This window comes from Streptomyces jeddahensis (genome assembly GCF_001642995.1).
Lineage (GTDB): Bacteria > Actinomycetota > Actinomycetes > Streptomycetales > Streptomycetaceae > Streptomyces > Streptomyces jeddahensis.
Map to the genome: position 1 here is coordinate 56362 of NZ_LOHS01000089.1, position 57530 is coordinate 113891.

Genomic DNA, 57530 nt, shown 5'->3' on the forward strand with positions numbered 1-57530 from the left:
TGGCTGCCCTGGTCGCCGGCGGCGCACAGCTCGCCGGCACGCTGCTGAACGACGACTCCCGCACCCACCAGGTCCTCGGCATCGTCGGCACGACCGTCTCCGGAACCTTCCTCTACCTCATCGCCGCGCTCAACCTCGTGGCGCTCGTCGGCATCCTGCGGGTTTTCCGGGCGATGCGCTCCGGTACGTACGACGAGACAGAGCTCGAACAGCACCTGGACTCACGGGGGTTCATGAACCGCCTCCTGGGCCGCTTCACCAAGTCGATCACACGTCCCGGGCAGATGTTCCCGCTGGGCTTCCTCTTCGGACTGGGCTTCGACACCGCCACCGAGGTCACCCTGATGGTGATGGCGGGCAGCGGCGCCGCGGCCGGACTTCCCTGGTACGCGATCCTCTGCCTTCCGCTGCTGTTCGCCGCAGGAATGAGCCTGTTCGACACCCTCGACGGCACGTTCATGAACTTCGCCTACCAGTGGGCCTTCTCCCACCCTGTACGCAAGGTGTTCTACAACCTCACCATCACCGGCCTGTCCATCGCGGTCGCCTTCCTCATCGGCACGATCGAACTGGTCGGCGTGGTGCACGAGAAGCTCGACCTGCGCGACGCCGTGACCGGCTGGATCGCCGGACTCGACCTGGACAACGTCGGGTTCATCATCGTCGGACTGTTCGTCGTCGTGTGGGCCGCGGCACTCGCGTACTGGCGGCTGGCCAAAGTGGAGCAGCGGTGGGCGGTCCGCTCGGTCGGGGGCAGCTGACGTCGGCACAGAAACGAACCGGCGGCCCGCTACGAGCGACCGGCGGACGGGCTCCGATCCGGGCCATCGTGGACGGTCGTGGACGAACTCTGCGGCTTATCGCGCCATCTCCCCACGAGTGCTCGAAGACTGACAGAATCGCACTCTCTGTTCCGGATGGGATGGGGCTTGCCGGGTGAGGCTGGACGGGTATCTGTTCAAGGCTCGGGTCAGGGGCTTGTCAGGGGCTTCAGTTGGCGAGGGAGGCGGGGATGGAGGAACTGAGGCCGGGCGATCCGAGGATCGTGGGGCCGTTCCAGTTGCTGGGCCGTCTGGGTACCGGTGGCATGGGCCGGGTCTTCCTGGGGCGTTCGGCGCAGGGCCGGACCGTGGCGGTGAAGCTCGTTCACCCCGAGCTCGCGGTGGATCCGGAGTTCCGGCAGAGGTTCCGGCGGGAGGTGCAGGCGGCCCGCCGAGTCGTCGGGGAATGGACTGCCGCGGTGGTGGCAGCGGACACGGAAGCCGCGGTTCCGTGGGCGGCCACGGCCTACATCCCCGCGCTGTCCCTGCAGGAGGCGGTGCAGCGGCACGGGTGCCTGCCGGAGGAGACCGTGTGGGCCTTGGCCTTCGGGCTGGCGCGGGCCCTCGAGACGATCCACGGCTGCGGGCTGGTGCACCGGGACCTGAAACCGTCGAACGTGCTGCTCGGCCTGGACGGGCCTCGAGTGATCGACTTCGGGATCGCGCGCGCGATGGACGGCGACGGACTCACCCGCACCGGGATGGTGGTGGGAACCCCCGGTTTCATCTCCCCTGAGCAGGTGAACGGGGAGCCGGCCACGGGCGCCAGTGACGTCTTCTGTCTCGGCTCGGTCCTCGTGTTCGCCGCCACCGGGCGCTCTCCGTTTCCCGCCACGGGAGGTGGAGTCGCGGCGGGACTGCTCGCTGTGGTCTCGCGGCCGCCCAGCCTCGACGGCCTGAGCGGGCCACTCCGCGATGTCGCGGAGGCATGCCTCGCCCAGGAAGCGGCCCGGCGCCCCCTCCCCGAGCGCATCGCGGAGATGGCCGAGTCCGCCGGGTACGACCGCTCGCGCCCTTGGCTGCCACCGGAGCTCCTCGACCACCTCGGCCGGCAAGCGGCCCGCCTGCTCGAGGTGGAAACGCCCCCTCCGACAGCACTGGACCAGGCTGCGCGGCAGCCTAGTCCGGACTGGCCGACCCAGACTGCCGCCCCACGGCCTTCCGCTCCGGCCGGCCCGCCCCCGCCGTCTCCGCATCCGTCGCCGTCGCCGTCGCCGCATTGGGGTCCCGTCCCGACCTCGCCCAGCAGCCTCCCGACGACACGGCGGGTACGAAAGTGGCCTCTCTTTCTCGCAGCAGCCGCCCTTGTCCTCGTAGGCGCCCTGGCCCCGAGGATGCTGACTGACACATCCGAGAAGACCGAAGGAACCGCAACCCCCGGGCCGACGACTTCGGCCGTCTCCGCCAGCCCGCAGTCCGCGTTCCGCTACCCGGGCACCTGGCGAGGAACCGTGACGCAGGGAGACAGCAATCACTATCCCGTGAAGGCCGTGTACAAGGGCGGCAAGGTCGGGGACGTCGTCGCCACGGTCGACTATCCGACCCTGGAGTGCAGTGGCCGTTGGGTGCTCATCTCCCAGTCCGACAAGGGCTTGGCGGTGAAGGAGCAGATCACCGAAGGCAGATCCAACTGCAGTGACGTGGTGGAGATCAACCTCACGCCGTCAACGGACGGGACCCTCGGCTACGCCTTCGCGGACTGGGAGGAGGGCCAGGCCACGCTTCGACGGGACTGACCTGCGCGCCAATGGGGGCTGGGCCTTGCACCGAGGATTCGTGATGAGATCAGCGGGTTCGGCGGGAACGGGAGCTGGCCAGCCAGCCGAGGGTGACCGCGATCAGGCCCAGGAGCATGGCGAAGTAGGCGCCGCCGAGCCCGTTGCCGGTGCCGAGACCGCCGTCGGCGGTGGCCGCGACCTTGCCGCCGACGGCCATGGCGATCAGACCCGCCGCGAGAGCCGTGACAGCTCCGTTCCGCCGGGCCCAGGTGACGATGTGTCCCTGCCTGGTGGGGTGGGCCAGGGCCAGGCCGCCGCCCACCGCGCCGAGGAGGCCGACCAGTGCCGAAAGGGAGGCCCCGACCCGGCCGACGCTCACGGTGTAGACGCTTGCGGCGACCGGCTGGACCGAGGGGTCCGCGGCGGCCGGTTCGACGAACGCGAAACCGCCGATCAGGACGGCAGCGGCCACGGCAAACACGGATCGAACGGACATGAGGTGTCCTGCCTTTCTCGACATGGTTCTGAACTGGTCATTCTTGAGACCGCGGGCCCCAATGGCCCGGGCATGGCTGCGCATCACGACTTGGTCGCTGCCGCAGGGCGACGCCGGCGAGGACGGTCCGAGTGCACCGGGCATCTGGGCCCGGCCGGCCGTTGCTGAGGCGGCTCTCGTGACCGTTTGGTCCACCGTCGAGATCGCCACCCACAGCGGTTCACCAGGCGGCGGCTACGACCTGGCAGCGGGGCGCAACGGCAAGCGCGGGGACAGTGCCTGGACCAGGGCCAGGGTGCTGAGGGCGAACATCACCACGCCCAAGGGGACATGGAACGAAGGCACGTGCGCGATGCCCAGCGCGACCTGCGCCGATGCGAGGAGGAGGAAGCCGGTGGCGTACAGGATGGGGCGCGGGGATCCGCCGCCTGGACGCCAGGCCAGGATCGTGGCGAGCACGTACAGCATGGCGGCTGCGTACATCACCTTCGATCCGACGTCGTGCATCAGATAGCCGTGGGACGAGGTCAGCAGCATGCCGGCGGTGACCGCCTGGAAGAAGAGGGTCAGGGTCTGCAGGGCTATCGCGGTCTTGAGGAAGGTGAGGCCGCGCGGCGCAGCGGCCGTCATCTGTCTGGTCATGGTGTGGTCCCCCTCTTGTGGTGTGCGGCAATAGACGGGTGCTGTCCGAGCCGTTGGCGTCAGCGCAGGGTGAGCGGGGTCTCGGAGGTGACGCGGGTCAGCTTCTCGGGGTTGCGGACGAAGTAGAGGCCGGTGATGCGGGCGTCCTCGACACGGACGGCCATGACGCCGTCGAGCTCGCCGTCGCGGTGTACGGCGAGTGCTGGGCTGCCGTTGACCACGGTGGGCTCCCAGGTGATCGTGGCCTCGACCTTGGCGGAGCCGCCGACGTAGAAGCGGACGACCTTCTCGGCGCCGATGACGGGCCTGAGCGCGGCGCGCTTGACGCCGCCGCCGTCGCTGAGCAGAACGACATCGGGGGCGAGTACGTCGAGGAGGTCCTGCGGGTTCCCCGTCTCAAGTGCGCGCTGGAAGGACTCCAGGGCCGCCCGGGTCTCACTCGGGGAGGCCGTCCTGCGAGGGCGGCGGGCGTCGACGTGCCCACGGGCGCGGTGCGCTATCTGCCGTACGGCCGCCGGGGTCTTGCCGACGGCCTCGGCGATCTCGTCGTAGTCGACCTCGAAGACCTCACGCAGCACGAACACCGCCCGCTCGGTCGGGGAAAGGCTTTCCAGGACGAGCATCATCGCCATCGACATGCTCTCGGCGAGTTCCATGTCCTCGGCCACATCCGGCGTGGTGACCAGCGGCTCGGGCAGCCACTGGCCGACGTACGCCTCGCGGCGGCGCTTCATGGTGCGCAGCCGATTGAGCGCCTGCCGGGTCGTGATCCGCACCAGGTACGCCCGCTGGTCGCTCACCTGTCCCAGGTCGACGTTGACCCAGCGTAGCCAGGTCTCCTGGAGGACGTCTTCGGCGTCGGCCGCCGATCCGAGCATCTCGTAGGCGACGGTGAACAGCAGGTTGCGGTGGGCGACGAACGCTTCGGTCGCCAGGTCGGTGGTGTGGTCGGTCATCTCTCGGTCCCTCTCCCTCGATTGCCTGGTCAGACTGCCCGGCCCTGCGATGGCCGACGCCCCGCCGCGCTTGGCCTGCAGCAGTTGCCGGCGGTGGTCGCCCTTGGCCAGGTGTGCACGACGACATCGGTTCTCAGCCATGGGCGGCTGCTTCGTCCTCCCGGTGTCGGACCGTCTTCTCGGCGGACAGATCCGGCGCGGCGGCCAGGCGGCGCTTGCGCTTGGGCAGGCCGAAGGTCGGGTGCGAGGTGGCCCACAGCGACATCGTGAGGATGCCGGCCTTGATCCGCGCGGCGTTCCGGCCGCTCACATACTTCGGCTTTGCCTGCGCTTCGTCGTCGACCATCTGCAGGATCCCGTCCCGCCGTCCCAGGCTGATGTGGTTGCCCACGTACTCCAGCTTGGTGTTGGCGATCTTGCGGCCCGTCAGGCGTCCCACGATCGCGGCTGTGGCCTGCCGGCCGGTGTAGCCGGCCGAAGCACAGGACATCGGCAGCGGCCGGCCGTTGTCGCCGATGGCGTAGGCACTGTCGCCGACGGCGTAGACGTTCGGGTGCGAGAGCGACCGCATGGTGCGATCGACGACGATCCGACCGTCCTCGGTGACCTGAAGCCCGCCGGCGGCGGCGATGGGGCTGACGGCGAACCCGGCCGTCCACACGGTCGCGTCGGACGCCAGGGCGGTGCCGTCGGCGCGCAACACCCGCGTCGCTTCGACGGCTTCGGCACTGGTGTGCTCCAGGACGGTGATGCCCAGCCGGTCGCAGGCCTGGCGCAGGTGGCTGCGGGCTCCGGCGGAGAGCCGGGCGCCAAGCTCGCCTCGGGCGACCAGCGCCACCGACAGACCGGGCCGGGACTCGGCGATCTCAGTGGCGGTCTCGATGCCGGTCAACCCGTCGCCGATGACCAGCACACTCCCGCCTTCGCCCCGCCTGCCCAGGCTGTCCAGGCGCTCGCGCAGGCGCAGCGCTGAGGCCCGGCCGGTGACGTCGAAGGCGTGCTCGGCCACGCCGGGGACGCCGTGGTCGGCGACGTGGCTGCCGAGCGCGTAGACGAGCGTGTCGTAGCCGAGCTCGCCGCCGCCGTCGGCGCCGGCCACGGCGACGACCTGGCGCTCGGGGTGGACAGCGGTGACACGCGCCAGGCACAGCCGTATCCCCGTGCCCGCGAAGACGTCGGCGAGCTGTGGAGCCTCGATCTCCTGGCCGGCCGCGAACTGGTGCAGCCGCAGCCGCTGGACGAAGTCCGGCTCGGCGTTGACCACGGTGATCTCGGTGTCCGCCGGGGACAGCCGGCGGGCCAGGGTCCCGGCCACGTAGGCCCCGGCATAGCCGGCGCCGAGGACGACGATGCGGTGCTTCATGGGTTCGCTCCGGTCGGCTCGCTTGCTCCGGGTGAGTTGAGTGGAACGGCGCCCCGATTGCTGACGGGAACTGACACCTGCGTATCCGCTGTCGATCACGACCGCCTCGATCTTCTCGGTCATGCTGTCTCCTCTGTCTCAACGGGTTCGGCCTCAAGACACCGCGTGCCTCATCGTTGTGACAGCCTGTGAGACAGATCACTCCACAGGTGTGGGCTCGGCACGCGAAGTCCCCACCACCTCGCATGGCGTTGAGCGGTCAGGACGTCGGGCGCATTGGAGGGAGAGGGATGTGATGCAGTTCACGGGGAAAAGGTGACAGGGTGTTGTCGCAGACAGCTGTGACTGTCGACGCATGACGATCACAGATGAGGACTGCCTCGCCGAGACCCTGGCATTCAACGCCCGGTTAAAGGCTACTGCCGCGAGCCGTCCACCTCGTGGGCAAGCGCCGAATGCAGACGTGCTGGCGCTTCTGCGGCGCAACCGGCTCGGTGGCGACACGCCACCAGTGCGACTGCCGCAGGGCCAGGACCGCGTCGTCGCGGGCGGGGTGAAGGTCCGGGCGTTCGTGCCGGATGACGTCGACGGCGTGTACCTGCACATACACGGCGGCGGCTGGGCGTTCGGCTCTGCGGACGGGCAGGACGAGAAGCTGTGGCGGCTTGCCGTGGAAGCCCGGCTGGCCGTGATGAGCGTGGATTACCGCCTGGCACCGGAGCACCCGTTCCCCGCCGGACCCGACGACTGCGAAGCGGCCGCCCGGTGGCTGGTGGACCACGCCGAGGCCGAGTTCGGCACACAACGGCTGTTGATCGGGGGCGAGTCGGCCGGTGCGCACCTGAGCGTCCTGACCCTGCTACGGCTTCGCGACCGGCACGGCATCACCGGCACGTTCCGCGCGGCCCACCTGGCCTTCGGCCCGTACGACCTGTCGATGACACCGAGCCAGCGGCTGTTCGGCTCTCGGCGGTTGCTGAGCAACTCCGACTCGGTGCGGGGAAGTTATGAGCTCTTCACGCCGGGAATGGGGCCGGAGGAGCGCCGCGACCCGGAGGTCTCGCCGCTGTACGCCGATCTGACCGGCCTGCCGTCCGCCCGGATCGTCGTCGGCGCTCAAGATCCGCTGCTGGACGACTCGCTCTTCCTGGCCCAGCGGTGGCAGGTGGCCGGGGCGCCCGTGCAACTCGGCGTCGTCGCGGGGGCGATGCACGGCTTCACCCTGTTCCCGTTGACCATCACCGCACGCGAACAGCAGCGGGAGCGGGACTTCCTGGCCGGCGCGTGACGGTAGCGTCGGCCCCATGAACCGCACTCCTCGGCTCTACGCACTGGTGGAAGAGTTGCGCGCGGCGGCGCCACGATCGTTGACGGTCGCCGCGCTCGCCGCGCGGTTCGAGGTGAGCACGCGGACGGTGCAGCGCGATCTCCAGGCGCTGATGGAGGCGGGTGCCCCAGTGCGCTTCACAACCGGGCGGGGCGGCGGCTGGTCGATCGACCCGGCGATGACCCTCCCGCCGATCCGTTTCACCGCCGAAGAGGCCGCGGCGCTGGTCGCCGCGCTCGCCGTCGCCGACGCCTCCGCCCTCTACGCCGGCGCGGTCCGTACGGCGTCCCGGAAGATCGCGGCCTCGATGACCGGCCCCGCCTCGACGGCGGCCCGGCAACTGGCCGCCCGGATCGTCGCGCTGCCGACGCGGACCGTGGAGTCGGTCCGGACGGCGGTGGAGCAGGCTCTCACCGATAGCACGGTGCTGCGGCTGTCCTACGTCGACGCGGCCGGGCAGGAGAGCGACCGCGCCGTTGAACCGGCCGGACTGCTCACCGCCGACGGCAAGTGGTACCTCATCGCCTGGTGCCGCACGAGGCAGGCCGGTCGAGGCTTCCGACTGGACCGGATCACCGCCGCGGCTCCGACCGGTGAGCAGGCGCGACCCCATGACCTGGCCGATCTGCTGCTCGGCTCGGCCGCCGCCAGCGCGGTGCAGCCCACCGCGCTGGCTTCACTCACAGACAGTGCGCCGGCGTCGTAAGGGTCGAATCCCGTGTCGTCCACCAGGCGCATGGCCACGCGCCTGGCTTCCTCGGAATCGCCGGCGACCGGGATGGCGATGCGGCCCGGCGTACCCGCTGGGTATTTCCGCTCACCCACGAAGCCGATCGGTTTCCGTCCAATGTGCACCGATCGGTTTCCAAGCGGCAAGCGCCCGGAGGAAGGCGTTCGCAGCCGTTGGTCTCAACCAGCGTCGATCTGCTCGGCGAGCCAGTCGGCGTGTGGCCGCGCGGTGCAGGTCGTGGATCCCGTGTCCCGGGGGTTCAGGGCCCGCCAGGCACCGAGACCGAGTCGAGTGGGCGGGCACGAAGTCGTGCCGCATGGGGCTGGGCCAGGCATCGACCGGCGTGCGCGCGGCCACCAAATCAGCAGCACCGGCAGGCGTTCGCGGTCGTCCTGGCGGACGAGACCGGTGTGTGCCGCCTGGCGCAGGACTTCGCGTACGCGTGCGTCGGAGAAGGCAGGGATGTCCTCACCCGGATAGGGGTGCAGGACCGGGGCGTGGATGCCATACCGAAGTCCGCCGATCTTCATGCCCCGGTGGAGGTCGATGGGGAGGGGGTCGTTCAGGGCCTGCGGCCGTGGAAGGTGCGGCGTAGGTCGCTCACCCAGGCGTCGGGGTTCTCCCAGGGGATGAAGTGGCCGCCGTGGTCGTGGGCGTTGACGTTGACGTGGTTGAACCAATCGGCCTGCGGGCCGGTCTTGAACGCCCGGACGCGCTCGTCGGCGGTGTGGATGCCGGGCGGGTTCTCGTACGTGACGAAGGTGAGGCCGACCGGGGCCTGCACGACCGGGGTGCGGTCGTGCGCGGGGGGCCAGGGGTAGCGGTTGGCGTTGGCGTAGTAACGCATCTACGTGGCGATGGAGTTGTTCACCCAGCGGAGGGGTAACGGTGAGCGGAGGCGTGGGTGTGGTCGGCGCGCCAGGGATCGATCTGCTGCGGGTGGAGCCAGGCGAGCCAGTCGGCGATGTCCTGGCCGTGGTGGATGGGGATGGTGCCCTGTATGGCGCGGGCTGTGCCGTCGCGTAGCGGGCGTCCGTAGCCGCGGTCCACAGCGCGCGCATCGCGGCACTTCCTGGCGGGGCGACGCACGACGCGTGCGCCGCCCCGCCAGGGGTCAGGCGGCCGGCGTGTAGACCCGCTTCCCGCGCCGGTACGCGATCTCGCCGAGCACGATGTCCACGGCGAGGAAGGCGGCCAGCGGGATACCGAGGAGCGGCACGAAGTAGCCCAGTACCGCGATCGCCGCCACGAGCGGGACGAGCACGTACGGCGGAACGTGCTGCCAGGCGCCGCGCGGCAGCGGGCGGCCGAAGGCGGAGCCGCGGCCGCGTTGCCACCACATGCGGTAGCCCCACACGATCAGCAGGATCAGGCAGAAGGCGAGTGCGGCCAGCGCGAGTTGGTTGACGATGCCGAACAGCACGCCGGTGTGGGCGTCGATGCCCCAACGGGTCAGCTTGGCGAGCAGCGGATAGTCGTCGAACCGCAGGGTGTCGGTGACCTTGCCGGTCGCCGGGTCGACGGCGACCGAGTCCTGCTTCTCGGGCCAGCTGCGCTGGATCTGCTTCACGACGTACGCGGACGAGGCGTCGACGGGCGGGACGATCTCCACCGGATTCGACAGGCCCTCGGCGCGGGCGGCCTTCAGGACGGCGTCCAGGCCGATGCCGGTACCGGTGGTGCCCTGCGTGCCGCCCGCCGTTCCGCCGCCGTGCTCTGCGTGCTCGCCTCCGGCGGCGACGTCGGCGGTCACCGTGGGCGTGGTCTGGCCGAGGGCGGTCCGCAGGTCGTCGATGTTCGCCCCGGCGTAGGCGGACCAGGTCAGGCCCGTGGCCGACAGGAAGAACAGCCCTGCCGCGGCCCACACGCCCACCGAGCCGTGAACGGTGAGCGTGCGCCTGCGGCCGGTCGTACCGCGCACCGTGCGCTGGGCCCGGCGCCTCCCGAACCACAGCACCAGGCCGCCGCCGGCGATCACCCACAGCCAGCTGGCGGCGAGTTCGCTGTACAGGCGGCCCGGTTCGCCCAAATGCAGATCACGGTGGAGGTCGTCGATCCAGGTGCGCAGCGGCAGCGCGCCGGTGGCTCCGTACTGCTCCAGCGCGCCGCGGACCTCGCCCGTGTACGGGTTCACGAAGACGGCGAGCGTGTGGTCGGGGTCCACGCCTTTCACTCCGGACAGCAGGACGCGCGTCGTCGCGCCGTCCTCCGGTGAAGGCCTCACCGCACTGATGGCGCCCTCGGGATGTGCCGCGCGGGCCGCGGCGACCTGCTCCGAGATCGGCAGCTCGCTCTTGCCGACGGGGACGCGCAGTTCGTGCGCATACACGATCTTCTCGGCCTGGAACGAGAAGGCGTAGAGGAAACCCGTCGCGGCCGCGACGAGCAGGAACGGCGCGACGAGCACACCCGCATAGAAGTGCAGGCGCAGAACCAACGGGCGCAGCGACGCCCAGGCGGACCGGTCGGGGGAGGGCAGTGCCTCCGGGGCCTCCTGGCTGTCTCCCGACATGCGGGATGCCGATGTGACGGACATGGTCTGATCTCCTGAATCCGAAGGCGGTCGTCCGGGTGCGGACCGACGGCACACGAGGGCGCGGCGATCCGCGATCCGGCGAAACGGGGAAGCGGCCGTGGCGCCTGTGCGGGCGCACGGCCAGGGCCCGAGGCGCGGCAAGGGCCGGCGGCCTCGGGATGCCGGCTGTCGTCAGGCGACAGCGGTCCCCGGAGGTGGCCCCCGAGAGGTGATCGCGTGGACGAGAAGGAGCTGCCCCAGCGACCGCTCGGTGCGGCGGCGGCGGACATGGAGGCGCGGGCGGTGCGGCGGTACGGGCAGGGCAAGCAGCAGCCTCAACGGCGCGGCCAGCCATCCGGCCACGGCCCGCAGGATGCGGAACGCGGCGCGCTCTCCGTACGCGAGCCACAGCCCGCACAGCAGCGCGGCCAGCAGGTGGGCGGCGAGCATGCCGAACGACGACGAGCCGCCACCCGTCGCGGCTCCTGCGTGATCCATGTGGCCCACGCCCATGTGGCCCACGCCCATGTGGCCCAGGCCCATGGAGTCCCTGGGCATCGAGCCCATGTCCATGGTCGTGGCCATGGCGCCCATGCCCATGGTCTCGGGGCCCATGTCGTGCCGCATGGAACCCATGTGCATGGACCCCACGCGCATGGACGCCATGTCTCCGGATGCCGAGCCGCTCGCTGTTCCCGCAGCCGCGGACTGGGCGAGCGAGAACGCCCAGTGCAGGGCCGTCTGCGCGGCGACCACGACCGAGACGGTCAGCGAAAGCCCCCGCTCACGTCCCGCCAGGCACCAGCCCAGGGCACCGGTCGCGGCAACGCCGACGGCCATCGCCCACGCGGGCACCGGGTTTCCGGACATCATGACGTGCCCCAGGGCGGCGAGCAGCACACAGACGGCCGCGAACATCGCGGCCCGCACTGTGCGAGCACACCACCCAGCAGTCATGGCGCCTCATCCTCGCATCCGGATGTCGGTCGTCTCGCATGAGTACGCGCGTGGCCCGGCACCGCACTCAACCCGACGCACGCGATCCAGAACACGGCAGCACATGGGAACTTACCCAAGCCCTGGGTGACGGCATGCCACATGCAGCTGGGGCCTTCCACGATGACTCGATGGAGGGCCCCGACCTCGAATCCGTCACGCCGTGGTGGTGTTGGACCAGTCCCGCGTGCACAGCACCAGACGGTAACCATCGGGATCCTCGACCGTGACGCCCCACGTGTTCCAGTACGGATTGGGCGACTGCACCCGCGTGCCTCCATGCGCCTGGAGGCGGGCCACCAACTCGTCGGGAACCGGCTGGTCCAGATAGATCACGAGCAGATCCTCCGCGGTCGGCTGCGGAGCGACGGGGTGGGCCGGGTCGCGGACGAGTTCGAGGTGCCAGGACGCTTCGGCATGGCCGAGCATGAGGAGATCGTGTTCGCCGGACACGCCGCCCGACTCGGCGCGATACAGCACACTCAGTCCCACACCTCTCGTCCAGAACCGCTCCGCCGCGGCAAGATCGCGAGACGGGCGGGCGATGCGTATGCGGCTGTCACCGGCAAACGGCACGAGGTTCTCCCTTCAACGCGGCACGCGCGACTGCGGACCGCGCTCCGGACGGTAACCTCCGGGAATCCAGCGCCACATCGGGCTCCAGCCCTCGTCCCTGCGACCGACGCGACCTCTGTGGCGTGGTCGCGGTCGACGCACAGCGACCGTCACTTCGCACCGGAACCCGCGCGTCCAGGAGGCGACCCCCGGCTGACGGCACTACGGCAGGTGCGTCAGGCGGGCTCCGCAGTGGTGCCGCGGACGATGAGGCGCGGGGTGAGGACGACCTCGCGCGGCTCGGTGCGTCCCTGGTCGAGGCGTTCGACGGCGGCGGTCACCGCGTACCGGGCCTGTTCCCGGGCGCTCTGGCTGACGGTGGTCAGGTTGAAGCAGCTCAGGCGGGAGAGCGTGTCGTCGTCGTACCCGACGACGGACACCTCGCCCGGGACGGCCACGCCGGCGCGGGCGAGGGCGGCTAGGACGCCGATGGCGCACTGGTCGTTGAAGGCGACGACGGCGGTGGGCAGGTCGCCGCCATCGAGGACATGGCGGGCAGCGCGTTCGCCGGCTGATTCGGTGTGGTCGCCGTGCAGGACCCGGATGTGGTCGTCGAGGCCGTGGCGGCGCATGGCCGTGCGGTAGCCGCGGCGCCGGTCCGTGGCGATGACGCCCCTGCCGCCGTCGACGTACGTGATCGCGCGGTGGCCGAGGCCGACCAGGTGGTCGACGATCTGGCCCACTCCGTCGTCGTCCGCGGTGCGTACGACGTCGAGGCCGGTGTCGACGATCCGGCGGCCGACGGCGATCACGGGTGCCTTGCGGTCGAAGGCGGCGAGCGTGTCGGCGGGGGCGGTCGGGCCGAGCAGGATCAGCGCCTCGCTGCGGAAGGCCAGCAGCGTCTCGACAGCGGTGTGCTCGTCGCGGGTGCGGGTGAGCGTGCTCAGGACGAGGTCGTAGCCGACCTCCTCGGCGGCCGTGTGCAGGTGCTCGACCAGTTCGGCGTGGAACGGACTGTGGATGTCGACCATGACGCCGAGCAGCCGGGTACGCCTGCTGGCCAGCAGGCTGGCGGTGCGGTCCACCTGGTAGCCGAGGTCGGCGGCGGCTTTCAGGACACGTTGCCGGGTGCGTTCGCTGGGCCCGGGCACCCCACGCAGGACCAGGGACACCGAGGCCGTGGACAGCCCCACCCGGGCGGCCACGTCCTCCAGCCGGGGGCGCTTGTTCGTGCCGTTCCGGTGACGTGCGGAACCGTCATCGTCCACGTGTGCCTCCCCGCGGCAATCTCCTCGCGTGACCCCTTGACACGTTCGCGAGGCGACCCGATAGTACCAGGACTTAAAGCGCTTTAAATTGTCCTGTCGTTCCGACGAAGTCATCGTTCCAACGAAGTCAGCTCCGGAGACCGTCGTAACCGCCCCCGCCCACCCGACGGCCGCCGATCCGCTGTCCCCTCCGAGCTGCACAGTGAGGTGCACGAACCATGAGCCGCACATCGCTCCGCCGTTCCCGCAGAATCGTCCCCGTCGTGGCCGTGGCCGCCGCGGCCGCCCTGACCCTCGCGGGCTGCTCCAGCAGCTCCGGCGGCAAGAAGGCCGAGGAAGCCGCGGACGACGTCTCCGCGGGCAGGGCCACCACCCCCCGGATGACGATCGCGATGGTCACCCACGCCCCCTCCGGTGACACCTTCTGGGACACCATCCGCAAGGGTGCCGAGGCCGCCGCCGCCAAGGACAACGTCAAGCTCGTCTACTCCAACGACGAGAACGCCGGCGACCAGGCCAACCTGGTGCAGAACGCGATCGACCAGAAGGTCGACGGCATCGCGGTCACGCTCGCCAAACCGGATGCCATGAAGGACGTGGTCGCCAAGGCCGAGAAGGCCAGCATCCCCGTCGTCGGCTTCAACGCCGGCCTGAGCGTCTGGAAGAAGCAGGGCCTGCTGGAGTTCTTCGGCCAGGACGAGTCCGTCTCCGGCCAGGCGCTCGGCAGCAAGCTCGACACCACCGGCGCCAAACACGCCCTGTGCGTGGTCCAGGCCCAGGGTGACGTCAACCTCGAAGAGCGCTGCGCCGGTGTGAAGAAGACCTTCAGCGGCAAGACCGACACCCTGTACGTCAACGGCACCGACATGCCGTCCGTGAAGTCGACGATCACCGCCAAGCTCAAGCAGGACCCCTCCATCGACCAGGTGGTCACCCTCGGCGCACCGTTCGCGCTGACTGCCGTGCAGTCGGTGTCCGACGCGGGGAGCAAGGCCAAGGTCGCGACGTTCGACCTCAACAAGGACCTCGTCGCCGCCATCGAGAAGGGCACCATCCAGTTCGCCGTGGACCAGCAGCCCTACCTTCAGGGCTACCTCGCCGTCGACTCCCTGTGGCTCTACAAGAACAACGGCAACTACAGCGGCGGCGGTGAGGAGCCGGTGCTGACCGGTCCGGCCTTCGTCGACAAGAGCAACATCGACACCATCGCGAAGTTCGCCGCGAAGGGCACGCGGTGACGACCGCGCCCCAGGCATCGGCACCGGCGACGCGTCCCTCGTCACCGGCCTCGCCGGCCGACGTCCTGAGGCAACGCTCCACCGTCTTCAACTGATCAGAAAGCACTCCGGGAAAGCACTCCCCCCATCCAGAAGGCACTCCCTTGACTTCTCCCTCTCGTGAACAAGGGGATTCTCACGGCTCGCGCTGTGAGGGTTTCTGCTTCGTCGCCGACTGCCCGCCCGGAGTTCTCCGTTGAGGTCTTACACCAGCTCGACAGACAGACACCGCCAGCCCGGCGGCCAGAAGGTTCTTCGCCGCGTTCACGTCCCGGTCATGGACCGTCCCGCAACTGTCGCACCTCCAGGTACGGACCTTCAGCAGCATCTCCGTCAGGAGGGTGCCGCAGACCGAGCACAGCTTGGACGAGGGGAAGAAGCGGTCCACCGCAATCACTTCCCGCCCGTACCAGGCGGCCTTGTACTCCAGCATGCTCCGGAACTCCGCCCATGCCGCATCACTGATCGCGCGGGCCAGACTCCGGTTCTTGACCATGCTGCGCACGGTCAGGTCCTCGATCACGAGCGTTTGGTTTTCACGCACGAGTCGAGTGGTCAGCTTGTGCAGGTGGTCCCTGCGGCGGTCGGCGATCCGGGCGTGGATCCTGGCGACCCGGCGCCGGGCCTTGGCCCGATTGGCGCCCTCTCCCTTGGCCTTGCGGGCAAGGGCCCGCTGGGCTGTGGCGAGGCGGACACGGTCGCGGCGCTCATGCCGGGGGTTGGTGATCTTTTCCCCCGTGGAGAGGGTCAGCAGATGGTCCAGGCCGACATCGATACCGACCGCTGTGCCCGTTGCGGGGAGCGGCGTGATGCCGGGGTCCTCGCACAGCAGGGACACAAACCAGCGCCCCGCGCTGTCCTGGGACACGGTCACGGTGGAGGGCGTCGCGCCCTCGGGGAGCGGCCGGGACCACACGATCGCCAGGGGCTCGGTCATCTTCGCCAGAGTGAGCTCGCCGTCGCGGTAGCGGAACGCGGATGTGGTGTACTCCGCCGACTTCCGCGACTTCTTCTTCGACTTGAACCGTGGATACTTGGCCCGCTTGCCGAAGAAGTTGGTGAACGCCACCTGCAAGTGCCGCAGCGCCTGCTGCAACGGCACCGAGGACACTTCGCCCAGGTAGGAAAGTTCCTCGGTCTTCTTCCACGCCGTCAGCATCGCCGACGTGGCGTTGTAGTTGATCCGCTCCTGCCGCGCCCATGCCTCGGTGCGGGCGGCGAGCGCCATGTTGTAGACCTTCCGCACACACCCGAACGTGCGCGACAGCTCGGCTGCCTGCGCATCGGTCGGGTAGAAGCGCTACTTGAACGCCCGCTTCACATGTGAGGTCCTCATGTTCACGAATTATCACAGCGATTAGTGGCTTTCTGCAGGCAGTTGGGGCTGAACGACGATCCGCCCTGAACGGCGAATCGTCTTTTCCTGCCCTGCTCCCCAGGAATCCGTTTCCTCTCAGCCCTGAAGGGCGGAGTATCCACGGAGGTAACCAGATGAAGATCGCCCTCGACCCCTACATGATCCGCAACGTCCCGCTGCTCGAGCTGCCCGCCGCGGTCGCCGAGCTGGGCTACGAGTGGATCGAGCTCTCCCCCCGGGAGGACTTCATCCCCTTCTTCAGGCATCCACGCGTGGACGACGCCACCGTACGGAAGTTCCGCAAGGCACTGGACGCGGCGGGCGTCGGCATCTCCTCCGTCCTGCCGCTGTTCCGCTGGTCCGGCCCCGACGAGGACGCCCGGCAGGCGGCCGTCCGCTACTGGAAGCGAGCCATCCAGATCACCGCCGACCTCGGTGTCGACAGCATGATCTCCGAGTTCAACGGCCGCCCGGAGGAACCCGATCGCAGCGAGGCGCAGTTCTGGCGCTCCATGGACGAACTCCTGCCGCTCTTCGAACGCGAGGGCATCCACCTCGCCCTGGAACCCCACCCGGACGACTTCATCGAGAACGGCTACGACGCGATCAACCTGATCCGCGGCGTCAATCACCCCAACGTGACGTTCCTGTACTGCGCCCCGCACACCTTCCACATCGGCAACGACGCCCCCGGCATCATCACGTACGCGGGCGCCCTGCTCACCCATGTCCACCTGGCGGACGCCTTCGACCACACCGCGTCCTCCGGCAACCGCTACATCCTCAACCCGCCCGGCACCCCGGCGCGCATCCACCAGCACCTCGACATCGGCCAGGGCGAGGTCGACTTCGACGAACTCTTCCGCGCACTGCGCGCGAACGGATTCGACGGCACCCTCACCGCCTGCGTCTTCGCCTGGGAAGAACGAGCCGAGGAGTCCTCGGTGTTCATGCGCGAGAAGATCGCCGACTACCTGGCCACCTGGTCCTGACGGGCCGCGGCCACCCGGCACACACATCGCCCGCGTGACTGCGGCTTACGCACGACCGGTTCGAACCCATGACAAGAAAGCAGGGCACTTCCATGGCCACGTCCGCCGAACCCATCTCCGTCGCAGTGATCGGAGCCGGCATGGCCGGCCGCAGCCACGCCGCGGGCTACCGCAACGTCAACACGGTCTTCGGCGCCGGCCTGCCGCCGGTCCGCCTGGCCGCGATAGCCGACGCCAACGTCGGACTCGGCGAGGACGCCGCCCGCCGCTACGGCTACGAGAAGGTGCTCCCGAGCTGGGAGGCCGTCGTCGAGGACCCGACCATCGACGCCGTCAGCATCGTCGTCGGCAACGCGCTGCACCGCCCGATCGCGGAGGCGCTGGTCGCCGCGGGAAAGCACGTGCTGTGTGAGAAGCCGCTGGCGGGATCGCTCGAGGACGCCCGCGCGATGGCCGAGTTGGAGCGCACCGCCGACGTCGTGACCGCGGTCGGGTACACCTTCCGCCGTTCCCCCGCCATCGCCGCAATCCGCGATCACGTCCGGCGCGGCGAGCTGGGCGACCTGACGCTGTTCAGCGGCCGGTACTGGTGCGACTACGCCGCCGACCCGAACGGGCCACTGAGCTGGCGGTTCAAGGGCGGCCCCGGTTCCGGTGCGCTCGGGGACATCGGCGCGCACGTGATAGACGCCGCCGAATATGTCGCAGGGCCCATCGCCTCGGTCTCCGGCGCCGCGCTGTCGACGCAGATCCCCAAGCGGCGCCTGCCGCTGGGCGCGGTCGTCGGCCACAATGCCGCTCCCGTCTCCGACGAGTTCGGCGAGGTGGAGAACGAGGACACCGCGTCCTTCACCGCTCGCTTCGAGTCCGGCCTGGTGGGCACCTTCTCGGTGTCGCGCACCGCATTCGGTCTGCCCAACGGGCTCTCCTTCGACGTCCTGGGGCTCCGCGGCCGGGCCGCGTTCGACCAACACCGCCCGGCCGAGTACGTCTTCGACGACGCGCAGCCCGAGGCCCGTACCCGCGGCGCCCGCCAGATCATCGCGGGCCCGCAGCTGCCGTACTTCGCGGGCGGGGTCCCGATGGAGGCGCCGGGTGTGGGCGCCAGCAACGCCGACAACTTCACCTACCAGGCCCGGGCCTTCCTCGACCAGGTCGCGGGCGTCGCCGACCCGCTGCCGGCCTGCGCCACGTTCGCCGACGCGCTGCGGACCATGGAGATCATCCAGGCAGTCGTCGACTCCTCCCGCAACGGCGGCGCGCTCATCCCGGTTCCGCCCGCCGCCTGACCACCCGCACCTCCCAGGAGAAAGCAATGGCCCTCAAGCTCGGTGCCTACACCGCCTGCCTGCACGACCGCCCGCTCGCCGAAGCCCTCGACGTCCTGAGGGAGAACGGCCTGACCTCCGTGGAGGTCAACACCGGCGGCTTCATCCCTTCCCCGCACTGCCCGGTCGACCTGCTGCTGTCCTCTGCCACCGCGCGCGACGAGTACCTGGCGGCCTTCGCCGACCGCGGCATGGAACTGACCGGGCTCAACTGCAACGGCAACCCGCTCAACCCGCTCCCGGGGGTCGGACCGAAGCACGCCGACGACCTGCGCCGAACCATCCGCCTCGCGGGCCTGCTCGGCGTGCAGCACGTCGTGACCATGTCCGGCACCCCGGGCTCCGACCCCGACGCCAAGTACCCCTCCTGGGTGGTGAACCCCTGGGACGGCGTCTACATGGACGTCCTGGACTACCAGTGGGGCGTCGCTGTCGAGTTCTGGAAGGAGATCGACGCGCTGGCCCGGGACAACGACGTCCGGGTCGCCATCGAGATGCACCCGCACAACGTCGTGTTCTCCCCGGTCACGCTCAGGCGACTCGTCGACGAGACGGGCGCGACGAACATCGGCGCGGAGATGGACCCGTCGCACCTGATGTGGCAGGGCATGGACGTCGTCGCCTCCATCAAGTGGCTGGGCCCGCTGGTGTTCCACGCGGCCGCGAAGGACGCGACGCTCTGTCCCGGCGCCGACATCCGTGGCGTGCTGGACACCTCATTCACCCGGGTGCCCGCCGATGCGCCCGGCAAGGTCCCCACCGGCTACGGGTTCTGGTGCAACGCCTGGCCGGAGAACCCGGCGTGGAAGTTCGTCGCCGTCGGCCTCGGACACGACGTCCCCTACTGGACGGAGTTCCTGCGCGCCCTCGCCGAGATCAACCCGGACATGGCCGTCAACATCGAGCACGAGGACGCCGCCTACTCCCAGACCGAAGGCCTCGCCCTGGCCGCCAAGAACCTGCACAGCGCCGCGTCCGCTCTGTAAACCCACGCGTCCATGGCCCCGTTCCCGTCGACCGGGCACGGGGCCACGGCAACGGCAACGGCTCACCCGCACGAGAGAGTGCCACAGCCTGCCCGACCTCCTGCGGAGTCAGCCAACGGCAAGTACAGCGACGGCAGCGTCAAACAGATCGTTCAGTGCCTTGTACGAGGCCGCGTCTGCGAGCCCTTTGGGCTCCCAGGACTCCTCGGCCAGCGAGTCCATGACGACGAGGCCGGTCGCGAAGGCCACACCTCGGTACTGAGCGACGGCCGCCAGGGACGCAGCCTCCATTTCGACGGTCAGTACACCTTCGTCCCGATACGAAAGCACCTCCTCGCGCGTCTCGCGATAGACCGCGTCCGTCGTCCACGTGCCGCCCACCTGGACGCGGCGACCGCGTTCCTTGACCGCGTCGATCAGCCGGGACGTCAGCTCCATGTCCGGCCGTACGTAGCGTTCCGACTGGAGGTAGTGGTGCGAGACGCCTTCATCCCGCACCGCCCGGTCACAGACCACCACGTCACCCGGCACCTGGCCGATACAGAGGCCGCCGGCGCCACCGATGCTCACCACGCGCCGCGCGCCCGCGGCGATCGCCTCCTCCGCTATGGACGCAGCAGCCGGGCCGCCGATGCCGAATCCGCTCAGCAGACCGACGTGCCTCCCCGCCACATCCACGACATGGAACTCGCCGAAGAACGCCTCAAAACGCTGCGAAAGCGGATTACAGCATCATCGGCGTCATGACATCAGCGTCATGACCCGCATCCCGCGTCTGACCGCATCACCGCTCCCCCGCAAGATCGAGGTCGCCTCGCGCGGCCATCGCGGCATCCGGCTCCTTGGAGCGGCGCCATGGGTGTGCAATCGGGGTGGATACCGCCCGCCACCAGGGGTCCCCGGGGAGCACGCCCGAAGGCTCGAAAGGCTCGCCGGGCCGCGGAAACGCGACCCCCTGCCCGACCTCCTCAGCAGCGTCCTTCGTCCACTCCCCAGGCTCCGCCCACGGGTGCAGGGACAGATTGAAGGTGCCCCAGTGGATCGGCAGCAGCACGCCGTGCGGCTTGCCTCCTTGCAGGTCGAGGTGCGCCTGCACACCCTGCGAGGGCGACATGTGGATGTCCGGCCACGCTCCGGGCAGCGGCGTGTGGTCCGTGTGGTTCTTGGGCCAGTGCTCGCTGTACGCCCCGATCTGGATCATCGTGGCGTCGAAGGGGCCGTGCTCGGCGCCGATGTCCTTGAAGCCCGGGAAGTACCCGGTGTCGCCGCTGTGGTAGATCCGGTGTTCATCGCCGGCCACGACCCAGGACGCCCAGAGCGTGTGCTGCTGGTTACGCAGGCCGCGGCCGCAGAAGTGGCGCGCGGGGGTGGCGGTGAGGGAGAGGCCGGACACCTCGGTGGACTCGTTCCAGTCGAGCTCGCGGAGCCGGTCTGCCGCTATGCCCCAGCGCTCCAGGTGGGCGCCGACGCCGAGCGGCACGGCGAACACCGTATCCGTGCCGGCCAGCTGCTTGATCGTGGGCAGGTCGAGGTGGTCGTAGTGGTCGTGGGAGATGACGATCACGTCGACCGGTCCCAGGGCGGCCAAGGGCACCGGTACGGGGTGCAGCCGCTTGGGGCCCGCGAAGTCGAACGGGGAGCACCGCTCGCCCCAGACCGGGTCGAAGAGCACGCGGCGGCCGTCGATCTCGGCCAGTACGCTCGAGTGCCCCATCCAGGTGAGCCGCAGCCCGCTCGCCGGGGGCCTGGCCAGGTCGGCAAGGGTCGTGGAGTGCACCGGCACGGGTCCGGCGGGTGCGCGCCTGGCGCGCTCCTCCTTGCGGAAGTACGACTTCACGAGCTCGAACGCGGAGCCGGAGGAGGGGCGGGTCCTGGCGCCCACGGGGTTCTGGAACGAGCCGTTCGCGAAGTTCGGCGATCTGCGGATCCGCGCCAGCCGCTCGCCCTCCGGTTCCGCGCCGAAGGCGACGGGCCGCAGCGAGCGGAGCCCCGTGGTCAGGGAACGGGAACCGGTCACGGCACCTCCTGTGGTCGTAGGCCATCCATTATGTGGCGCACCTCTGACAGACCCGGGTCGGCGAGATGACGACGCGATGTCCGCGGCCGCCGTTCTCTTCCGGGCCTCCGGGATCACCGGTGTCCCTGGCCGGCCTCGATCTACGGCCGACCATCCGGCGCCCCTCGTAAGGACGCCGGGATCGGCTCCGGGGATGCCTCGTTCCTGGCGGGCCGTACGCGGAGGGGATGACGGCGACTCCGTGACGGCCCGGCGACACGGGGCACGACGACGGTACGCCGCCTGCGTGCCACAGGCCCAAGGCCTCAAGCCCGGGCCCCAAGCCCGCGATTCGATCCCCCTACAAAGGCAGCAGATCCGGCCTCTTCGCCTCCACGTTGTCCCCGGAGGACTCCCCCCGCAGCCGCCGTCCGATCCACGGCACGAGGTACTCGCGGGCCCAGTGGATCGTGTCGCGGCGCATCTCCAGGGAGCCGCGCGGCGGTTCCGGCGGCCAGGGCTGGTCCGGGTCGGCGGGCACCTCGAGTCCGAGCACCTGGGCGGCGCGCAGGGCGACGCGGGTGTGGCCCTCGGGAGACAGGTGCAGCCGGTCGGGGTCCCATGCCCTGCGGTCCTGGATGGTCCTGAGCGACCACAGGTCGAGGACGGGGCAGCCGTAGCGGTCGGCGACGGCCCGCAGGTGCAGGTTGTAGGTGGCGATCTTGCCGCGCAGATGCCTGAGCACGGGTACGCCGCGGGTGTCGAAGCCCGTGGCGAGCATGACGGTGCCCGCAGCCGATGTGAGGTCCCTGACGGCCCGCTCGAAGCGCTCCGCGACGTCGTCGGGGTCGGTGCCGGGCCGGATGATGTCGTTGCCGCCGGCGCAGAACGTCACCACGTCGGGCGCGAGTTCCCTGGCCCGCGGTACCTGGTCCGCGACGATCTGGTCGAGAAGTTTGCCGCGTACGGCCAGATTGGCGTAGCGGAAGGTGTGTTCCGGGACCCGGTCGTCGAGAAGGACGGCCAACCGGTCGGCCCAGCCAACGAAGTGTCCGCCGGGCCCGGGGTCTCCGACACCTTCGGTGAAGCTGTCGCCGACCGCTGCGTAGGACCTGATCACGTCACTGGTGAAGGATGTCGACTCTGCTGCCACGTCGGCATATCTTTCACCTTCCTAAGTGACCTACGCCACCGTAGGAAAGGGTTGACGGCGGGTGAGAAATGCCACTCGTCAAGATTAACCCAAGCCAGGAATAGAGAAAGGGCCTTGTGCGGCTGGCAAAGAGCCTTGCGGGGCTCGGGCTCGCAGAGAGAACGGCGCCCGGCAGAACGGCATGCGCCCGGTCAGGCCGCACCGCGGGCGGGTGCGGCCTGACCGGGCCTGTTCTGGTCGGTGCCGACCTGTTCTGGTCGGTGCCGGTCTGGTCTGGTCGATGCCGGTCTGGTCTGGTCGATGCCGGCCGGCGTCAGCCGATGTCGATCGAGCGAGCGGCGCCGCTCGCTCGATCGGCGCCGCTCGGCCGGATCCGAACCGGCGTCAGATGGAGACCCCGTGCTGGCGCAGGTAGGCCAGCGGGTCGACGTCCGAGCCGTAGTCGGGCGTCGTGCGGATCTCGAAGTGCAGGTGCGGGCCCGTGCTGTTGCCCGTGGAGCCGGAGAGGCCGATCTGCTGGCCCGCCGTCACGGTCTGGCCGGCCGAGACGGAGAGGGCGGACAGGTGCGCGTACTGGGCGTACATGCCGTCGCTCAGCTTGATGACGACCTGGTTGCCGTACGCGCCGGCCCAGCCCGCGGAGACGACGGTGCCCGCACCGACGGCCTTGAGGCTGGTGCCGGTCGGGGCGATGAAGTCGACACCGGTGTGGTAGCCGCTCGACCACATGCTGCCCGCCTGGTGGTACGGGGTGCTGATGGTGGCACCAGGAATCGGCGCGCTGAAGGCGGAGGTGGTCGTGGCCGCCGGGTTCGTGGCCGTGTTCGCGGCGGGGGTGGCCGTGGTGGCCGCCTCGGGAGCGGTGGACGCCGTGGACGTCTTCGCGGCCGTGGTCGTGGACGCGGCAGCGGAGGCCGAGTCGCCGGAGGCGGGAGCCTGTCCGGCGACGACGAGCTTGAGGCCCGCGCGGATCTTCGCGGGGTCGGCGCCGATGACCTTGCGGTTGTCCTTGTACAGCTTCTTCCAGCCGCCCGCGACCTTCTGCTCCCTGGCGATGCTGGCGAGGCAGTCGCCCTGCTTCACCGTGTAGGTCTTGGCCGCGGCCGACTTGGCGGCGACCGGGGCCGCGGTGACGGACTTTCCGGAAACGGACTGGACGGCGGCGGACGGCGCGGTGGCGGCGAACGAGCCGGTGGCGCCCATGAGCGGCAGTGCGAGTGCGGCACCACCGGCGCCGAGAGCGGCTATGGAGCGGGTGAAGCGCAGGGACTTGGTACGGCGGTGCTGACCGGTCGCAGGCATGGCGAATTCCTCTCCGGCGCCTGCGAGGTGAGCTGTCGGGTTCGGACTGGAGATGTCCGGCCGCCTTTTCAGCGCGACTTCACCCCAAGCCGGTCCGGAGACCCGGAACCGGCGTACTACCTGTGGGATCCCCCGCTCCTGCCAACACGTGTGTGAGTGGGGATTCCGGGCGATGGCAGGATTCGGCGTCCACCCGGATCGACCGCGACCGTAAGCGAGCCGGAATGGCGGAAACAAGCGGCGAATTCGCGAGGAGATTCCGGTTCTAGATCCTTCTTCGGAAATCCCGGTCACCCTCCGTGGATTAACGATCTCCACATTCCCGCCAACGCCCCGGAATTTCCGGGGGAGTCACGAAAGGGAGATCGCCACCCACCGTCACCAATATGATCCTGCTCACGGCATGCCAGTCATGCCGCCTTAATTCAGGGCTAGTTGGGCTCAATCGCTAATAGCGCACAAATCGGTCAGATGCGACGCAGGCGGAAAACTGCCGCATCCAGGTCACCGTGCAGCCCGGTGCGCAGACCGTGGTGCAGCAGCACCGCACCCCGGTGCACCGCGCCGGTCTCGACGCACTCGTACGACGCAGCGGGGTCCAGCCCGCGCAGCCTGACCGAAGGCTGCGCCTCGCCGTAGTGCTGGGCCTGCAACCACGCCAGGACGACGACCTCGTCCCCGAGGACGTACTGCACGGCGCTCAGCCCGCCCTCCGGCGGCCGCAGCCGGTAGAGGTCGCCGCGCTGCACGACGGGCCGGATCTCCTTGTAGAGCTCCACCCACCGGCGGGCCTCGGCGAGCTCCTCGTCACTCCACTCGGTGAGGTCGCCGCCGACGCCGAGCACGCCGGCCATGGAGCTCACGAAGCGGAAGCGCAGCGAGCTGACCCGGTCGTTGAGCTGCGTGTTCGGGCTGTCGGTGACCCAGGCGGCCATGACCCGGGCGGGGTGGACCTGACTGAAGCCGTGCTGGATGGCGAGCCGGTCCAGCGGGTCGGTGTTGTCCGAGGTCCACACCTGGTCGGTGCGCGCCATGATGCCGAGGTCGACTCGGCCGCCGCCGCCCGAGCAGGACTCAAAGGCCACACCCGGGTGGGCGGCCCGCAGCCGGTCCAACAGTCCGTAGAGCGCGTGCACATGGGCGTTCCAGAGCTTCTGCGGGTACGGCTCCCCCGGCCAGCCGGCGTCCGTGAAGCAACGGTTGAAGTCCCACTTCACGTAGTCGATGGGGGCGCTGCCGAGCAGGGTGTCCAGCTGCTCCCACAGGTACTGCTGGACGTCCTCCCGCGCGAGGTTGAGCACGAGCTGGTTACGGATCTCTGTTCGCGTACGGCCGGGGAAGTGCTGCACCCAGTCCGGGTGGGCGCGGTACAGGTCGCTGTCCGGGTTGACCATCTCCGGCTCGACCCAGATGCCGAACTGCATGCCGAGCGCGTGCACGTCGTCGGCGAGCGGCTTCAGGCCGTTCGGGAACCGGTCCGGGTTCGGCGTCCAGTCGCCGAGGCCCGCCCGGTCACTGGTCCGTGCGCCGAACCAGCCGTCGTCGACGACGAACAGCTCGACGCCCATGTCGGCGGCGCGCCGCGCGAGCGCCCGCTGCTGGTCCTCGGAGATGCCGAAGTTGGTGGCCTCCCAGGAGTTGTACAGCACGGGCCGGTCCTGATCGGCGTCGGGAATGACGTATTCACGCTGATATGCGTGCCATGCCCGGCTTGCCCCGCCGAAGCCGCCGTCGCTCCAGAGCCCCGCGAAGACGGGTGTGGTGAGCGTCTCACCAGGAGCGAGCAGCGCCTGCCCCGAGTCGTCGTGCCCCGTCCCGCCCGTGATCTGCACGATGCCGTCCGGCAGCTGCTGTACGGCGATCCGCCAGGATCCCGACCAGGCGAGCGCGCAGCTGTAGACCTCGCCGCTCTCCTCGGTCGCCGCGCCGTCCGCGTCGAGGGCCACCCACGGCAGGTGCTGATGCCCGGTGTGACCGCGGCGGCTGCCGATGATCTTCTCGCCGTAGGTCAGCTCGGACCGTACGAGCAGGGACTCGGCCGCCCACCGGCCGTGCAGCTGTGACAGCCGCCACCCGTCGCGCACCGGCAGCGTCCAGGTCGCGGAGTCCGCGCGCAGCACCTCCAGCGCGGGAGCGTCGGCCGGGCCCTGGTGGATCAGGATGGCGTCGCGCTCGACGACGTCGCCGCGCATGCGGTACCGGAGGGTGACCTGGAGGTGGTGCACCTCGTCGAAGAAGTGCACCTGCAGCTCGTCGTCGTCCGCGGCCGCGCTCCGGTACCGCCACTCGGTCCCGCGCACCTCGCCGGTGCGCACGGACAGCGCGGGGCGTACGAAGCGGGGGCCGCCCTCGACCGGGTACTCCTCGTGTCCGTCGAGGGAGGACTCGAAGGGCCAGTACCGGGCGGGAGGCTCTGCGGCGAGCGCCTCGGCATCGCCGAGGGTGATCCGCGGCCCCCAGTGGAGGTGCAGCAGCTCGTCGCGGTCCGTGAGCCGCAGCACGTAGCTGCTGCCGGGCCCCGAAAGGAGCCACGTCCGGCCGTCGCCACCGATCTCGATCATCAAGCCCCCACACACATTCACTCAGGTCCGCTCAGGTCCCAACATCATCAGGGCTCGGGGCCCCTCTGGGCAATGCCCCGAAGCCTCCACGTTGGCGACCGAACGCGCGTGTTTGGGGGCCGCAGACCGCCGCGACAGACCCGAAAAGCACCAGGACAGCACGTGATTGGCCCTCGCACCCATGTCGTATCGTCAACAGAGCGTTCTCCGGCGAGCAGCGCCGGTGGCCGACTGGGAGGAGCCCACGTGACGCAGCAGGTCCCGTCGACAGAGCCCGAGCTGGCCGGTGTGCGCAACTTCCGCGACGTCGGGGGCCTGCCCACCACGGACGGCCGCCGGACCCGGCCGGGACGACTGTTCCGCAGCGGCCACCTCGCGCACGCGACCGAGGAGGACGCCACCTTCCTCGCCTCGCTCGGCCTGCACACGATCTTCGACTTCCGCAATGCCGCGGACAAGAAGCTCGAGGGCCCCGACGTGGAGCTGCCCGGCGTACGCAACGTGAACATCCCGCTGAACGATCCGGCCGACGGCGCCGAGTTCTGGAGGATGGTCCGCGACGGCAGCGTCGACCAGCTGCGCGCCATCCTGTCCGACGGCAAGGCCGCGAACCGGATGATCGCCTCGTACCGCACGATCATCACGCAGCGCACCGCCGAGCACAGCCGCGTCCTGCACGCCCTGGCGGACGACAGCGTGCCCGCGCTGATGCACTGTGCCGCCGGCAAGGACCGCGCGGGCGTGTCGATCGCGGTGACACTGCTGGCGGTCGGTGTCGAACGCGACGCCATCGAGGCGGACTACCTGGAGTCGAACGCCACCCACCGCCGCTACAAGGTGCACCGCTCGGACTCCTCTCCGAAGGGCATGTCCCCCGAGATCATGGAGCTGCTGAGCCCGCTCTTCGACGCCCGCGCCGAGTACCTGCGCGCGGCCTTCGACACCATCGAGTCGACCTGGGGCAGCACCGAGAACTACCTCGCTGAAGGCCTGCAGCTGACCCCGGAGGTACGCGAGCGGCTCCGCGCGCGGCTGCTCGACTGAGAACGGACGACGGGCAAGCTCGCGGGGCGAGCCCGCGCCTGCTACCGGTTCGCCACCGCCTGCTTCACCAGCGTCTTCCCGAAGTCCCACATCAGCCCGGCACCACCGTGGGCATCGTCCATGACGGCGGTGAAGGCCTCCACGAAGCGGTCCACGTCCCGCTCCCCCACGACCAGCGGCGGGATCAGCTTGATCACTTCGAGGTGGTCGCCGGACACCTGGGTGAGGATCCGGTGCCGCTGCAGCAGCGGCACGACCACCATCTGCGCGAAGAGACCCTTGCGCGCGGCCTGCAGCATCGTCCAGCGGCTTCGCAGTTTCAGCGAACGCGGCCTGCCGAACTCGATGCCGATCATCAGCCCGCGGCCCCGTACATCGCTCAGCAGCTCATAGCGGTCGACGAGCGCCGCCAGCCGGCTCTTCAGCAGCTCCCCTGTCGCGCGAGCGTTCGCGACGATCTGCTCGTCCTCCATGACGGAGAGCACCGCGAGCCCGGCCGCCATGGCCTGCGCATTGGAGCCGAAGCTCGCCGAGTGGACCAGCACGCGGTCGATCGACGAGTAGACCTTCTTGAAGATCCAGTCCTTGCCGATCGTGGCGCCCACCGGGACGTAACCCCCTGAGAGCGCTTTCGCCACGCACACCAGGTCCGGTTCGACGCCTTCCTCGTGCTGGTACGCGTAGAAGTCGCCGGTACGGCCGAGACCGGTCTGCACCTCGTCGGCGATAAGCAGCGCCTTGTGCTTGTGCAGCAGGTCCTGGGCGGCGCGGAGGTAGCCGGGCGGCGCCTCGTGCACGCCCTTGCCCTGGATCGGCTCGACGATCAGCGCGGCGACGTCGCCCTTCTTCAGCTCCTTCGCCAGTACGTCGAGGTCGCCGAGGGGGATCGCGGTGTCGGGCAGCAGGGGCGCGAAGCCGTCGCGGAATCCCGCCTCGCCGTTGACGGACAGCGAGCCGGTGGTCAGGCCGTGGAAGGCGTGCTCGCAGTACAGGACGCGCGGCTTCCCGGTCGCGTACCGGGCGAACTTCAGCGCGGTCTCGACGGCCTCCGTGCCGCTGTTGCCGAAGAACACCCGGTCCAGGTGCGGGCTGTGGGCCAGCAGCTTCTCGGCGAGCAGTCCCGGCAGCGGCTGGCAGTCGAAGCGCGTCAGATCGGCGAGCGAGGCGTCGAGGACGTCGTGCAGCGCCTTGCGTACGACGGGATGGTGCCGGCCCAGGCCCATGACGCCGAACCCGGCGAGCATGTCCAGGTAGTCGTTGCCCTCCTCGTCCCAGAAGTGCGCGCCCTCGGCCCGCTCGTACACCTTGTCGAAGCCGATGGTGTGCAGCATGCGCGGCAGCTGGTGGTTGAGGTATCGGGAGTGCAGCTCGTAGCGCTCGGCGCCGCGCTCCGTGAGGAGCCTGCCCAGGTCGAACTCCTTGCGGGCGCCGGGCTGCGCTCCTTCCCGCGCGGGCCCATGGGCGGCTTCTCCCGCGGAGCCGTGCGCGCCTTCCTCGAACTCCTTGGACTCGGAGTTCGGCTCAGAGGTGGTCATTCCGGTTTCTCCTTGGCTGCCAGGGCGGCACCGATCCGTCCGGCGATCTCGACGGGCGTGAGCCCGATGTCGGCCAGTACCTCACCACGCTTGGCGTGCGCCAGGAACTGCCCCGGGATGCCGAACCGCCGTACAGGCACGTCGACTTCGGCATCCCCCAGCGCAAGCGCGACCGCCGCACCGACGCCGGCCGCCCGGCTGTTGTCCTCGACGACCGCCACCAGATCGTGCGCGGCGGCCAGCGGCGGCAGCGCCGGGTCGACGGGCTTGACCCAGCGCGGGTCGACGACGGTGCACCGGATGCCGCGCGCCTCGAGCAGCTCGGTGGCCTGGAGGCACACCGGCGCCATCACGCCGACGGCGACGAACAGGACCTGGCCGTCGTACGCAGGCCCCTGCGCCGAATCCGTCCGGTGCAGCACATCGAGCCCGCCCAAGCGGTCGACCGCCGGAATCGCGGGTCCCACCGACTCCTTGGGGAACCGGATCAGCGTCGGCGCGTCGTCTACGGCGATCGCCTCGCGCAGCTGCGCCCGCAGCTGGTCGGCGTCGCGCGGCGCCGCGATCCGCAGGCCCGGTACGACCTGCAGGATCGACATGTCCCACATGCCGTTGTGCGAAGCACCGTCGACCCCGGTCACGCCCGCCCGGTCCAGCACGAACGTCACACCGCACTTGTGCAGTGCGACGTCCATCAGCAGCTGGTCGAAGGCGCGGTTGAGGAACGTGGCGTAGACGGCGACCACCGGATGCAGCCCGCCCGTCGCCAGACCGGCCGCGGACACCGCGGCGTGCTGCTCGGCGATCCCGACGTCCCACACCCGCTCGGGGAACCGCTCGGCGAACTCGGTCAGGCCCACCGGGTGCAGCATGGCCGCCGTGATCGCCACGACGTCCTCACGCTCGGCTCCGATACGGGCGATCTCGTCCCCGAACACCGAGGTCCACGAAGGCCCGTTGGAGGGGGTGAGCGGTTCGCAGGTCAGCGGGTCCATGACCCCGACCGTGTGGAAGCGGTCGGCGTCGTCCGCCAGCGCGGGCTCGTAGCCGCGCCCCTTCTCCGTGAGGCAGTGCACGAGCACCGGCCCGTGGAAGCGCTTCGCGCGGCGCAGCGCCGACTCGACGGCACGCGTGTCGTGCCCGTCGATCGGCCCGACGTACTTCAGGCCCAGGTCCTCGAACATGCCCTGCGGCGCGAAGGCGTCCTTGAACCCCTTCTTGGCGCCGTGCAGCGACTCGTACAGCGCCCGCCCGATGACGGGGGTGCGCTGCAGTACGTCCTTTCCCCAGGCGAGGACCTGCTCGTAGCCGTCGGTGGTGCGCAGCGTCGCCAGGTGGTTCGCGAGGCCGCCTATCGTCGGAGCGTACGAGCGTTCGTTGTCGTTGACGACGATGATCAGCGGCCTGTCCTTGGCGGCCGCGATGTTGTTGAGCGCCTCCCATGCCATGCCGCCGGTGAGCGCGCCGTCCCCGATGACGGCCACGACATGGCCCTGCTCCCCCAGCACCTGGCGTGCCTTCGCCAGGCCGTCCGCCCAGCCCAGGGCGGTGGAGGCGTGGCTGTTCTCGATGACGTCGTGCTCGGACTCCTCGCGCGACGGATAACCGGACAGACCGCCCTTGCCGCGCAGCTTCGAGAAGTCCTGACGCCCCGTCAGCAGCTTGTGTACGTAACTCTGATGACCGGTGTCCCACAGGATGCGGTCAGCGGGCGACTCGAAGACCCGATGCAGGGCGATGGTCAGTTCCACCACCCCGAGATTGGGCCCGAGGTGACCACCGGTCCGGGCGACCGCATGCACCAGGAACTCGCGGATCTCCTCGGCGAGTACCTCGAGTTCCTCCTCGGACAGCGCCTTCAGATCACGCGGCCCCCGAACCGTCTCCAGAATCGTCACGCTCCGGCCTCCCCTCTTTTTGAAGCTCGGTTCGCCTCCGGAGCGCAAAGCCGGTGTCGAGAAGGCGACCGTGCTCAGCCCTCCTTCGTCGGGCCTCCGCGCGGTCGCCTTCTCGACACCATCGCGCTCCTTCGGCTCACTCGCTGACAAGTGGTACTCAGCTCACGACGACGCCGGACGCTCCCGGCGTGGTGACCGTCGGGGCACCGGAGGCGACCCCGTCGTCCTCCATCTGCTCGGCGAGCCTCATGGCCTCCTCGATGAGGGTCTCCACGATCTTCGACTCGGGCACCGTCTTGATCACCTCGCCCTTCACGAAGATCTGCCCCTTGCCATTGCCCGAGGCGACGCCGAGATCCGCCTCGCGGGCCTCACCGGGACCGTTCACGACGCACCCCATGACGGCCACGCGCAGCGGCACCTCCATACCCGTCAGACCTGCCGTGACCTCCTCGGCCAGCTTGTACACATCCACCTGCGCACGCCCGCACGACGGACACGACACGATCTCCAGACCCCGCTGGCGCAGGTTCAGCGACTCCAGGATCTGGATGCCGACCTTGACCTCCTCCACGGGAGGCGCGCTCAGCGAGACGCGGATGGTGTCCCCGATCCCCTGGGACAGCAGCGCACCGAAGGCGACAGCAGACTTGATCGTGCCCTGGAACGCCGGACCGGCCTCCGTCACACCCAGATGCAGCGGATAGTCGCACTGGGCGGCCAGCTGCCGGTACGCCTCGATCATCACGACCGGGTCGTTGTGCTTGACGGAGATCTTGATGTCCCGGAAGTCGTGCTCCTCGAAGAGGGACGCCTCCCACAGGGCGGACTCGACGAGGGCCTCAGGCGTCGCCTTGCCGTATTTCTGCAGCAGCCGCCGGTCCAGGGAACCCGCGTTCACACCGATACGGATCGGCGTGCCGTGATCCTTAGCCGCCTTCGCGATCTCCCTGACCTTGTCGTCGAACTGCTTGATGTTGCCCGGGTTCACCCGCACCGCCGCACAACCCGCCTCGATCGCCGCGAAGACGTACTTCGGCTGGAAGTGGATGTCCGCGATCACCGGGATCTGCGACTTGCGCGCGATGGTCGCCAGCGCGTCCGCGTCGTCCTGCGTCGGACACGCCACACGCACGATCTGGCACCCCGAAGCCGTCAGCTCCGCGATCTGCTGCAGCGTCGCACCGATGTCCGAGGTCCGCGTCGTCGTCATCGACTGCACCGACACCGGCGCGCCCCCGCCCACGGCCACGGGCCCGACCTGGATCTGCCGCGAGACACGACGCTCGGCGATCGGCCGGGCCGGCAGTTCCGGAATCCCCAGTGAGACAGGCTCCACAGTCGTCATGGCGTCACCTGCGGCTTTCCGTTGCCCAGGGTCTCGCGGGCCGCCCGCAGAGACTCCTTGAGCGAGCCCATGGTGGCCATGACGGCGGTGGGCTCGTAGCCGCAGTGCGCCATGCAATTGGCGCACCGCGGGTCCTTGCCTCGGCCGTACGCATCCCAGTCGGTCTCCTCCAGGAGCTGCCGGTACGTCGGGACGTACCCGTCGCTCATCAGATAGCAGGGCTTCTGCCAGCCGAAGAGGGAATAGCTCGGGATGGCCCAGGCGGTGCACGGGAAGTCGACCTTGCCTTCCAGGAAGTCCAGGAAGAGCGGGCTCTGGTTGAGGCGCCAGCGCCTTCGGTTGCCGCCTGCGAAGGCCTTCTTGAACAGCTCGCGGGTCTGCTGGACGCCCAGGAAGTGCTCCTGGTCGGGGGCCTTCTCGTAGGCGTAGGCGGGCGAGAGCATCATCTCGTCGACCTTGAGGTCGTCGTTGAGGAAGTTGAGCACGTCGATGACGGTCTGCGGGGTGTCGGTGTTGAAGAACGTCGAGTTGGTGGTGACCCGGAAGCCCCGCCGCTTGGCCTCCTTGATGGCCTCCACCGCCTCGTCGAAGACGCCTTCCTTGGCGACCGACTCGTCATGCCGCTCCCGGAGGCCGTCGACGTGCACGGCCCACGCGAAGTACGGCGACGGCTTGAACTTGTCCATCTTCTTGCGCATCAGCAGCGCGTTGGTGCACAGGAAGACGAACTTCTTCTTCGCCACCAACTGCCGTACGATCTCGTCGATCTGCGGATGCATCAGCGGCTCGCCGCCGGCGATCGACACCATCGGCGCACCGGACTCGAGTACGGCGCCCACGGCCTGGGCCACCGGCATGCGCTGCTTGAGCACTCCCGCCGGGTGCTGGATCTTGCCGCAGCCCTCGCATTTGAGGTTGCACGCGAAGAGCGGTTCCAGTTCGACGAGCAGCGCGAACTTGTCCCGCCTGCGCAGCTTCTGCTCAAACAGATACGTAGCGACCTTGATGGTCTGACGGAGCGGCATGGCCATCTTGCTCACCTCCTGGGGAGCAGCGAATTACGGTGCCATTCAAAGAACACAGGCAGCACGGAACGAAGAACATGGAAAGCTGATATTCCACCTCGGACCGTGCCGATTCGGACGAGCTCATGCTCTGGAGCGTCCACGACCACCCGGACGGCCGCAACCGGGCGCGGACCCACCCGAACGGCCGAGCGGAGCGTCGCCGCTGATTCCATGTCCACCGCGATCGCGCCCTTGGCCAGCAGCTCGGAACGCTCGTGACCTCGGACGACGTGGTCGGAGCCGGTGAGCGGCCCGGTGTGGACCGTCCGCCCGGGAACGGCCCGGACCAGCTCCCGTACGAGCAGTTCCGTGCCCGCGCACGGCGTAGTGCCGTCCGGGTCGCGGGTCTCCTCGGCGACCACCAGATCGCCGGGGTGCATGCCCGGTGCGAGCCCGGCGCAGAAGCCGGTGGCCATGACGGCCGCTTCGCGCAGCGCCTCGTCGGCGAGAGCACGCGTGACGGCGCGTTCTGCGGCCTTTGGGCCCATGCCCGTACGCAGGACGGTCACCGGTCCCGCTGCGCCCGCACGCTCACCGGTGCGCAGGGCGAAGCGCTCGATGCCGAGCGCGCAGGCGACCAGCAGGGGCGGCCCCTCCTGGGAGGCCGGGGTCCCTGCCATCAGCTCGCCTTGCCGAAGGACGGTTCCCCGTAGACGTACCGGCCGAGCGCGGTGAGCGGGAAGACCTGCCGGTAGAGGTGGTAGTTGATGGAGAAGTCCCAGGGGAATCCGGTGCCGGTGAAGTACGGCTCGTCCCAGGAGCCGTCCCCTCCTTGCGTCTCGGCGAGCCAGGCGATGCCGCGCTCCACAGCCTTGGACTCCTGTTCGCCGGCCGCGAGCAGCGCGAGCAGCGCCCAGGCGGTCTGCGAGGCGGTGGAGGCGCCCCGGCCGCTCCACCCCGCCACGTCGCGGTACGAGCGCAGGTCCTCGCCCCAGCCGCCGTCGTCGTTCTGGACGGACTCCAGCCAGGCGACGGCGCGGCGGATCGCGGGGTGCGAGCCGGGCAGTCCGGCGGCCGTCAGCGCGGGCACCACCGATCCGGTGCCGTACACGTAGTTGACGCCCCAGCGGCCGAACCAGGAGCCGTTCGCCTCCTGCTCCGCGAGCAGCCACTCGATGCCGCGGCGCGTGGCCGGGTGGTGGGCCTTCCCGTCGGCCGCCAGCATCTCCACGACGTGCGCGGTGACGTCGGCGGACGGCGGGTCGATGACCTCACCGAAGTCGCAGAACGGCAGCCGGTTCGGGAAGCTGCTGTCGTTGTCGACGTCGAAGGCGCCCCAGGCGCCGTTCTTCGACTGCATGCCGAGGTTCCAGTGCACACCCCGGTCGATGGCGCGCTCGACGCGGTCGGGGTCCGGGTGCTTGACGCGCCGGAGGGCGAGGACGACCTCGGCGGTGTCGTCGATGTCCGGGTAGTTGTCGTTGTGGAACTCGAACGCCCATCCGCCCGGGGTGAGGTGCGGCCTGCGGACCGACCAGTCACCCGGACGGACGATCTGCTCGCCCAGCATCCAGTCGGCGGCCTTGACGAGCTGCGGGTGGTCGGCGGGCAGGCCCGCGTCGGCGAGCGCGATGGTCGCGAGGCACGTGTCCCATACGGGCGACTGGCACGCCTCGATCATCCGGGCCCCGTCCTTCCGCCATACGGCGTACCGGTCGAGCGACTCGAGGCCCGCGCGCATCACCGGGTGCTCGAGGTCGTAGCCGAGCAGATGCAGCGCGATCAGCGAGTACACGGCGGGCGGCTGGATGCCTCCCCAGCAGCCGTCGTTCTCCTGGCGCTCGATGATCCAGCGGGCCGCGGAGTTCATCGCCGCCCTGCGCAGGCGGCGCGGCGCGACCTTGTGATACGCGTGCAAGGCCTTGTCCAGGCGCTCGAAGACGCCGTCCCAGCTGGCCACGGGCGCGAGGCGCCGGGGTGGACTGGGGTTGCGCGGATCGCTGTGCAGCTCGTCGAGCGGGAAGGGCGCGGGACGCACCGGCCGCTTCGCGGAGACGATGGTCAGCGGCACGATGGTCTGCCGGGCCCAGCAGCCGAAGTCGTAGATGTTGAGCGGGAACCACTTCGGGAAGTAGATGAGCTCGGGCGGGAGTTCGGGCAGGTCGTCCCACTTCCACCAGCCGAAGAGGGCGAGCCAGATGCGGGTGAAGACCCGGCTTGCGGCGATGCCGCCCTGCTCGCGGATCCATTCCGCGGCCTTGGCCATGTGCGGGTCGTCGGGGCTGTCCCCGGCAAGGCGCAGCGCGACATACGCCTCGATGGTGGTGGAGAGCTCGCCGGGCCCGCCGTAGAACGTGGCCCAGGTGCCGTCGTCGCGCTGCTCGCCGCGGACGAAGAGGGCGGCGGCTTTGGTGGTCGCCTCGTCCCGGATGCCCAGGAACTGCCTCAGCAGCAGGTCTTCGGCGTCCATCGTGACGTTGGTCTCGAGGTCGCCCTTCCACCAGCCCTGGGCGTCCTGGCGGACGAGAAGGAAGTCAGTGGCGCGTTCGAGGGCGCGGGTGGCGGCTTCACGCGTCCCGGCCGCCGCGGGCGTCGATTCGGTTGTTCCGGCTTGTCCAGTTGTTCCGCTGGCCGAGGCAGCGCGGGGCGGAACCGCTCCGGTGCTTCCATCGGTCGTCGCTGTCATGGCTTCCCCTTCGTGCAGTGGTCGTTCTGCTGGGTCCGCCGTCGGCCGGTGCCTGGTGGGCACCGGCCGGCGACTGCGCTGGAGATCCGGGGGCCGCCCCGGAAGCACACCTATGGGCCGATAGCGATCATCTCTTCCGTACGACGACGAAGTCGGCGAGCGCGACGAGCTGCGCCCGCACCTGGTCGGGCATGTCGACGGCGTCCAGCGCCTCGATGGCGATGGCGTGCTGCCGCCTGGCCTCCTCGGCGGTCCACTGGCGGCCGCCCGCCTCCTCGATGAGGGCGGCACGCGCGGCGAACTCCTCCTCGGAGAAGCTGTCGAAGTCGGTGCTCTTGGCGTCGGCGGAGAGCAGCTCGCCGAGCCGCTCCGATGCCGGGCCGCCCGCCGCGAGCGCGGCCACGACCGGCAGGGACTTCTTGCGCTGACGCAGGTCGCTCCACGTCTGCTTGCCGGTGGCCTCCGGGTCGCCCCAGATGCCCAGCAGGTCGTCGACGGCCTGGAAGGCGAGGCCGAGGTGGTAGCCGTACTTCTCCAGGGTGTCCGCGGTGCGATCGTCGGCGCCGCCGAGCACCGCGCCGATGGAGCACGCACAGGCGAGGAGGGCGCCCGTCTTGTTGCCCTCCATCTCCAGGCACTCCTCGACGGTGACGCGCTCGCGGTGCTCGTAGGAGATGTCCTGCGCCTGGCCGTCGATGAGCGCGCGGGTCGCGGCGGTGAGGCGGCGCGTGGCGCGGCCCGCCTCGACGGTGCCGAGCTCAAGCAGGATCTCGTTGGCGAGGGCGAAGAGGGCGTCGCCGACGAGGATGGCCTGCGCCGGGCCGTGCACCTTCCACACCGTGTCGCGGTGGCGGCGCTGCTCGTCGCCGTCCATCAGGTCGTCGTGCAGGAGCGAGAAATTGTGCACCAGCTCGACGGCGACCGCGCCGGGGACGCCGACCTCGGGGGCGGCACCTGCGGCCTGCGCGGACAGCAGGGCCAGCGCGGGGCGTACGGCCTTGCCGCCGTCGCCGTCGGAGGGGTTGCCCTCGGCGTCGATCCAGCCGAAGTGGTAGGCGGCGACGGTGTCCATGGGCGCTGCGAGGCGCTCCACGGCGGCCCTCAGCACCGGTGCGGCCAGCGTCCGGCCGCGCTCGAGCAGCGCGGTCACGTCCACCGCGTCGGCAGCCGATTCGGCCGGGGGCACAGTGGGCACAGTCTCTCCTCTTGTTGCGGTACCGGGGATACGGGGGCTTGCCCCGTGCAGTGCGGACGTCACCGGATGCCACCTCGCAGTGATGCGCCGGTTCCCTCGGGTGTCCGGCCGGGGGTCCGGCCCGCGGCGAAGCCGCTGCCTGTTGCCGCGTCCCCCGGGAGTGCGCGGTCCTGGGCGTCCTCGACGAGCTCGAAGAGGTGGTCGCGCGGCCGGCCGAGAGCGCGCAGCGCGGCGCCCGCCGCGCTGACGCCGCTGCGGACCGCGCTCTCCATCGTCGCGGGCCACCCGGTGGCGGTCCACGCTCCGGCCAGGTAGAGGCCGGGGGCCTTGGTGCGGGCGCCGGGCCGAAGCCTGCCGACGCCGGGGGCGGGCGCGAACGTCGCGGTGCGCTCCCGGGTGACGAAGAAGTCGCGCACCTCGGCACCGCGCGCGGCGGGCAGCAGCCGCTCCAGCTCCGGCAGATAGCGTTCGCGCAGGGTGGCGACGGGATCGTCGATCTCGTCGTGGACGGCCGACTGGGATAGCGCCAGATACTGACCACTCGTCAGACCGGAGGCGTCGGTGCGGTCGAACACCCACTGCACCGGGGAGCCGAGCGCGGCGAAGAACGGCCGCCTGAGCACCTTGCGGTCGTAGACGACGTGGACGTTGAGGATGGGCGCGGTGCCGATGGACAGCAGCCGCTCGGGCTCGTCGAGGGCACCGTCCGGGAGCAGATCGTGCGCCTCGCGCTGCGGTACGGCGAGCACGACGGCGTCGGCGCCGAACCGCTCCCCGGGAACCTCTACGTACCAACGCCCGTTATCCGTACGGGAGATGGAGGTGACGCGTGTACGGAGTTCGGTGCGGACGCCCGCGGTGTCGAGCGCCTTGCGGGCCAGCGTGTCGTGGAGTTCACCGAGGGACACCCGTGCCCAGCCGATGTCGGCGGCCCCCGGGTCGGACAGCAGCCCGGTCTTGAAGACCATCGCGGCCAGGCCCAGCGAGGCGTCGCCCGCGACGGCGTTCAGCGTGGCGACACCGACCAGGTCCCACAGCGCTTCGACGGCGCGCGGCGACTGGCCGTGCCGGGCCAGCCAGCTGCCGAAGTCCTGTGCGTCCAGCGCCGGATCGGCCGGGTCGAGCTTCTTGAGGGCCAGCGCGGCCCGCCCCACCTTGGCGCGTTCGGCGAGCGACAGGTGCGGATACGTGGCGAGGCTCGACGCGAGATGCAGCGGTACGGGCAGGGCGGTGCGGCGGAGCCTGCCGAGCCGGAGTCCGTTTCGGGACCCGTTGGCGCCGGCGTCAGAGCCCGCGTCGAGCACGGGTACGTCGAGTCGTTCCTGCAGCGGCGCGAGCGGCGTGCCGTCGATGCGGTCCAGGAACCAGCGGTAGGCGGTGCAGCAGCGCAGATAGACGTGCTGGCCGTTGTCGACGGTCAGGTCGCCCCGCTGGAAGGAGAAGGCGAGCCCGCCCAGACGCGGGCGCCCCTCGAGCAGGGTCACCTGCACTCCGGCGTCGGCGAGTGCCAGCGCAGTGGTGATGCCGGCGAGTCCTCCGCCGACCACCACGGCGGCGGCCCTCCCTGGGCCGCCTGCGGCGTGTGCGTCCAGCTCGTCCGGCTGCATGTCGTCGCTCATCGCGTGCCCTCCCCACCGGCCCAGCGCTCGATGTCGGCGAAGCGCTCGACGATCGCACGAGGGGCCGCCGCTGTGAGGGACGCCACGCCGAGGCGGAGGGTTGCGCACCGTTTGCCGCGAGTTGTCACACGGCGGCCGTGGAGGTTCACCGGGCGCGCCTCCTGACGGTTCCCCGGGAGACCTGCCGGGCGTCGAGACCGGACAGTCCGCGCACGGCGACATAGGCCTTCTCGCGGCCGGGCAGGGAGACACGCCCACGCAGCACGGCCTCAGGGTCGCGCTCGATACGGTCGAGCAGGCGCCGGTAGATGCCGGCCATCGCCGCGACACAGGCGCCGCTGCGCCGGTCGAGCATGGGCAGCAGCCGGTACCCCTCGGCGAACAGGGCGCGGGCACGCCGTACCTCGAAGTGCACCAGGCCGGGGAAGTCGGAGCCGGCTGGCGGCCTGGGACCGCTGAAACCTGCCGAACAGCCGAACTTGGCGAGGTCGTCGGCGGGCAGATAGGTGCGGCCGCCCTCCGCGTCCTCACGGATGTCCCGGAGGATGTTGGTGAGTTGCAGCGCGAGGCCGAGCGTGTCGGCGTACTCGGGCGCGCGCTCGGCGTTGCGCGCGCCCGGCTCGGTGCCGAACACGCCGAGGGAAAGCCGCCCGATGGCGCCGGCGACACAACGGCAGTAGACCTTCAGGTCCTCCCAGGTCTCATAGGTCTCGCCGCGGACGTCCATGACGACGCCGTCGATCAGTTCGTCGAGCCCGCCGAGCGGGATCGGGAACTGCTCCGCGGCATGCGCGAGGGCCACGGCCACCGGGTCTGTGTCGTCCTCGGCGACCTTGCCTTCACGGATGCCGTCCAGCACGGCGCGCGTCTCGTCGAGCCGGGCCGTCTTGACCTCGGGTGCGAGGTCGCCGTCGCCGATGTCGTCGACGCGCCGCGAGAACGCGTAGAGCGCCGACATCGCACGGCGCTTCGGCGCGGGCAGGAGCCGGATGCCGTAGGCGAAGTTGCGGGCCTGCCGGCCGGTGACGGCCTCGCAGTAGCTGTAGGCGGCGAGCACTGGTGCGGACACGTGCTGGTCTTCCTCCACGGTCCGGATCACCCCTCTCCTCGCAGAGTCGCGCCCACCTCGCGCAGCAACCGGAGCTTGGCGGGTCTCGGCGGTCCAGGAAGTACGTCGTATCCGGCGGCGGCGATCGCGTGGACGGCCGCCCTTCCTCCTGCCACGAACCCGGCGAGCAGCAGCTTCAGCCTGCCGTGGACGCTACCCACCAGGGGGGTGCCTTCATTCAGCAGGCCCCGGGCGCGTTCTGCTTCGTATGCAACCAGCGCGCGCACCGATGCGCCTGCGGTCGGTGCGCGGAGGTCCTCCTCCTGGACGTGGAATCTCTTCATGTCCTCGGCGGGCAGGTAGATGCGGTCGCGGCCGAGGTCCTCGGTGACGTCCTGGAGGTGCTCGACGATCTGCAGGGCCGTGCAGATCGCGTCGGAGAGGCGGATCCGCTCCGGTGTCGCGGTGCCGGTGATGGCGAGGACGAGCCGCCCCACGGGGTTGGCCGACAGCTCGCAGTACGCGAGGAGGTCGTCGTAGGTCTCGTAGCGCGAGACGAGCTGGTCCTGGCGGTTCGCCGCGATCAGGCCGAGGAAGGGCTCGGGGGTGAGCCCGTGCCGCCGTACGACGGGCTGGAGCCGCCGCAGCAGGGGGTGACGGGGCGTCGAATCGAACACCTTTTGGAGGTCTGTCTCAAAAGCGTCGAGCAGGGCGAGCTTGTCGTCCGTAGCCTCCGCTCCGACACCCAGCAGGCGGGCATCGGCACCGCCGGGTGCGAGGTCCCCGTCACCGATGTCGTCCACGAGGCGCGCGAAGCCGTACACGGCCATCAGATCGTCGCGCCAGGCGCGGGGCAGGAAGAACGGCGCCACGGGAAAGTTCTCGTCCGCGGCCTTGTCGAGCGTGGCACGGGCCGGGGCTTCCTCGGACGTCACCCGGGAGACGGCCTTCATACGCGCCCCTTCGGTTCCCGTCACCGCCGGCTGCCCGGCGCGTGGACGGCGGACGCATCGCGGAGCCGGAGTTCCGTAGACATTGCCGTCACATCTCCCGTTCTACACTGCCGACCCAATACATCCTATTTCGGACACGCCGCCCAGCAGCTCACCGAGGACTCCCCCCGGACCGGCCCGGGAGACACCCCCCTCGGAGCCGGGCGCTGTACGTATCGCCCTACTTGCCGCGAATCAGCAACCGGTACAGCTTACGTTGTACAACGCGCCACGGTGCGGCGGGGTGTCCTGCGCATCACAACAACACACCGATCGCCGTCAAGCTTCCCTGGGAGCAGGGGAATTGAGATGCAGGCGTGCGGGGACCCTCCGGAGTCGCGATGGAGCCCTGGCGGCCGGTCATGACAGCTGTCACGGCGTCGGTCCCGGCCGACGGCCTGACCGACCGACGGTCCCGGGACCGCGGCCCGGAGACCGCGGCCCTCGCTACTTGCCCGTGAACTTCTCGTACTCCTTGAGTACCTCTTCCGTCGGTCCGTCCATACGCAGCTCGCCGCGCTCCAGCCAGAGCACGCGGTCGCAGGTGTCCCGGATCGACTTGTTGTTGTGGCTGACGAGGAAGACCGTGCCGGCGTGCTTGCGCAGTTCGCGGATGCGGGCCTCGGAGCGCTTCTGGAACTTGCGGTCACCGGTGGCCAGCGCCTCGTCGATCATGAGTACGTCGTGGTCCTTGGCGGCCGCGATGGAGAACCGGAGGCGGGCCGCCATACCCGAGGAGTACGTGCGCATGGGCAGCGTGATGAAGTCGCCCTTCTCGTTGATGCCCGAGAAGTCGACGATCTCCTGGTAGCGCGACTTGATCTGCTCACGGGACATGCCCATCGCGAGGCCGCCGAGGATGACGTTGCGCTCGCCGGTCAGGTCGTTCATCAGGGCCGCGTTCACGCCGAGCAGCGAGGGCTGGCCGTCCGTGTAGACCTTGCCCTTCTCGGCGGGCAGCAGGCCTGCGATCGCACGCAGCAGGGTGGACTTGCCGGAGCCGTTCGAGCCGATCAGGCCGATGGCCTCGCCGCGGTACGCGACGAAGCTGACGCCGCGCACCGCGTGCACCTTGCGCACGCCGCGCTCCTCGCCGCGCTTGACGATGCGGCTCAGGGCCGAGGTGGCGCTGCCCTTGCCGGTCTTGGCGCCGTTGACGCGGTAGACGATGTGCAGCTCGTCGGCAATGACGGTGGGGATGTGCGTGTCGGCCCTCTGCTCAGCCACGGCCATACCTCTCCTCAGCCTTCCAGAAGTACACGAAGCCGCCGACGGCGACGAGTACGGCCCAGGCGACCGCGACCGCCCAGGCGTACGGGGGCATGTTCACATCCCACTCGTAGCCGTCGATCAGCGCCCAGCGCATCAGGTCCATATAGATGGCGGCCGGGTTCCACTGCAGGACGTCGGTGACCCAGACCGGCAGGTCCCGGCCCTTGAGCATGAGCGGGATCGAGAACATGACGCCGGACGCGTACATCCAGGTACGCATGACGAACGGCATCAGCTGCGCGAGGTCGGGGGTCTTGCTGCCGAGCCGCGCCATGATCATTGCAAGACCCATGTTGAACAGGAACTGCAGGGCCAGGATCGGGACGATCGCCAGCCACTTGAGCGAGGGGTAGCTGCCGAAGCCGATGGTGACGCAGAACAGCACGATCATCGAGAACAGCAGCTGTTGGAGCTGCTGCAGCGAGAACGAGATCGGCAGCGAGGCACGCGGGAAGTGCAGCGCGCGCACCAGGCCGAGGTTGCCCGAGATCGCCCGGACGCCGGCCATCACCGAGCTCTGCGTGAAGGTGAAGACGAAGACACCCGTCACGAGGAACGGGATGTAGACCTTGATGCCCATGCCCCGGTCGGCCTGCAGGATCAGACCGAAGATCAGGAAGTAGACCGCCGCGTTCAGCAGCGGGGTCGCCACCTGCCACAGCTGGCCGAGCTTGGCCTGGCTGTACTGGGCGGTCAGCTTCGCCTGCGAGAAGGCGAGGATGAAGTGGCGCCGGCCCCAGAGCTGACGGACGTACTCGAACAGGCCGGGCCGGGCGCCGCTGACGGCGAGGCCGTACTTGGCGGCCAGCTCGGCCGGAGAGAGCCCGTCGTCGGGGGACGGAGGGGCGCTCACCGCGATTCCCCCGTCATGCGTTGTCTCACTCACAGATGGAAACTTTCGTCCTCAAGATGCGCAGCCTGGTCGGGCATAGGCAGGAGCCAGGGACCGGCTCACGGCCCGAATGCTCTCAGACCGAGCTTGTCAGATGACAGGAGGGCGGCCCAGTCGGGTCAGCCGCCACACCGTACGCCACTTCATCGGGCGCCGGGGGCCGCACGCGGTGGTCCAGCCCTCTCTGAAGCCGCCGAACCACGCCTTCAGGGCGGGGCGCGACGGGCGGCGCGCCAGGGTCAGCAGCAGCCAGACGCCCAGGTAGACCGGGACCAGCAGGGCGGGCAGATTGCGCCGGGCGAGCCACACGCGGTTGCGGGCGACCATCCGGTGGTAGACCGCGTGCCGGGACGGGGCGGTCGTCGGGTGGTACAGGACCATGTCGGAGCGGTAGTCGATCACCCAGCCCGCGTCCAGGGCCCGCCAGGCGAGATCGGTCTCCTCGTGCGCGTAGAAGAACTCGTCCGGCAGGCCGCCGACCTCGGCGAACACGCGCGTACGGACCGCGTTGGCGCCGCCGAGGAAGGTGGTGACGCGCGAGGAGCGCATCGGGTCGGAGGCGCGCAGCCGCGGCACGTGGCGGCGCTGCGTCTCGCCGGTGTCGGGGTCGGCGATGCGGAAGCTGATGATGCCGAGCTTCGGGTCGTCCGCGAAGGCCTGGCGGCACAGCTCGGCTGTGTCGTGGTGGGCGAGCAGTCCGTCGTCGTCGAGGAACAGGAGGATGTCGACCTCGGACCCGGACGGGCCGAACGCCTCGATGCCGACGTTGCGGCCGCCCGGGATGCCGAGGTTCTCCGGCAGCTCCACGGTCCGTACGCCGTCGGGGACGTCCGGCACCGGTGAGCCGTTGCCGACCACGACCACCTCGACCGGGTCGCCGTCCTGCTTGGCGACCGAGTCGAGGAGGGCGCGGAGCTCCTCGGGGCGGTTGCCCATGGTGATGATGACCGCGCCGACCTTCAGCGGCCTCGGGGACCCGGAGTGCGTCCTCACTTGAGCCTGCTCGAGGCGAGGACGGACACGAGGTGCAGCAGGGTCTGGACCAGCGCGATGCCGGCCAGCACGGCGACGCCGAGCCGCGAGAAGAACAGGTCACCCCTGACCGTGTCCAGGATCGCCAGGACCAGGATCAGCAGGGACGCCTCGACCCCGAGGACGAGGCGGTGGAACTTCAGCGCCGCGGCCGCCTTGCGGGCCAGCGCCATTCCGGAGGAGCGCAGCTCGGACGCCGCTTCCTTGACCGGCGCCATACCGGCCTGGTGCCGGGCGACGCCGACGAGGTCGGTCTCCGCCTTGATCAGGATGGCGCCGAGGGCGGCGAGGGTGCCGAGGAAGGCCCACAGCCAGTCGATCCGGCCGGAGCCCCAGGGGTCGGCGGCGCGCAGGCCGAAGCCGACCAGCACCGCGGCGTCGCACAGGTATGCGCCGACGCGGTCCAGGTACACCCCGCCGAGCGAGTACTGCTTCTTCCAGCGGGCGATCTCGCCGTCGACGCAGTCGAGCAGCAGGTAGAGCTGGACCATCAGCACGCCGAGCACGGCACCCGCCACCCCCGGCACCAGCAGGGCCGGGGCGGCGAGGACGCCGAAGACGGTCATCAGGTAGGTCAGCTGGTTGGGCGTGACCCGCGTGTTCACCAGGTACCGGTCGATGCGCAGCGAGATCTCGCGCATGTAGAGCCGGCCCGCCCAGTGCTCTCCGCTCCGCCGGTCCTTCACACCCGGGGGATGAACGACGGGGCGGAGTTCAGCTACCGATGGCCTTGGCATAGTCGGCGTATGCGTCCTTGATCTGGTCGGTGGTCAGGTCGAGGTGTTCCAGAATCGTGTAACGACCGGGGCGGGTTTTCGGAGCGAACTCCACGACCTGGACGAACTCGTCCATCGTGAAGCCGATCTCCTCCGGGAGGACGGGGAGTCCGTGCCGGTGCAGCACCTCGGCCATGTACGCCGACTCCTCACGGGCGCCGCGCAGGTACATCGCGAAGGCCGCGCCCAGGCCGCACTGCTCGCCGTGGCTCGCCGCGCGCTTGGGGAAGAGGATGTCGAACGCGTGGTTGATCTCGTGGCAGGCGCCGGAGGCCGGGCGGGAGTCGCCCGCGACCGACATGGAGATGCCGGTGAGCACCAGACCCTCGGCGAGCACCTGCAGGAAGCCGTCGTCGCCGACGCCGCCGGGGTGGCGCAGCACGGCCTCGCCCGCCTGGCGCGCCATCGCGGCGGCCAGGCCGTCGATCGCCTCGCCCTTCTCACGGTTGGCGAGCTCCCAGTCGGCGACCGCTGAGATGTTCGACAGGGCGTCGCCGATGCCGGAGCGCACGAAGCGGACCGGGGCCTCGCGGATCACGTCGAGGTCGATCACGACCGCGATCGGGTTCGGCACACCGTACGAGCCGCGGCCCGCGTCGTTGTCGAGGGTCGCGACCGGTGAGCACAGACCGTCGTGCGAGAGGTTCGTGGCGACGGCGACCAGCGGGAGGCCGACACGCGCCGCGGCGAACTTCGCACAGTCGATGATCTTGCCGCCGCCGAGGCCCACGACCGCGTCGTAGTGCCCCTTCTTCATGGCGTCGGCGAGCTTGATCGCGTCGTCGAGCGTGCCGCCGCCGACCTCGAACCAGTCGGCGCCCGGCAGGGCCGGTGCCAGCCGTTCACGCAGCTTCGCCCCGGAGCCGCCGCTGATCGCGACGGCCAGCTTGCCGGAGTGGGAGATGCGCTGGTCGGCGAGGACCCCCGCCAGGTCGTCGAGGGCGCCGGGACGGATGTCCACGACGACCGGCGACGGGATGAGTCGCGTCAGTACTGGCACGCGATCTCACGTCCCTTGGCGAGGTCGTCGTGGTTGTCGATCTCGACCCACTTGACGTCGCCGATGGGCGCGACGTCGACCTTGAAGCCGCGGTTGACGAGCTCCTGGTAGCCGTCCTCGTAGTAGAGCTGCGGGTCCCGCTCGTACGTGGTCTTCAGCGCGTCGGCGAGCTCGTCGGCGGCCTCGCCCTCGATGAGGGTGACGCCGATGTACTCACCGGTGGCCTCGGACGGGTCCATCAGCTTGGTGATCTTCTGGACGCCCTTCTCGGGGTCCACGACGACCTTCATCTCCTCGTCGGCGAGCTTCTTCACCGTGTCGAGGGCGAGGATGATCTTCTTGCCGTCGCCGCGGGCGGCGAGCAGCGTCTTCTCGACGGAGACCGGGTGCACGGTGTCGCCGTTGGCGAGGATCACGCTGTGCTTGATCGCGTCACGGCCGCACCACAGGGAGTAGGCGTTGTTCCACTCCTCGGCCTTGTCGTTGTCGATCAGCGTCAGCTTGAGGCCGTACTTCGCCTCCAGCGCCGCCTTGCGCTCGTACACGGCCTCCTTGCGGTACCCGACGATGATGGCGACCTCCGTCAGGCCGATCTCGGCGAAGTTGCCGAGGGTCAGGTCCAGGACGGTGAGGCTGTCCTCGTTGCCTTCGGGACCCACCGGCACCAGAGCCTTGGGCAGGGTGTCGGTGTAGGGGCGCAGACGCCGTCCGGCGCCGGCCGCCAGCACGAGGCCGATCATGCGGGTTCTCCTTCATCGTGTACGGCGGGTGCGCCGCGTCCATGGGCGGTCACCCAGAAGCGGATGCTCTCGACGAGCACCACGAGTGCCACGGCCACGGCGAGAGCAGTGAGCGCGACGGTGAAATCTGTGTTGTTGAGCAGAGCCGCGACCACGGTGACCACCAGGACTCTGCCCTCGTGTCCGCCGATCGCCCGCACGAGCCAGTGCGGGGGCGCGCCGGCGTCGCCGCGGATGCGGTACACCGTGTCGTAGTGATGGTAGGCGACCGCGGCCACCAGTCCGAAAGCTGCGGGCAAGGCCCCGTTCACACCGGAGTTGGCCGCGAGGACCAGGATCGTGCCGTATTCGGCGACCCGGAAGAACGGCGGAACCAGCCAGTCCAGGGCGGCTTTGAGGGGTCGGGAGACCGCGATCCCGGATGTGACGCAGTACACGAGCGCGGCGATGACGGGCCACGGTCCGCCGAACTCCGTGAGAGCGCTCACAGTGACGACGGCCACGCCGCCGGCGAACGCGTAGACGGGCGGCGGCAGAAGCCGCGCGGCGCTCTTCAGCGCGCGGGCGGACGCCTGCGCAAGCGGCCCGGAGTCGGCGAGATCGGCCAGCGCCTGCGCGGCCCGGTCGGTCCTCTGCGCTTTGCGGGTCAGCGACCTCAGTACGCGGCCCGCTGTGGTGTACGTCGCAGCCATCGCGCACCCGATGAGCAGCACGTAGAAGGTGATACGAGGTGTGGTCACCGCGGTGAGCACGGCGATCATCGCCCAGCGTTCACCGATCGGCAGGACGATCATCCGGCGGAGCCACACCGTCCAGCCGACGCTGTCGAGCTTGTCGGAAAGGGCCGCGGTGGGGCTGGTGTTGGCGGTCGCGTCGTGGTTCGCCTCATTGAAGGAGAAGTCCACGACATGGCGGCACGTCTGCAGCACCATCGCGCCGAGGGCCAGCGCCCATACGTCGTCACCACCACGGGCCGCACCGAGTGCGAGGCCCGCGTAGTAGGCGTACTCCTTGGCCCGGTCGAAGGTCGCGTCGAGCCAGGCGCCGAGCGTCGAGTACTGCAGGGAGTAGCGGGCGAGCTGCCCGTCGGTGCAGTCCAGGACGAAGGAGAACAGGAGCAGCACACCGGCGGCGACGAAGCCGCCGCGCGTGCCGGTGGCGGCGCACCCGGCCGCGATCAGCGCGGTGAGCAGCGAGGCGGTGGTGACCTGATTGGGAGTCAGGCCGCGGCGTGCGCACCAGCGGGCGATGTAGCGCGAGTAGGGGCTGATGCAGAAAGTAGTGAAGAAGCCGTCCCGGGACTTCACGGCGCTGCGCAGGCGTATGGCCTCTTCGTCGACGGCTGCGACGGCCTGCCGGGCTTCGTTGCCCGCCTGTGGGTCGGCGGGGACGGTGGCGACGAGGGAGCCGAGCTCGGGGCGGTGCACCGCGACGCCGTCGTCCTCGAGAGCGGCGGCCACGGTGTCGGCGACGGGCCCTGCGGCGACGGCGCCGCCGCGTGCCATGCCCTCGGCGGCCCTGCGTACGGCGAGCGCCAGCTCCGGGCGGGCGGGAGGCCGGACCGATACGGCGCCGGGCACGGCGGAGGCGTCGAAGCGGGGGTCGGTGAGGCCGAGCCGCAGGGCGTGGACGTGGCCCACGAAACGGGCGTCGACGACCGCGACCCGCTCATCGGCCGGGATCACGTCGAGCAGCGACCCCACGCCGGCGGCGTCGGTGGCGATCCGCACGTCGAAGCCCAGCGACCGCAGATCGCCCTCGAGGGTCGATCCGGGGGCCGGCTGGCCGATGAGGATTGCGGTCGACAGACGAACTCACTCCTTGGTTGCCGGTGCGTCGCGGCGCCGGGCATGCGCATGGTGGGGCGCCCCTGGCCCAGGGCCGGGCGGCGCATCGGCTGAGGTTATCGGATGAACACAAGCAGGTGTTCACCACCCGTTCACGGTCCGATAAGCGCGGTCTGCGTGGCCGCAGCCGTGACGATCATCATCGGGGATCGGCACCCCGGCTCACAAACCGTGGCCCCAGATGCCCACAAACCGTGGCCCCAGATGCCCGCAAACCGTGAGCCCGGATGCTCGCATACCGTGAGCCCGGATGCTCGCATGCCCGGCACCGGGTCCGGCACGGGCATGCCCGTGCCGCCGGTCCGGCTTAGGGTTGGCCCTCATGACATGGCTGATCACAGGTGGAGCTGGATATATAGGGGCACACGTGGCGCGGGCCATGGCCGGCGCCGGAGAGCGCGTGGTCGTGCTCGACGACATCTCGGCCGGCGTCCCCGACCGGCTGCCGCCCAAGATCCCGCTCGTCGAGGGCTCGGCGCACGACGCCGCGCTGCTGAAGCGCGTGCTCGCGGAGCACGCGGTGACGGGTGTGGTGCATCTCGCAGCCCTCAAGCAGGTGGGCGAGTCCGTCGCCCAGCCGCTGCGCTACTACCGCGAGAACGTGGGCGGCCTGGCGGTGCTTCTCGAGGCGGTCGCCGGGGCGGGGGTCACACGGTTCCTCTTCTCCTCGTCCGCGGCCGTGTACGGCAACCCTGATGTGAACATGATCACCGAGGCCACGCCCTGCGCCCCTCTGAGCCCGTACGGCGAGACCAAGCTCACCGGTGAGTGGCTGGTGCGGGCGGCGGGCCGGGCGCACGGCATCGCGACGGTGTGCCTGCGCTACTTCAACGTGGCGGGCGCCGCGGAGCCGGAGCTCGCGGACACGGGCGTGTTCAACGTCATCCCGATGGTCTTCGACCGGCTCACCCGCGACGAGGCTCCGCGGATCTTCGGCGACGACTATCCGACGCCGGACGGCACCTGCATCCGCGACTACATCCATGTCGCCGATCTCGCCGAGGCGCACCTCGCGGCCGCACGCCGGCTCTCGGCCGCCGACGCGTCGGGTGATCTGACGGTGAACATCGGCCGCGGTGAGGGCGTCTCCGTACGCGAACTCATCACGACGATCGCCGAGGTGACCGGCGACCACCGGCCGCCGGTCGTGGAGGCGCGCCGCCCCGGCGACGCTCCGCGCGCGGTCGCATCCGCCGACCGGGCGGCGAAGGAGCTGGGCTGGACGGCCCGGTACGGGGTCCGCGAGATGGTCGAGTCGGCGTGGCAGGGCTGGTGTCTGCGACACCCCGAGGCCGCCCGTAACTGATCTTGTCACCGCTCTGACCTGCGCATCGTTTCCGCAGGTCAGAGCATATGACAACGGTGTTCACTGCAGTGTTTGCCCGATACCCCCCGCCCGTAGTTCACTGGGCGCGAGCCCGTACGGCGGATCACGCCGCGGCGGGCGGCACGGCGATACGGAGGGCGGCTTCCATGGGAGCTGGGCACCACCACGGGCATGCGCACGGCGCACCCGCGACGGGTACCGCGTCGGGCGCGTACCGCGGGCGGCTGCGCGTCGCGCTCGTGATCACGCTCACGGTCATGGCGGTCGAGATCGCGGGAGGCATCGCGGCGGATTCGCTGGCCCTGATCGCGGACGCGGCACACATGGCAACGGACGCCCTCGGCCTCGGCATGGCACTGCTCGCCATCCACTTCGCGAACCGCCCCGCGACCGCCAACCGCACCTTCGGACTGGCGCGGGCCGAGATCCTCGCCGCGCTCGCCAACTGCGTGCTGCTGCTCGGTGTGGGCGGCTATGTGCTGTTCGAGGCGATCGAGCGGTTCATCACTCCGGCCGACACCCACGGCGGGCTGACGATCGTCTTCGGCCTCGTCGGCCTGGTGGCCAACTCACTCTCGCTGGCCCTGCTGATGCGCGGCCAGAAGGAGAGCCTGAACGTGCGCGGCGCCTTCCTCGAGGTGATGGCGGACGCGCTGGGCTCACTGGCGGTGATCGTGTCCGCGGTCGTCGTCCTGACCACCGGCTGGCAGGCGGCCGACCCGGTCGCCTCGCTCGTCATCGCTCTCATGATCGTGCCGCGGACGGTGAAGCTGCTGCGCGAGACGCTGAACGTCCTGCTGGAGGCGGCCCCGAAGAACGTCGACATGGCCGAGGTGCGGGCGCACATCCTGGCTCTGCCGGGCGTCGAGGACGTGCACGACCTGCACGCCTGGACGATCACCTCGGGCCTGCCGGTGCTCTCCGCACACGTCGTCGTGAGCTCCGATGTCCTCAACAGCATCGGCAACGAGAAGGTGCTCCACGAACTGCAGGCATGCCTGGGCGATCACTTCGACGTCGAGCACTGCACCTTCCAGTTGGAGCCGGGCGGGCACGCGGAGCATGAGGCGAGGCTCTGCCACTGAGGCGGCCGGGCCCAGTGCTCTGAGGTCGCCAGGCCCTGAGGCCGCCGTGCCGCCAGGCCACCGGACCGGACGCTGAGGCCGCCGGACGCTCAGGCCGCGAGACGCTGTGCCGCGAGCACGGCGCCGAGTACGGCGCCGAGTACGGCCGGCGATGCGGGCCGTGTCCCTCATCCGGCGGAAATCCGCTGATCACACGTGCGTGATGCATGTCTCGCCGCCCTGCGGGGGAGCGGGACATGCGGGGGCGCCGCGACCCGGGACTGCCCGATGCGTACGGCAGACTTGAGGTTCGAAGACCGATACGAAGGATGCGTATGCCGATCACACCTGCCACCACGGGGCCCGGTTCATCATGGGAGCCGCTCCCAGGCCCGCAAGGCTCTGGGGGAGGCACCACAGAAGCGATCTTGCTGGAACTGGTCGACGAGGACGGCATCACGATCGGCACGGCGGAGAAACTGGCCGCGCACCAGCCACCGGGGCAGCTCCACCGGGCCTTCTCGGTGTTCCTCTTCGACGAGCAGGGCCGGCTGCTGCTGCAGCAGCGCGCGCTCGGCAAGTACCACTCCCCCGGTGTGTGGTCGAACACGTGCTGCGGACATCCGTATCCGGGCGAGGCGCCGTTCGCCGCTGCGGCCCGCCGGACGTACGAGGAGCTGGGAGTCTCACCCTCACTGCTCGCCGAGGCGGGCACGGTCCGCTACAACCACCCGGACCCGCACTCGGGCCTGGTGGAGCAGGAGTACAACCACCTCTTCGTCGGGATGGTGCAGGCGCCGCTCAGACCGGACCCCACGGAGGTCGGCCAGACCGCGTTCGTGACAGCCGCCGAGCTGGTGGAGCGGCACGCGAAGGATCCGTTCTCGGCGTGGTTCATGACGGTGCTGGATGCGGCGCGACCCGCGATCAGGGAGCTCACCGGGGCTTCGGCCGGCTGGTGACCGCGCCCGGCGGGGTCGCACCAGGACCGCCGGTGGCTACTGCGCCAGGCCCGGCTTGAGCGGCAGAGCCGCCCAGATGACCTTGCCCCCGCCGGCGGTGTGTTCGACATCGCACACCCCGCCCGCCTCCCGGGTGATCTCGCGCACGAGCAGCAGACCGCGGCCGCCGGTCTGGCCGTAGTCGGCCTCCAGGGCCGTCGGGCGGTACGGATGGTTGTCCTCGACGGAGACCCGGACCCATTCGGATCCGACGGCCACCTCCACCGCGAGCATGGGCGAGAGCAGGGCGGCATGCCGTACCACGTTGGTGACCAGCTCGGAGACGATCACCAGCAGCCCCTGGACCAGGTCGTCCGATGCGGGCACGCCCTGCCGCGCGAGCAGATCGCGGACCGCGTGCCGCGCTTGGGGCACGGATGCGTCCACGGCGGTGGCGGTGAACCGCCAGACACCCTCGTACGGCTGGGGGCACACCTGTGGAGAGTCCGGGGGTGCCACAACGGGGCTTCGCTCGGCGCCCCCGCCGGCTGGTGGGTGAGGGCCGGCCCCCCACCCGCTGTCGTCCATGGTCCGGTCGCCACCTTTACGCTCGATTGTCGCCACGCAAAGAGTGTTGGGAATGTGCCGGTCCATACCCCACCACTGACGCAAAGTCTGCGAGTATCGACGGCTTCTGATCGTTGGCGTATGACAGCGTCAGTTGTGTGACTGCTCCTGCCCTTGTTGTGCTGCCTTCCGAGGCTCTTCGGGTTGTATGCGACGGGGCGGCGAATTGCCCGTACTTGTCCGTCGTGGCGTCATCACGGCCGCACCCTTCCTGATCGCACGTCCGGAGCCGATGGATAGCATTCCGGCTCATGGAGCCGCAGCTGCTGCACACCGTCGCCGACGGCGTCGCCACCGTCGTCATCCGCCACCCGGCGAAACGGAACGCCATGACCGCCGACATGTGGCGGGCGCTGCCTTCGCTGCTCGACGGTCTGGCGAAGGATCCGGCCGTTCGGGCCCTGGTGCTGACGGGCGAGGGCGCGACGTTCTGTGCGGGCGCGGACATCTCCTCGCTGCGGGAGCCCTCGGCAGGCGCTGCCGAGGGGCCTCAGGCACTGGCCGTTGGGCCGCAGACACTGGCCGTGGAGGCCGAGGAGGCGCTGGCGGCGTTCCCCAAGCCGACGCTCGCGGCCGTGCGCGGGCACTGCGTGGGCGGCGGATGCCAGCTCGCGGCCGCCTGTGATCTTCGTTTCGCCGACGAGGACGCGCTGTTCGGAGTGACGCCGGCGAAGCTCGGGATCGTCTATCCGGCCTCGTCCACGCAGCGCCTGGTGTCGCTGGTGGGACCGGCCACCGCGAAGTACCTCCTGTTCTCGGGCGAGTTGATCGACTCCGGCCGTGCCCTGCGCACCGGTCTGGTGGACGAGGTGCTGCCTTCCGGCGAACTCGCCAAGCGCGTCGCGGAGTTCACGCGCGTGCTGGTCTCGCGCTCGCAGCTGACGCAGGCGGCGGCGAAGGAGTTCGCCGGTGGCCGCCTGGACCGGGCCGCGTACTGGGCGGAGCAGGAGCGGGGCAGCGGTGACCGGGCGGAGGGAGTGGCCGCGTTCCTGGAGGGCAGGCGGCCACGGTTCACCTGGACTACGTCAGGCTGAAGCGGCTCTTGGTGCGGAACTCCTCCACGAGGTGCGCCGGCGCCTTGTGCGGGGCTCCGGCGTCGTACGGCGGCTGCGGGTCGTACTCGGTCAGCAGCTGTACGGCCTGGGCGTGCTCTTCGCCGGCGATCCGGCCCACGAGGGTGAGGCCCATGTCGATACCGGATGAGACGCCGGCGGCGGTGACGTACTTGCCGTCGATGACGACGCGTTCGCCGGTTGGCTCGACTCCGAACTGCTTCATGTAGTCCAGGGCCAGCCAGTGGGAGGTGGCGCGGCGGCCCTCGAGCAGGCCCGTGGCCGCGAGCAGCAGCGAGCCGGTGCACACGGACGTCGTCCAGGTGCTGGTCGCGTCGGTGGTGCGCAGCCAGTCGAGCAGCGTGTCGTTCTCCATCTGCGGGGTCTGGCCGGGGCCGCCGGGGACGACGACGATGTCGGGGCGGGTGACCTCGGCGAGGGTCTTGTCCGCGGTGATCGCGAGTGCTCCGGTGTCGGTGCGGACGGGTCCGGACTGTTCGGCGACGAACACCAGCTCGGCGTCGGGGAGGCGGCCGAGTGTCTCGTACGGGCCGACTGCGTCGAGGGCGGTGAAGCGGTCGAAGAGGACAATGGCGATCTGCATGGGACTGCCCTTCGGTGTGGTGTGTGTGGGCGGTGCGGGCTCAGCGAGGGACGGGTGCGTGGAAGCGGCGGCGGTACTCGGCGGGCGGAGAGCCGAGTGCCTTGAGGAAGGCGCGGCGCATCGCCTCGGGGGTGCCGTAGCCGCAGGCGCGTGAGATCTCCTCGATCCCGTCGGAGGTGTCCTCCAGGAGCCGGCGCGCGTGTTCGATGCGTATGCGCTCGACGTACCGGCCGGGTGTCACGCCGGTCTCGGCCTGGAAGGCGCGGGCGAAGTGGCGCGGTGAGAGCCGGGCGCGCGCGGCGAGCGACTCGACGGACAGGTCGCCATCGGGGTGTTCGGTGATCCACTGCTGGACGTCGCGCAGCGGTTCGCGCTGCGCGGTCTGCGCGGCGAGCTGGGCGCTGAACTGGGCCTGGTTGCCGGGGCGACGGAGGAAGACGACCAGGTGCCGCGCGACCGTGAGCGCCGTCTCCCGTCCCAGATCCTCCTCGACGAGCGCGAGAGCCAGGTCGATGCCGGAGGTGACACCGGCGGACGTGGCCACGTTCCCGTCGCGTACGAAGATCGGGTCCGGGTCGACCTCGACGGCCGGGTGGTCGCGGGCGAGCCGGTCGCACACGTTCCAGTGGGTGGTGGCCCGACGGCCGTCCAGCAGTCCGGCCGCGGCCAGCAGCAGCGCCCCGCTGCACACGGAGACCAGGCGCTCGGCTCCCGGGGCCCTTTCGCGCAGCCAGTCGATCAGCTGCGGGTCGGGCGTTCTGGTGCCCTGGCCTCCGGGGACGAGAAGGGTGTGCGGGTCAGCCGCGTCGTGGAGGGCGCAGTCGGGGACGAGGGTGAGCCCGCTGGAGGTGCGGACGGGTCCGCCGTCGAGCGAGGCGGTGCGGATCCGGTACGTGTCCGGGTCCCCGGAGCTTTTGGCGGCGCCCGTGAACACCTCCACGGGGCCGGTGAAGTCGAGGCTCTGGACGTCGTCGAAGAGGACGACGAGAACGGATCGGTGCTGGGCCATGCCTCGATTCTTCGATGCGGGGGTCATGGCTGCAATGACGAGTTCCCCACCTATCCTGCCATCGCGGCCCGTGACTATCGGCCTTCGCCTTCACGACATACCAACCAGTCGGTAATCTGCGCGGCATGAACTCACCCCTGCCGGAGCGCGCCGCGCGCCGATGCCACAACGCGATCAATCCGCTGCACTCGACCCACTACTTCTCGCCGGACCTCGCAAAGGAGATGGCGGGTATCGGCATCGAGGACCGCAACGCCGCGTACTTCGCGGTGCGGGCGGCCGCCATGGGCCCGGTCGGTGCGGGCACGGTGACGGCCACGTTCTACAACTTCAACCACGAGCTCGTGGCGCGGCACGTCCCCGCGGTATGGCGCATCGCCTCTCCGGAGACGGTCCTCGCGGCACGCGCGCGTGCCGTCGACGCGACGCTGCGCCGTCTCCTCGGAAAGGAGGCGCTCGCCTCGGAGGAGATGGCCGAGGCGGCCCGCCTCGCCCTGCGCGCCACCGAGGCGTGCAGCAGGACGGCACGCCCGCTGTACGCCGCGCACGCCGACCTGCCTGTGCCCGAGGAGCCGCACCTGGCGTACTGGCACGCCGCGACGCTCCTGCGCGAATACCGCGGTGACGGGCACCTCGCCGTGCTGCTGGCTGCGGAACTCGATCCGTTGGAGGCCCTGGTGACGCACACCGCGACCGGCAAGGGCATGTCTCCGAAGTGGGTGCTGGGCACCCGCGGATGGTCCCGGCAGGACTGGGACGCGGCGACGGAGCGGCTGCGTTCGCGTGGACTGCTCGACGTGGACGGCGAGTTGACGGACGCCGGGACCGCGCTTCGGCGTGATCTCGAGACGCAGACGGACCGGCTCGACCGGGCGCCGTACGAACACCTGGGCGCGGCGGGCGTCGAACGACTCACCGAACTCGCGGGGGGCTTTCTCATGGCGGCCGTGGCGGCGGGGGCCTTTCCGGCCGGGATGATCGGCAAGAACTGACTGCGGCTCATTGCCGCTGTCCGCCGCAGCCGCAAGTGCAGCCGACTGCATGGTCGACGGAAGCCGAGGTACCCGTTCGTCCGCGGCCATCCGGGCCGTTCCCGACCGTTTCCGGCGGGAAGACGAAAGGAGAAGACGTGCTCCGTGCAATTGCAGATGTTCTGCGTCAGATCGGGGCGGCCATCGCCACTGTGGTGACCCTGCCCTTCCGGGCTCTGGCCCGGCTGTTCGGCGGCGCCGCCCACTCGACGCGCCGCACAGGGCGGGCCCACCGGGCGTGAACGAGCGCGGACAGCGCCGAGCCCGCCGGCCAGGCGGTCTGTCACCCGTGCCGGCAGCGCACGGGTGACCTCACTCTCACCCGCACAGGGCCGTGCCAGATCCTCGGTTGTCGGCGGGGCCTGCCACAATTGCCGCGCAACCTCAGTGGAGAAGGCGGTACGGGATCGTGACCACACCCCTCGTAGGGTCCATCGAAGGCAGGATCGCCGAGGAGCTCGGCGTACGGGAGCGGCAGGTCAAGGCTGCCGTCGAGCTGCTCGACGGCGGTTCGACGGTGCCCTTCATCGCCCGCTACCGCAAGGAAGCGACCGAGATGCTCGACGACGCGCAGCTGCGCACGATCGAGGAGCGGCTGCGCTATCTGCGGGAGCTCGAGGAGCGCCGGACGGCGATCCTCGACTCGGTGCGCGAGCAGGGCAAGCTCACCGACGAGCTGGAGGCGCAGATCCGCGGCGCCGAGACCAAGGCCCGGCTCGAGGACATCTACCTGCCGTACAAGCCGAAGCGGCGCACCAAGGCGCAGATCGCGCGCGAGGCCGGCCTGGAGCCGCTCGCCGAGGGGCTGCTCGGCGACCCCACCGTCGAGCCCCTCGCCGCGGCCGCCGCCTTCGTCGACGCCGACAAGGGCGTCCCGGACCCGCAGGCCGCACTGGACGGCGCCCGTGCCATCCTCACCGAGCGCTTCTCGGAGGACGCCGACCTCATCGGCGAGCTGCGCGAACGCATGTGGACGCGCGGCCGCCTCGCCGCCAAGGTGCGGGACGGCAAGGAGGAGGCGGGCGCCAAGTTCGCCGACTACTTCGACTTCGCCGAGCCCTTCACCGAGCTGCCCTCGCACCGGATCCTCGCGATGCTCCGCGGCGAGAAGGAGGAGGTCCTCGACCTCGTCCTGGAGCCGGAGGAGCCCTCTGACGAGCCCGGCCCCTCCTCGTACGAGGCGATCATCGCCAGTCGGTTCGGGGTGGCCGAGCGCGGTCGTCCCGCCGACAAGTGGCTGGTGGACACGGTGCGCTGGGCCTGGCGCACGCGCATCCTGGTGCACCTCGGCATCGACCTGAGGCTGCGGCTGCGTACGGCAGCCGAGGACGAGGCGGTGCAGGTCTTCGCCGCGAACCTGCGCGATCTGCTGCTCGCCGCCCCGGCGGGTACGCGCGCGACGCTGGGGCTCGACCCCGGTTTCCGTACGGGCGTGAAGGTGGCCGTGGTCGACGCGACCGGCAAGGTCGTGGCGACGGACGTGATCTACCCGCACGTCCCGCAGAACAAGTGGGACGAGGCCATCGCCAAGCTCGCGCGGCTCGCCAAGGAGCACGCGGTCGAGCTGATCGCCATCGGCAACGGCACGGCCTCCCGCGAGACGGA

General features: G+C 70.1%; 50 protein-coding genes, 3 pseudogenes and 1 riboswitch (2 of these 54 only partly in view). Of the genes and pseudogenes, 16 read left to right on the top strand and 37 right to left on the bottom strand.

Going from position 1 to position 57530, the window contains the following annotated elements; all coding sequences use genetic code 11:
• Positions 1 to 761, top strand: partial view of a Nickel transporter NicT gene (nicT, locus tag STSP_RS20310; RefSeq protein WP_067280168.1) — the 3' portion only. The gene continues 331 nt to the left of window position 1, outside the view; only the last 761 of its 1092 coding nucleotides appear in the window; the start codon falls outside the window, past its left edge; its stop codon occupies positions 759 to 761.
• A 251-nt stretch (positions 762 to 1012) separates the two neighbouring features.
• Positions 1013 to 2557 carry a serine/threonine-protein kinase gene (locus STSP_RS20315; protein WP_067279938.1) on the top strand — a complete coding sequence of 515 codons (1545 nt, stop codon included), beginning with the start codon at positions 1013 to 1015 and terminating at the stop codon, positions 2555 to 2557.
• A 49-nt stretch (positions 2558 to 2606) separates the two neighbouring features.
• Here STSP_RS20315 and STSP_RS20320 read toward each other — a convergent pair whose 3' ends face one another.
• From STSP_RS20320 to STSP_RS20335, 4 genes are all read right to left on the bottom strand, one after another.
• Complete coding sequence (locus tag STSP_RS20320; protein ID WP_067279941.1) at positions 2607 to 3035, bottom strand: DUF6223 family protein; 429 nt, start codon at positions 3033 to 3035, stop codon at positions 2607 to 2609.
• A gap of 234 nt (positions 3036 to 3269) precedes the next feature.
• A complete protein-coding gene (locus STSP_RS20325) occupies positions 3270 to 3677 on the bottom strand; it encodes a hypothetical protein (protein WP_067279943.1) in 408 nt (135 codons plus the stop codon).
• Positions 3678 to 3736: 59 nt separating this feature from the next.
• Positions 3737 to 4633, bottom strand: a complete 897-nt coding sequence (locus tag STSP_RS20330; RefSeq protein ID WP_067279945.1) for an RNA polymerase sigma-70 factor — start codon at positions 4631 to 4633, stop codon at positions 3737 to 3739.
• Positions 4634 to 4766: 133 nt separating this feature from the next.
• Positions 4767 to 5996 carry an NAD(P)/FAD-dependent oxidoreductase gene (locus tag STSP_RS20335; protein ID WP_067280170.1) on the bottom strand — a complete coding sequence of 410 codons (1230 nt, stop codon included), beginning with the start codon at positions 5994 to 5996 and terminating at the stop codon, positions 4767 to 4769.
• A gap of 355 nt (positions 5997 to 6351) precedes the next feature.
• On the opposite strand from STSP_RS20335, the gene STSP_RS20340 reads away from it, so the two are divergent.
• Entirely contained in the window at positions 6352 to 7284 is a 933-nt protein-coding gene (locus STSP_RS20340) for an alpha/beta hydrolase (RefSeq protein WP_067279947.1), read from the top strand.
• Positions 7285 to 7300: 16 nt separating this feature from the next.
• Complete coding sequence (locus STSP_RS20345) at positions 7301 to 8029, top strand: helix-turn-helix transcriptional regulator (RefSeq protein WP_067279949.1); 729 nt, start codon at positions 7301 to 7303, stop codon at positions 8027 to 8029.
• Positions 8030 to 8615: 586 nt separating this feature from the next.
• On the opposite strand, the pseudogene STSP_RS20355 reads toward STSP_RS20345, so the two are convergent.
• The 6 genes and pseudogenes from STSP_RS20355 to STSP_RS20380 form a co-directional block, all read right to left on the bottom strand.
• Positions 8616 to 8927 (bottom strand): annotated as a pseudogene (locus STSP_RS20355) (epoxide hydrolase); the annotation flags it as partial.
• Entirely contained in the window at positions 8921 to 9103 is a 183-nt protein-coding gene (locus tag STSP_RS39710) for a hypothetical protein (RefSeq protein ID WP_067279954.1), read from the bottom strand. The gene STSP_RS39710 and the pseudogene STSP_RS20355, both read right to left, overlap by 7 nt.
• A 64-nt stretch (positions 9104 to 9167) precedes the next feature.
• Positions 9168 to 10589 (bottom strand): PepSY-associated TM helix domain-containing protein, encoded by a 1422-nt coding sequence (locus tag STSP_RS20365; RefSeq protein WP_067279957.1) that lies wholly within the window; start codon positions 10587 to 10589, stop codon positions 9168 to 9170.
• Between the two features lie 171 nt (positions 10590 to 10760).
• Positions 10761 to 11525 (bottom strand): hypothetical protein, encoded by a 765-nt coding sequence (locus tag STSP_RS20370; protein ID WP_078067353.1) that lies wholly within the window; start codon positions 11523 to 11525, stop codon positions 10761 to 10763.
• Between the two features lie 195 nt (positions 11526 to 11720).
• Entirely contained in the window at positions 11721 to 12140 is a 420-nt protein-coding gene (locus STSP_RS20375; protein ID WP_067279959.1) for a VOC family protein, read from the bottom strand.
• A gap of 215 nt (positions 12141 to 12355) precedes the next feature.
• Positions 12356 to 13387 (bottom strand): LacI family DNA-binding transcriptional regulator, encoded by a 1032-nt coding sequence (locus STSP_RS20380; RefSeq protein WP_067279961.1) that lies wholly within the window; start codon positions 13385 to 13387, stop codon positions 12356 to 12358.
• Between the two features lie 218 nt (positions 13388 to 13605).
• On the opposite strand from STSP_RS20380, the gene STSP_RS20385 reads away from it, so the two are divergent.
• Positions 13606 to 14625, top strand: coding sequence for a sugar ABC transporter substrate-binding protein (locus tag STSP_RS20385; RefSeq protein WP_067279963.1), 1020 nt, complete (start codon positions 13606 to 13608; stop codon positions 14623 to 14625).
• Positions 14626 to 14800: 175 nt separating this feature from the next.
• Here the strand turns inward: STSP_RS20385 and STSP_RS20390 are convergent.
• Positions 14801 to 16000 (bottom strand): annotated as a pseudogene (locus STSP_RS20390) (RNA-guided endonuclease InsQ/TnpB family protein).
• Positions 16001 to 16155: 155 nt separating this feature from the next.
• On the opposite strand from STSP_RS20390, the gene STSP_RS20395 reads away from it, so the two are divergent.
• The 3 genes from STSP_RS20395 to STSP_RS20405 all read left to right on the top strand — a co-directional run bounded on the left by STSP_RS20395 (position 16156) and on the right by STSP_RS20405 (position 19327).
• The gene (locus STSP_RS20395; protein WP_067279965.1) at positions 16156 to 17013 is read left to right on the top strand and encodes a sugar phosphate isomerase/epimerase family protein; all 858 of its coding nucleotides are present in this window, start codon (positions 16156 to 16158) and stop codon (positions 17011 to 17013) included.
• Between the two features lie 92 nt (positions 17014 to 17105).
• Positions 17106 to 18302, top strand: coding sequence for a Gfo/Idh/MocA family protein (locus STSP_RS20400; RefSeq protein ID WP_067279966.1), 1197 nt, complete (start codon positions 17106 to 17108; stop codon positions 18300 to 18302).
• 26 nt (positions 18303 to 18328) lie between these two features.
• Positions 18329 to 19327 carry a sugar phosphate isomerase/epimerase family protein gene (locus tag STSP_RS20405; RefSeq protein WP_067279971.1) on the top strand — a complete coding sequence of 333 codons (999 nt, stop codon included), beginning with the start codon at positions 18329 to 18331 and terminating at the stop codon, positions 19325 to 19327.
• A 108-nt stretch (positions 19328 to 19435) separates the two neighbouring features.
• Here the strand turns inward: STSP_RS20405 and STSP_RS20410 are convergent.
• The 5 genes and pseudogenes from STSP_RS20410 to STSP_RS20430 all read right to left on the bottom strand — a co-directional run.
• Positions 19436 to 20008, bottom strand: a pseudogene (locus STSP_RS20410) (nucleoside phosphorylase); the annotation flags it as partial.
• Between the two features lie 103 nt (positions 20009 to 20111).
• Positions 20112 to 21344, bottom strand: a complete 1233-nt coding sequence (locus STSP_RS20415; RefSeq protein WP_067279974.1) for an MBL fold metallo-hydrolase — start codon at positions 21342 to 21344, stop codon at positions 20112 to 20114.
• 340 nt (positions 21345 to 21684) lie between these two features.
• Positions 21685 to 22476: an SGNH/GDSL hydrolase family protein gene (locus STSP_RS20420; RefSeq protein WP_067279977.1), complete on the bottom strand. Its 792-nt coding sequence runs from the start codon at positions 22474 to 22476 to the stop codon at positions 21685 to 21687.
• Between the two features lie 384 nt (positions 22477 to 22860).
• On the bottom strand, positions 22861 to 23778 hold the full coding sequence (locus STSP_RS20425; RefSeq protein ID WP_067279979.1) for a M23 family metallopeptidase: 918 nt from the start codon (positions 23776 to 23778) through the stop codon (positions 22861 to 22863).
• A gap of 2 nt (positions 23779 to 23780) precedes the next feature.
• Positions 23781 to 23960: riboswitch (cyclic di-AMP (ydaO/yuaA leader) on the bottom strand.
• Between the two features lie 285 nt (positions 23961 to 24245).
• Positions 24246 to 26339 carry an alpha-galactosidase gene (locus tag STSP_RS20430; RefSeq protein ID WP_067279981.1) on the bottom strand — a complete coding sequence of 698 codons (2094 nt, stop codon included), beginning with the start codon at positions 26337 to 26339 and terminating at the stop codon, positions 24246 to 24248.
• A 246-nt stretch (positions 26340 to 26585) separates the two neighbouring features.
• Between STSP_RS20430 and STSP_RS20435 the strand changes: the two genes are divergently transcribed.
• Positions 26586 to 27383: a tyrosine-protein phosphatase gene (locus STSP_RS20435; protein ID WP_067279983.1), complete on the top strand. Its 798-nt coding sequence runs from the start codon at positions 26586 to 26588 to the stop codon at positions 27381 to 27383.
• 41 nt (positions 27384 to 27424) lie between these two features.
• Here STSP_RS20435 and STSP_RS20440 read toward each other — a convergent pair whose 3' ends face one another.
• From STSP_RS20440 to STSP_RS20520, 18 genes are all read right to left on the bottom strand, one after another.
• Positions 27425 to 28918, bottom strand: coding sequence for an aspartate aminotransferase family protein (locus tag STSP_RS20440; RefSeq protein ID WP_232789728.1), 1494 nt, complete (start codon positions 28916 to 28918; stop codon positions 27425 to 27427).
• Entirely contained in the window at positions 28915 to 30816 is a 1902-nt protein-coding gene (dxs, locus tag STSP_RS20445; protein ID WP_067279985.1) for a 1-deoxy-D-xylulose-5-phosphate synthase, read from the bottom strand. Before dxs ends, STSP_RS20440 begins: the two co-directional genes overlap by 4 nt.
• 157 nt (positions 30817 to 30973) lie before the next feature.
• Positions 30974 to 32164, bottom strand: coding sequence for a flavodoxin-dependent (E)-4-hydroxy-3-methylbut-2-enyl-diphosphate synthase (gene ispG / locus STSP_RS20450; RefSeq protein WP_067279988.1), 1191 nt, complete (start codon positions 32162 to 32164; stop codon positions 30974 to 30976).
• Complete coding sequence (gene hpnH, locus STSP_RS20455) at positions 32161 to 33195, bottom strand: adenosyl-hopene transferase HpnH (protein ID WP_067280176.1); 1035 nt, start codon at positions 33193 to 33195, stop codon at positions 32161 to 32163. The genes ispG and hpnH overlap by 4 nt, the downstream gene beginning before the upstream one ends.
• A 5-nt stretch (positions 33196 to 33200) precedes the next feature.
• Positions 33201 to 33851 (bottom strand): phosphorylase family protein, encoded by a 651-nt coding sequence (locus tag STSP_RS20460; RefSeq protein WP_067279991.1) that lies wholly within the window; start codon positions 33849 to 33851, stop codon positions 33201 to 33203.
• Positions 33851 to 35857: a squalene--hopene cyclase gene (shc, locus tag STSP_RS20465; RefSeq protein WP_067279993.1), complete on the bottom strand. Its 2007-nt coding sequence runs from the start codon at positions 35855 to 35857 to the stop codon at positions 33851 to 33853. Before shc ends, STSP_RS20460 begins: the two co-directional genes overlap by 1 nt.
• Positions 35858 to 35984: 127 nt before the next feature.
• Positions 35985 to 37115 (bottom strand): polyprenyl synthetase family protein, encoded by a 1131-nt coding sequence (locus tag STSP_RS20470; RefSeq protein WP_078067355.1) that lies wholly within the window; start codon positions 37113 to 37115, stop codon positions 35985 to 35987.
• Positions 37112 to 38659 (bottom strand): hydroxysqualene dehydroxylase HpnE, encoded by a 1548-nt coding sequence (gene hpnE / locus STSP_RS20475; protein ID WP_232789733.1) that lies wholly within the window; start codon positions 38657 to 38659, stop codon positions 37112 to 37114. Before hpnE ends, STSP_RS20470 begins: the two co-directional genes overlap by 4 nt.
• A gap of 8 nt (positions 38660 to 38667) precedes the next feature.
• Positions 38668 to 38820, bottom strand: a complete 153-nt coding sequence (locus STSP_RS41270; protein ID WP_408646336.1) for a DUF6380 family protein — start codon at positions 38818 to 38820, stop codon at positions 38668 to 38670.
• Positions 38817 to 39770: a presqualene diphosphate synthase HpnD gene (gene hpnD / locus STSP_RS20480; RefSeq protein WP_067280001.1), complete on the bottom strand. Its 954-nt coding sequence runs from the start codon at positions 39768 to 39770 to the stop codon at positions 38817 to 38819. The genes STSP_RS41270 and hpnD overlap by 4 nt, the downstream gene beginning before the upstream one ends.
• Entirely contained in the window at positions 39767 to 40672 is a 906-nt protein-coding gene (hpnC, locus tag STSP_RS20485; RefSeq protein ID WP_067280004.1) for a squalene synthase HpnC, read from the bottom strand. Before hpnC ends, hpnD begins: the two co-directional genes overlap by 4 nt.
• 486 nt (positions 40673 to 41158) lie before the next feature.
• Entirely contained in the window at positions 41159 to 41944 is a 786-nt protein-coding gene (locus STSP_RS20490) for an ABC transporter ATP-binding protein (RefSeq protein ID WP_232789729.1), read from the bottom strand.
• Complete coding sequence (locus STSP_RS20495; RefSeq protein WP_067280007.1) at positions 41931 to 42869, bottom strand: ABC transporter permease; 939 nt, start codon at positions 42867 to 42869, stop codon at positions 41931 to 41933. Before STSP_RS20495 ends, STSP_RS20490 begins: the two co-directional genes overlap by 14 nt.
• Before the next feature lie 96 nt (positions 42870 to 42965).
• Entirely contained in the window at positions 42966 to 43811 is an 846-nt protein-coding gene (locus STSP_RS20500) for a glycosyltransferase family 2 protein (protein ID WP_067280180.1), read from the bottom strand.
• A gap of 53 nt (positions 43812 to 43864) precedes the next feature.
• Entirely contained in the window at positions 43865 to 44644 is a 780-nt protein-coding gene (locus STSP_RS20505) for a CDP-alcohol phosphatidyltransferase family protein (protein WP_078067356.1), read from the bottom strand.
• Positions 44622 to 45683 carry an iron-containing alcohol dehydrogenase family protein gene (locus STSP_RS20510; protein ID WP_067280012.1) on the bottom strand — a complete coding sequence of 354 codons (1062 nt, stop codon included), beginning with the start codon at positions 45681 to 45683 and terminating at the stop codon, positions 44622 to 44624. The genes STSP_RS20505 and STSP_RS20510 overlap by 23 nt, the downstream gene beginning before the upstream one ends.
• Positions 45671 to 46423 carry a phosphocholine cytidylyltransferase family protein gene (locus STSP_RS20515; protein ID WP_067280014.1) on the bottom strand — a complete coding sequence of 251 codons (753 nt, stop codon included), beginning with the start codon at positions 46421 to 46423 and terminating at the stop codon, positions 45671 to 45673. Before STSP_RS20515 ends, STSP_RS20510 begins: the two co-directional genes overlap by 13 nt.
• Entirely contained in the window at positions 46420 to 48231 is a 1812-nt protein-coding gene (locus STSP_RS20520; protein WP_067280016.1) for a DUF5941 domain-containing protein, read from the bottom strand. Before STSP_RS20520 ends, STSP_RS20515 begins: the two co-directional genes overlap by 4 nt.
• A 361-nt stretch (positions 48232 to 48592) precedes the next feature.
• On the opposite strand from STSP_RS20520, the gene galE reads away from it, so the two are divergent.
• The 3 genes from galE to idi all read left to right on the top strand — a co-directional run bounded on the left by galE (position 48593) and on the right by idi (position 51623).
• Positions 48593 to 49576, top strand: a complete 984-nt coding sequence (gene galE, locus STSP_RS20525; RefSeq protein WP_067280036.1) for a UDP-glucose 4-epimerase GalE — start codon at positions 48593 to 48595, stop codon at positions 49574 to 49576.
• A gap of 167 nt (positions 49577 to 49743) precedes the next feature.
• The gene (locus STSP_RS20530) at positions 49744 to 50682 is read left to right on the top strand and encodes a cation diffusion facilitator family transporter (RefSeq protein WP_067280039.1); all 939 of its coding nucleotides are present in this window, start codon (positions 49744 to 49746) and stop codon (positions 50680 to 50682) included.
• Between the two features lie 314 nt (positions 50683 to 50996).
• Positions 50997 to 51623, top strand: a complete 627-nt coding sequence (gene idi, locus STSP_RS20535) for an isopentenyl-diphosphate Delta-isomerase (RefSeq protein WP_067280042.1) — start codon at positions 50997 to 50999, stop codon at positions 51621 to 51623.
• Between the two features lie 36 nt (positions 51624 to 51659).
• Here idi and STSP_RS20540 read toward each other — a convergent pair whose 3' ends face one another.
• Positions 51660 to 52190 carry an ATP-binding protein gene (locus tag STSP_RS20540; RefSeq protein WP_067280044.1) on the bottom strand — a complete coding sequence of 177 codons (531 nt, stop codon included), beginning with the start codon at positions 52188 to 52190 and terminating at the stop codon, positions 51660 to 51662.
• A 290-nt stretch (positions 52191 to 52480) separates the two neighbouring features.
• On the opposite strand from STSP_RS20540, the gene STSP_RS20545 reads away from it, so the two are divergent.
• The gene (locus STSP_RS20545) at positions 52481 to 53263 is read left to right on the top strand and encodes an enoyl-CoA hydratase/isomerase family protein (RefSeq protein WP_067280047.1); all 783 of its coding nucleotides are present in this window, start codon (positions 52481 to 52483) and stop codon (positions 53261 to 53263) included.
• Here the strand turns inward: STSP_RS20545 and STSP_RS20550 are convergent.
• Positions 53250 to 53885, bottom strand: a complete 636-nt coding sequence (locus tag STSP_RS20550; protein ID WP_067280049.1) for a DJ-1/PfpI family protein — start codon at positions 53883 to 53885, stop codon at positions 53250 to 53252. The genes STSP_RS20545 and STSP_RS20550 overlap by 14 nt on opposite strands.
• A gap of 40 nt (positions 53886 to 53925) precedes the next feature.
• A complete protein-coding gene (locus STSP_RS20555) occupies positions 53926 to 54894 on the bottom strand; it encodes a GlxA family transcriptional regulator (protein ID WP_067280051.1) in 969 nt (322 codons plus the stop codon).
• 125 nt (positions 54895 to 55019) lie between these two features.
• Here STSP_RS20555 and STSP_RS20560 point away from each other — a divergent pair, with 125 nt between their 5' ends.
• The 3 genes from STSP_RS20560 to STSP_RS20565 form a co-directional block, all read left to right on the top strand.
• The gene (locus tag STSP_RS20560) at positions 55020 to 55886 is read left to right on the top strand and encodes an SCO6745 family protein (RefSeq protein ID WP_067280053.1); all 867 of its coding nucleotides are present in this window, start codon (positions 55020 to 55022) and stop codon (positions 55884 to 55886) included.
• 137 nt (positions 55887 to 56023) lie between these two features.
• Complete coding sequence (locus STSP_RS39715; RefSeq protein WP_198547393.1) at positions 56024 to 56167, top strand: LPFR motif small protein; 144 nt, start codon at positions 56024 to 56026, stop codon at positions 56165 to 56167.
• A gap of 167 nt (positions 56168 to 56334) precedes the next feature.
• Positions 56335 to 57530, top strand: the 5' portion of a protein-coding gene (locus STSP_RS20565; RefSeq protein ID WP_067280056.1) for a Tex family protein. The gene runs 1189 nt beyond the window's last position; only the first 1196 of its 2385 coding nucleotides appear in the window; its start codon is at positions 56335 to 56337; its stop codon lies off the right edge, out of view.

Bases quoted from the DNA above. Each gene is read 5' to 3' on its own strand.
- STSP_RS20315 (WP_067279938.1), top strand. From the start codon at position 1,013: ATGGAGGAACTGAGGCCGGGCGATCCGAGGATCGTGGGGCCGTTCCAG.
- STSP_RS20320 (WP_067279941.1), bottom strand. From the start codon at position 3,035: ATGTCCGTTCGATCCGTGTTTGCCGTGGCCGCTGCCGTCCTGATCGGC.
- STSP_RS20325 (WP_067279943.1), bottom strand. From the start codon at position 3,677: ATGACCAGACAGATGACGGCCGCTGCGCCGCGCGGCCTCACCTTCCTC.
- STSP_RS20330 (WP_067279945.1), bottom strand. From the start codon at position 4,633: ATGACCGACCACACCACCGACCTGGCGACCGAAGCGTTCGTCGCCCAC.
- STSP_RS20335 (WP_067280170.1), bottom strand. From the start codon at position 5,996: ATGAAGCACCGCATCGTCGTCCTCGGCGCCGGCTATGCCGGGGCCTAC.
- STSP_RS20340 (WP_067279947.1), top strand. From the start codon at position 6,352: ATGACGATCACAGATGAGGACTGCCTCGCCGAGACCCTGGCATTCAAC.
- STSP_RS20345 (WP_067279949.1), top strand. From the start codon at position 7,301: ATGAACCGCACTCCTCGGCTCTACGCACTGGTGGAAGAGTTGCGCGCG.
- STSP_RS20365 (WP_067279957.1), bottom strand. From the start codon at position 10,589: ATGTCCGTCACATCGGCATCCCGCATGTCGGGAGACAGCCAGGAGGCC.
- STSP_RS20370 (WP_078067353.1), bottom strand. From the start codon at position 11,525: ATGACTGCTGGGTGGTGTGCTCGCACAGTGCGGGCCGCGATGTTCGCG.
- STSP_RS20385 (WP_067279963.1), top strand. From the start codon at position 13,606: ATGAGCCGCACATCGCTCCGCCGTTCCCGCAGAATCGTCCCCGTCGTG.
- STSP_RS20395 (WP_067279965.1), top strand. From the start codon at position 16,156: ATGAAGATCGCCCTCGACCCCTACATGATCCGCAACGTCCCGCTGCTC.
- STSP_RS20400 (WP_067279966.1), top strand. From the start codon at position 17,106: ATGGCCACGTCCGCCGAACCCATCTCCGTCGCAGTGATCGGAGCCGGC.
- STSP_RS20405 (WP_067279971.1), top strand. From the start codon at position 18,329: ATGGCCCTCAAGCTCGGTGCCTACACCGCCTGCCTGCACGACCGCCCG.
- STSP_RS20425 (WP_067279979.1), bottom strand. From the start codon at position 23,778: ATGCCTGCGACCGGTCAGCACCGCCGTACCAAGTCCCTGCGCTTCACC.
- STSP_RS20430 (WP_067279981.1), bottom strand. From the start codon at position 26,339: ATGATCGAGATCGGTGGCGACGGCCGGACGTGGCTCCTTTCGGGGCCC.
- STSP_RS20440 (WP_232789728.1), bottom strand. From the start codon at position 28,918: ATGACCACCTCTGAGCCGAACTCCGAGTCCAAGGAGTTCGAGGAAGGC.
- ispG (WP_067279988.1), bottom strand. From the start codon at position 32,164: ATGACGACTGTGGAGCCTGTCTCACTGGGGATTCCGGAACTGCCGGCC.
- hpnH (WP_067280176.1), bottom strand. From the start codon at position 33,195: ATGGCCATGCCGCTCCGTCAGACCATCAAGGTCGCTACGTATCTGTTT.
- STSP_RS20460 (WP_067279991.1), bottom strand. From the start codon at position 33,851: ATGGCAGGGACCCCGGCCTCCCAGGAGGGGCCGCCCCTGCTGGTCGCC.
- shc (WP_067279993.1), bottom strand. From the start codon at position 35,857: ATGACAGCGACGACCGATGGAAGCACCGGAGCGGTTCCGCCCCGCGCT.
- hpnE (WP_232789733.1), bottom strand. From the start codon at position 38,659: ATGCAGCCGGACGAGCTGGACGCACACGCCGCAGGCGGCCCAGGGAGG.
- hpnC (WP_067280004.1), bottom strand. From the start codon at position 40,672: ATGAAGGCCGTCTCCCGGGTGACGTCCGAGGAAGCCCCGGCCCGTGCC.
- STSP_RS20490 (WP_232789729.1), bottom strand. From the start codon at position 41,944: ATGGCCGTGGCTGAGCAGAGGGCCGACACGCACATCCCCACCGTCATT.
- STSP_RS20500 (WP_067280180.1), bottom strand. From the start codon at position 43,811: ATGGGCAACCGCCCCGAGGAGCTCCGCGCCCTCCTCGACTCGGTCGCC.
- STSP_RS20505 (WP_078067356.1), bottom strand. From the start codon at position 44,644: ATGCCAAGGCCATCGGTAGCTGAACTCCGCCCCGTCGTTCATCCCCCG.
- STSP_RS20515 (WP_067280014.1), bottom strand. From the start codon at position 46,423: ATGATCGGCCTCGTGCTGGCGGCCGGCGCCGGACGGCGTCTGCGCCCC.
- galE (WP_067280036.1), top strand. From the start codon at position 48,593: ATGACATGGCTGATCACAGGTGGAGCTGGATATATAGGGGCACACGTG.
- STSP_RS20530 (WP_067280039.1), top strand. From the start codon at position 49,744: ATGGGAGCTGGGCACCACCACGGGCATGCGCACGGCGCACCCGCGACG.
- idi (WP_067280042.1), top strand. From the start codon at position 50,997: ATGCCGATCACACCTGCCACCACGGGGCCCGGTTCATCATGGGAGCCG.
- STSP_RS20540 (WP_067280044.1), bottom strand. From the start codon at position 52,190: ATGGACGACAGCGGGTGGGGGGCCGGCCCTCACCCACCAGCCGGCGGG.
- STSP_RS20545 (WP_067280047.1), top strand. From the start codon at position 52,481: ATGGAGCCGCAGCTGCTGCACACCGTCGCCGACGGCGTCGCCACCGTC.
- STSP_RS20550 (WP_067280049.1), bottom strand. From the start codon at position 53,885: ATGCAGATCGCCATTGTCCTCTTCGACCGCTTCACCGCCCTCGACGCA.
- STSP_RS20555 (WP_067280051.1), bottom strand. From the start codon at position 54,894: ATGGCCCAGCACCGATCCGTTCTCGTCGTCCTCTTCGACGACGTCCAG.
- STSP_RS20560 (WP_067280053.1), top strand. From the start codon at position 55,020: ATGAACTCACCCCTGCCGGAGCGCGCCGCGCGCCGATGCCACAACGCG.